We start from the raw sequence: 44169 nt of genomic DNA on the forward strand, positions 1-44169 counted from the left end.
TGACCCCCTGCTTGTAAGGCAGGTGCTCTCCCAGCTGAGCTATGCGCCCATAAGATGAATAAAATGGTGACTCCTAGGGGAATCGAACCCCTGTTACCACCGTGAAAGGGTGGTGTCTTAACCGCTTGACCAAGGAGCCATATTAAGTTTTGTTTATTTAAAATGGAGCTGGCAATAGGAATCGAACCTACAACCTGCTGATTACAAGTCAGCTGCTCTACCGTTGAGCCATGCCAGCATATATAGATTAATTTTTATAATGGTGGGCACAACAGGGTTCGAACCTGTGACCCCCTGCTTGTAAGGCAGGTGCTCTCCCAGCTGAGCTATGCGCCCATTATAAAGTGAAACTTTTCAAGTGAAGTTGTACTTCAGCTGAATTTAGTTAAACTTATACCCTCAAGGGGTATCTCATCTAGTGTTGTGCAGTTCTTAGCTACCATCTAAGATGGGAGGTTAGAAATGCTAGACATCAGATAAATGGTGGAGGAAGATGGATTCGAACCATCGAAACTAACGTAACAGATTTACAGTCTGCCCCCTTTGGCCACTCGGGAATTCCTCCAAAATTAGTTGTTTAAAAATATTGCTTTATCTCAATCAACAATGATTAGTATATCTGCAAAAAGCTTTTATTTCAACTCTCACATCACTCATTTTATCCACATTAGGTCTTAATTACTCTTAATTACTACAAAATACTCTCGTTTAACATAATAATCTTAATTATTTTTTATTATTACATTCTTTTTCATAAGCACCTCTTTATTAGTAATAATTTCCACAAGTTATTTTTTTATACTATCTTTCTTCTATTCCTCATATATATATTTTATAAAGGAGGTATCTATCCTTGATTAAACCAGATATTAATCTTAATTCTACATTCTCTTATAATCTAACACTAGAAATCAAAAATTATATTACCAAAAACACTGTAATAGTTTGCATTGGCACTGATAAATGCATTGGAGATTGCTTAGGCCCTCTAGTTGGATCTATATTAACAGAAAACTTTTTTCCCTTACCTGTTTATGGGACTTTATCATCTCCAATTCATGCTTTGAATATCGATGAACGTTTAGATGAAATATATTCTAATCATCCTAATGCATCTATAATTGGTGTTGATGCTTGTTTGGGAGATGCTAAAGATATTGGAGAAATTCGTATAAGAGACTATGCAATACACCCTGGTAAAGGAGTTGGGAAAGAACTTCCTGAGGTTGGAGTTGCATCAATTATAGGTATCGTCGATTCAAGTGATAACTCCGAATTCTTTTTTTCACGTAGTATTAGGCTTTCTTTTATTATGAATATGGCTAAAATTATATCTCGAGTATTTATTGAATCTTATAATTTAAATCGTGGAGAATTTCCTATGCTTTAGTCTTTAAAACACATTCAAAAAAATAAATAACAGTCAAAATATGCTTTGACTGCTATTTATTTTATTATTCTATAAAAATTATTTGTTGTGAATTTGTATTACTGTCCAACTTATCTATATAATCAAGCATTTTGCCAGTTCCCTTAACAACACATTCAACAGAATCCTCAGCAACCATAGTTGCTACCCCTGTCTTAAATTCTATAAGCTTATCTAACCCATGTATTAATCCTCCTCCACCCGTCATTAATATTCCTCTTTCTATTATATCTGAAGCTAACTCAGGTGGTGTTTTTTCTAATACTCTCTTTACTGTTTCAACTATAATTTCTACAGGTTCTTTTATTGCATTTCTTATTTCTTCTGTTGTAATTTCTACTTCATCTGGTAATCCTGTTACAAGATTTCTGCCCTTCATCATACATGCTAGGTTCCTCGAATTTTTAAATGCAGAACCAATATTTATTTTTAAATCCTCAGCCGTTTTTTCACCTATCATTAACTTATATTCATTTCGTACATATTTTATTATAGCATCATCAAATTTGTCTCCAGCCATTTTTGTTGATTCTCTCACTACTACTCCACCTAATGAAATAACTGCAATATCACAAGTTCCACCACCAATGTCTACTACCATACATCCATTTGGTTTAGTAATATCCAAACCGGCTCCAATAGCTGCTGCTAATGGTTCCTCGATTAAATGAACTATCTTAGCTCCTGAGTTCATAGCTGCATCAATAACAGCTCTTTTTTCAACTTCTGTAGCTTGAGATGGTACACAAATAATCACTTTAGGTGCTCTAATGCTTCGCTTCCCACATGCTTTCTTTATAAATTCTTTTAACATCTTTTGTGTTATATCATAATCTGAAATAACTCCATCTCTTAATGGTCTTACTGAAATTATATTTCCTGGGGTTCTTCCTATCATTTTTCTTGCTTCTTCCCCTATAGCCAACAATTTATTATTATTTTTATTTATAGCTACAACAGAAGGCTCTTTTAATATCATCCCTTTACCTTTCACATAAACTAGTACAGTTGCTGTTCCTAGGTCAATTGCAAGGTCTGTCCCGGTTCTCCAAAAGCACATCTCTTATTCACTCCTATAATACATATTAATACCTATGTTTACATAATTCTACCAATACTATATTATAGTCTTAATCTTATTAAGATTCAATGATTTTATATTTCATTTGAGTAGCTTTTCCACCTCGAATGTGTCTCTCTGCCTTATTTAGTTCTAAAATTGAATGAGTTTCTTCTGCAATTTCAGGATTAATTTTTAAAAGTCTCTCTGTCATATCTTTATGAATTGTGCTTTTACTAACTCCAAAAACTTTAGCTGTTTTTCTTATTGTAGACTTTGAATCTATAATATACCTTGCAACATCTAAAACTCTTTCCTCAATATAATCTTTCAAAATACCACTTCCTTGACTTTATCTTTTACTGATTTCTTACATCACGAAATTTTTTATTTAAATTTTTTTATTAGTCACTCATTTTAACTAAAATGAATGACTAATATTTATTTTTCATAATGTTTTACTTAGATTTTAATGTAAAATACTTTTCTGGGTTAACTTGTTCACCCTTAGCATCAATTACTTGTAAATTTAAAAATTCTCCAAATACTTCTTTACTGAATACCTTCGCAGTGTCTCCAACTTTAGCAATAACTTGATTTGCTTTAACCTTATCACCTTTTTTTACCAATACATTTGCATCAAGATTTCCATATCTTGTTTTTAATCCATTAGTATGTTTAATTTCTACAACTACTCCCTCTTCAACTCCTGAATTTTCTACAAGTTCTACTACTCCTTCTGCTGGTGCCTTAATTTCAGTTCCTATTTCCGCTTGTAAATTTACACCTCTAATAGTTCTAAAAATACCTTCTTCCATCTTTACTGGTGCAGGATAAGTATATTTTCTACTTTCAACACCATCTATAGGATTGGAAAAGCTGACTGTAGTAGTTGTGGATACTGTTGTAGACTTTCCTGTCTTTGTTTTATCAATATTGTTTTTATCAGTAGCCGTAGCATTTTCTACTCTCTCAGCATTTGGAATTTCATTGATCGTTTTTTCCTCATTGCTAGAGTTCAATGTTAAGTCTTTATTTATATCTTCTGTCTTATTAACTTCATTTTTATTACTGATCATTTTATAAGAAATAGTTCCAACAGTAACTATCATGCAAAGACAAAGGAATAAAGCGATATAAAATCCCTCCTTCCTAACTAAATTTCTAAGTTTTTCTTTTAAATTTTTGTTCAATATGAACACCTCCTATTGTTATAATTCCCTTTTTATGAAAAATAATACACAGATATATTTTTTTATTACATATTTTTTATAACCTAAAATTTATAACTTCTATTTAAATATTGTTAGTTTAGATTATATCCTTTTTAAAATTCTCTAAACAAAAAGATAGAAGCAATATCTATTTTTAGTTACCTAAAAACAGATATTGCTTCTATTTGCGTATCTTATTAATTAACGATTGACAATTAATGTTGAAAATCACAAGTTTTCTTTATATTAAAAGTTCTTGATTGCATTTCGTGCCTTTTTCATAGATACATACTTTTTTAAGGTGCAATGTTCTTGGTTATGCTTCGCGCTTTTTTCTAAGGTGAAATGATCGTGGTTGTGCCATCGCACCTTTTCTAAGGTGAAATAATTGTGGTTGTGCTATCGCACCTTTTCTAAGGTGTATATTTTATTTCTTGAATTTCAACCCCACTATAATAATGTTTAAGAATCTCATCATATGTCGATCCACTTTTAGCCATAACATTTGCTCCCCATTGACTCATTCCAACGCCATGCCCATATCCTGTACAATTTATTTTAATCATATCTTTTTCAAAATCAAATTTGAAATTTGTTGAATTTAAATTAAATAATCCTCTAAATTCTGTCCCTTTTATCCTCTCATTTCCTATTTTAATTTCTTTTACACTTCCAGCTTCAGTATAACTTTCTATTTTAATGAGTGACGCTAAATCACCTTTTTTTACATTCGCAGTTGTATATTTTGTATTAATTTTATTTATGAATTCATTTATAGGAATTTCTAAAGTTGTTTTATATTTAGGTGCAATTTCTTCACCTTTACTTTCTTCGGATTTCAAATATGGTACATTCATTGAAAATACATCCTTTGCATCTTCAGTTTTACCTGAACTCGTCGCAAAAAATTGTGGATATTCTAGCACTGAATCTTCATAAGTAAGAATTTGTCCTTTTGTATCTAAAACTGCCTTTTGTATTTTATTCCAGTTACTTTCTGCTTCACTACTACTCCATTTAGCTATTCGTTCTTCCTTACTCATATATACTTGACAATTAGTTGTATCACAAATTTCAGCACCTTTATTTTTTGAATCTTTGTCTGGATTATTCCTTTTACTCATATAAAATGTCCTTGCAGCTATTGCTTGAGCTTTTAAAGCTTCTTCATTAAAACTTGCAGGAACCTCACTCGCTACCACTCCCATTATATATTCTTCTAAATCTAACTCCTCCACAATATCTTTTTCTTTATGATAAAGCTTAACTTTGCCGTTAATAGGAAATGTTATTTCTGAACTCTTAACTATATTTTCATTATTCAAATTAAATACATTAATGCCCTCTTTACCTACTCTTAAAAAAATCAACGGTAATATTATTAATATAGTAAAAATAATTAAAGTCATAATAGCAATCATTTTTAGGCTACTATTAATTTTTATATTTGTAGTTTTGATATTAATTATCCTCATTATTCGCCCTCCTAAAACATGCACTATAAAGTATATGTTTTAGTATTATTATTATGATAATTATGTTAACTATAAAAAATAATATGTTACAATTCGAATTAGAAATAATAAAAAAGAAGCTATCCAAAATAAGACAGTTTCCTTTTATAATATTTATACTTATATATTTATTCTATAAATTTCTGCTCCTAAATTTCTAAATTTGTTTTCAATATCAACATATCCTCTATCAATATGATAAATATCACTTATTTCAGTTTGACCTACTGCTATTAATCCACTTAGTATCATTGCTGCTCCAGCTCTTAGATCCGTTGCCTTAACTTCACATCCTGTAAATTTTGGCACGCCTTCAATTATAGCAGTTCTACCATCAATTTTTATATTAGCACCCATTCTATTGAGTTCAACAACATGCATAAATCTATTTTCAAAAACTGTTTCTGTAATAACACTAACGCCCTCAACTATAGACAATAAACTCATCATTTGAGCTTGCATATCAGTTGGAAAACCTGGATACGGAAGTGTCTTTATATCTAATGATTTCTTAGGACCTCTTCCATCTACTATTATAGAATCATTCTTATAATCACTAAAAGTAATTCCACATTCCTTTAATTTCTCTATTACAGGCCTTAAATGTTCTTCATTTACTCCATTAATTTTTATCTTACTATTTGTAATAGCTGCAGCTATCATAAATGTTCCTGCCTCTATCCTGTCATATATAGGAGTATAATTTATTCCTTTTAAGTTTTTTACTCCATCTATTGTTATTTTGCCAAGCCCTGCCCCTTTTATCTTAGCACCCATTTTATTTAAAAATCGTGCTAAATCCCAGATTTCTGGTTCTTCTGCTGCATTTTCTATTATTGTTGTACCTTCTGCAAAAACTGATGCCATCATAATGTTTTCTGTTGCACCAACCGAAGGAAAATCTAAGTATATTCTACTTCCAATCATCCTTTTTGCTTTTACTTCTACAAAACCATGACCCATTATAACATCAGCTCCAAGCAGCTTAAATCCTTTAAGATGTAAATCTATTGGTCTACTACCTATATTGCATCCACCTGGTAATGATAATTTACAATACCCAAATCGAGCAAGCATAGGTCCCATAATTAAAAATGATGCTCTCATTTTTCGCATAAGCTCTGCATTAGCATCCATTTCTACTATGTTCTTTGTATTTATCGTCAATTTATTATTCAAATTTGAAATATCAACATCACAATTTAATTCACTTAATAACTTACATATAACCTCTACATCTTCTAATCTAGGCGCATTATCTATGACTATAGGTTCCGGACACAATATAGTTGCTGCAATTATAGGTAAAATTGCATTTTTCGCGCAGCTTATATCAACCTCACCCGTAAGTTCTTTTACACCTTTAACTACTATTTTCTCCATATTATCCTCCATATTTAATTGTTAGGCATCTGAAAAATAATTATCCAAAATACGATGTATATTTTGTATTAGACAAAGAAGTGGATTTTGTTCATAGCAAGCTATTAGTAAAATTTACTTACACAGTATTACACAAAATAGACAGGCATGTTAGAAACTTTTTGAAGATGCTTTAGTATGTTGTAAATATTATTGGTGTGCTAATTATTATATGTGCCCCAGTATTATACTTAATAAGTGCAAAATTAATTTTATCCCCATTACTTAAATATCCTGTTCCTGTAAAACCATTATTAATGTTTAATAAATTTGTTTTTTGTATATTATTTTCATTAGCTAATCTATCTAAGGAATAATTATTATCAATCTCTTTTTGTCTACCCTCATAATAAAAAAAGTATTGTGCATTTTCCGATTTTCGATTTTCTAATTTTTGAATTATTCTTTTTAATTTTGCTGTTGTATATTGAGAATTTTTATTTATTAATGTGATTTCAACATAAGTATATTTATCTTCGCACCACATTTTTATATTAGTATAAAAATCATTATTAAAGATTTCAAATTGATTTTTATTAATTTCTTTGTAGCTATCATTTATATCATTAGTTAAATATTCTTTTATCCTATTACTTTCTTTTTCGATATTATCTCTTGTTTTGTATTGAAGCTTTACGCCGTTTTCTTGAAATTCACTTATATTTGTTATATTGGTTTCTAAAACACTAAATGAATTTTTACCATTAGTTACTTCATTAGAAATAGCTCCTATATTAAAAAAAGATAATAATATAAAAATTACTATACTGATTTTTATATTCATAGTAATCCCCCCTAATTTATCTTTTTTAATTATGACCATTCCTTTCATTTTTTATTCTCTTTATATCGAAGTATATATATATAATATAAATTTATTAAAATTTTGTGATAGATTGTCAACATGTAGAATAAAAATAGCTCCAAAAAATAAAGTGTACCTCTTTATATAGATTTTCTATATAAAGAGGTACACTTTAAATTATACTTATTTATTAGATTTTTTTAATATTAATCTTTGCTTAGCTCTAAGGAATGCTGATTCTGCTCTATCTTTATTATACTTATCAGCTTCTTGGAGTCTTTTCTTTGCCCTTTTCATTGCCTCTTCTGCTCTTTCTTCATCAATATTCTCTTCAAATTCAGCTGCACCACTGCATATTGTCATTGTATTTTTATTAATATGCACAATTGATGTTGAAATAAATAATTGATCTTCAATTCCTTTTGAATCTTTAAATTTCGCAATACAAGGTACAGTATTTGTTATCATATTTTCATGATTTGCTAATACTTCAAAGTCTCCATCGGCATTTTTTAAAAATACTTTTTCAACTTCTCCATTATAAACCTCACGATTAGGTGTAGTAATTATTAGTAAAAAGGTATTCGCCATTATTGCTCATCCCCTTATCCTAAACTTTTTGCTTTTTCTATAACATCGTCTATAGATCCTGCAAATAAGAATGCTGATTCTGGTAAATCATCATATTTACCTTCAAGAATTTCTTTAAATCCCCTTATAGTTTCTTTTACTGTAACATACTTACCTTTCATTCCAGTAAATTGTTCAGCAACTGTAAATGATTGAGATAAAAATCTTTGTATTCTTCTTGCTCTAGCTACAACTGCCTTATCTTCATCTCCTAATTCATCTACACCTAAGATAGCTATGATATCTTGCAATTCTTTATATTTTTCAAGAACATGCTTAACATCTGATGCTACTTTATAGTGTTCTTCACCAACTATTCTTGGATCTAATATTCTTGATGTAGATTCTAGTGGATCTACCGCAGGATATATACCAAGTTCAGCTATACTTCTAGATAAAACCGTTGTCGCATCTAGATGTGAAAATGTTGTTGCTGGTGCTGGGTCTGTTAAGTCATCAGCAGGAACATATACAGCTTGAACTGATGTAATAGAACCATTAACTGTTGATGTAATTCTTTCTTGTAGTGCTCCCATTTCAGTTGCTAGCGTTGGTTGGTATCCAACTGCTGAAGGTGTTCTTCCAAGTAACGCTGAAACTTCTGACCCTGCTTGAGTATATCTAAATATGTTATCTATGAATAATAACACATCTTGACCTTTATCTCTAAAGTATTCTGCCATAGTTAAACCAGTTAATGCAACTCTCATTCTAGCACCTGGTGGTTCATTCATTTGTCCAAAGACCAATGCGGTTTTACTAATAACTCCTGACTCCATCATTTCATGATATAAATCATTACCTTCTCTTGATCTTTCACCAACTCCAGTAAATACTGATAACCCACCATGTTCCTTAGCTATATTATTTATTAATTCTTGGATTAAAACTGTTTTACCAACTCCAGCTCCCCCAAATAGACCTATCTTACCACCTTTTTGATATGGTGCAAGTAAGTCTACAACCTTAATTCCTGTTTCAAACATTTCTGGCTCAACTGTTTGATCTTTAAAGCTAGGAGCTGGTCTGTGAATTGGATATTTTTCCTTTATATTAACTGCTCCGCAATTATCAATAGGCTCTCCTAAAACATTAAATAATCTTCCTAATACTTCTTCACCTACTGGAACAGTAATAGGACTTCCAGTATCAGTAGCATCCATACCTCTTTTTAAACCTTCTGTAGCTGACATAGCAATTGTTCTTACTATATCATCTCCAACATGTTGCTCAACTTCTGCAACTAATTCATAATCTCCCATATTAATACTAATTGCGTTATATAAATCTGGAAGAGAATCTGAATCAAACTTTATATCTATTACCGGTCCAATTACTTGAACTACTTTTCCTATCTTTCCAGGCATAAGATACCTCCTTACTATTTTTGAGCTGCTGCTCCTCCAACAATTTCACTTATTTCTTGTGTAATAGCACCTTGTCTAATTCTATTAAATTTAAGTTTTAGATTAGACAATAAATCATTTGCATTTTTTGTAGCTCCATCCATAGCTGTCATTCTTGAACTTTGCTCACTACATTTAGAACTTAATAAAATACCTCTGATCTTTCCCTTTAGATAAATATTAAGAGCATCTTCTAATACCATTCCTAAATTTGGCTCAATAACACATTTATTTATTTTGCCTTCAAGTTTCTCTATAGGTAAAATTCTATCTACTTTTACTATTTGTTTAACTGGTGATACAAAATTAGAATACACAATGTTTACTTCTGAAACTTCCCCATTGATATACATTTGAAGAGCTTTGTCAAATATAACTTTTGCCTCTCTTACTGTTGGTAAATCTGAAATATCAACATATTCTCCTACAGTATCAAGTTGAGCTCTTCTAACATAACCAATTCCTCTGCTTCCAACTACAATAATTTTTGCACTACTTTTTTTATTTCCAATTAAAGTTTCTAAGTAAGATACTACATTACCATTGAATCCACCACATAATCCTGAATCTGATGTCATTACTATATATAATTTATTTTCACTTTTATTTCCGTCAAAATAAATATTGGCACCCTCTTCTGAAGCAGTTGTTGCAAGATTTCTTACGATTGGTTCGGTTGATTCAATAAATTTATTATTTACTAATAATTCTTTTCTAGATTTTCTCAACTTAGAAGTGGCAACAAGCCCCATGGCATTTGTAATTTTTTTTGTATTTTCTACCGACTTAATTCTTTTTTTAATTTCAAGAAGTCCAGCTGCGCCCATGATTTCCACCTCCTAAAGAAGGGCATAGCTTAAATTTAAGCTATGCTTCTTGTAAAAATACCTTTTTGAACTCAACTATTGCTTCCTCTAACATAGATTTTATTTCATCTGTTAAAGTTTTTCCTGTAATAATTGATTTTTCAATTTCTCTATAGTGAGTATCCATATATTCTAAGAATTCTTTTTCGAATCTTCTTATGTCACTAACCTTAATGTCTGATAAGAAATCATTAACTGCAGCATATAATATTGCAATTTGCTTTCCAACTTCCATTGGGCTATATTGATCTTGCTTTAATACTTCAACTAATCTCTTACCTTTTTCAAGTCTTCTACTAGAATCATTATCTAAATCAGATCCAAATTGAGAAAAGGCTTCTAGTTCTCTGTATTGTGCAAGTTCTAGTCTTAATGTACCACTAACTTGTTTCATTGCTTTAATTTGTGCATTACCACCAACTCTTGATACTGATATACCTGCATTTACGGCTGGTCTTTGTCCTGAATAGAATAAATCAGATTCTAAGAATATTTGACCATCTGTAATTGATATAACATTAGTTGGTATATATGCTGTTACATCACCAGCTTGTGTTTCTATAATAGGAAGCGCTGTTAATGATCCACCACCTAATTCTTTAGATAATTTAGCTGCTCTTTCAAGTAATCTTGAATGAATATAGAAAACATCTCCTGGATAAGCTTCTCTACCTGGTGGCCTCTTAAGCAATAATGACATTGCTCTGTACGCTACTGCATGTTTAGAAAGATCATCGTATATAATTAATACATCCTTTCCCTTATGCATGAAATATTCCCCTATACTACATCCAGCATATGGAGCAAGATATTGTAATGGTGCAGATTCTGCTGCTGTAGAACTTACTATGATACTATAATCCATAGCTCCCATTTCAGTTAAAGTATTCACTATATGAGCAACTGTAGATTGTTTTTGACCGATAGCTACATATATGCAGATAACATCTTTACCTTTTTGGTTTATGATAGTATCTGTACCTATTGCTGTTTTACCAGTTTGTCTATCTCCTATTATAAGTTCTCTTTGACCTCTACCAATTGGAATCATCGAGTCAATTGCTTTAATTCCTGTTTGTAATGGTTCATTAACTGAACTTCTATCTATTATACTAGGAGCATGAATTTCAATAGGTCTAGTTTCAGATGTAATTATTGGTCCTTTACCATCTATAGGCATTCCTAATGCGTTAACGACCCTACCAATTAATCCTTCACCAACTGGAACTTCAACTATTTTACCTGTTCCTTTAACTATATCGCCTTCTTTTATTCCTTTTTCATCTCCTAAAAGAACACAACCAACGTTATCTTGTTCAAGGTTCAAAGCCATTCCATATACATCATTAGGGAACTCTAACAATTCCCCACCCATGCAATTATCTAATCCATAAACTCTTGCAACACCATCTCCAACTTGGATTATAGTACCAGAATCTACTGTTTGAATTTGTTTTTCATATTTTTCTATTTCTTTTTTTATAATAGAAGTTATTTCTTCTGGTTTAATATTCATGGATTCACCTCTATTCCTTCTTAAGCATTAATTCTTTCATTTCTTCTATCTTTGATTTAATAGTATCATCGATAACATCATTTCCAACACTTACATAAACTCCACCCAAAACGGTTTTATCTATTTCTGTATCAAAGATAATAGTCTTATCATACTTCTCTTCAAAGATAACCTTTAACTTTTCTAATTCTTCTGGTAAAAGTGGTATAGCAGTTTTAATTATACCCTTTATTATATTTTTCCTTTCCAGATCTATCTTTTCCATCTGGTCTAGTTTTTCTTTTAAGTAAAGTATCCTGTTCTTCTCAATTAATATAATCATGAAAGAAAGTAATTCTTCATCGATTTTCCCTTTAAATACATCAATAAAAAGTTGTTTCTTTTTTGTTGTATTAATTTGTGGATGTTTAATTACTTCATGAAAATCTTGATTATTATCAATTAAATCACATATTTCTCTTAAATCTCTTAAATATTCATCAACTTTGCCCTTTTTTTCAGCAACTTCATAAATAGCTAAAGCATATCGTCTATCTAAATATTCATACATATTATATACCTACCTTAGCAATAAAATCGCCTATAAGTTTTCTATGCGTATCTTCATCAATTTTTTGTTCTAAAGCTTTAATTGAAAGTTCTAATGCTAAATCTACAGCTTGCTTTTTGATTTCATATTCAGCTTTTTCTTTTTCTCTTTCAATTTCTAACATAGCTCTTTCTTTTATTGAACTTGCTTCGGCCTTGGCATTGTCAATGATTTCTTCATAAACTTTATCGCCTTTTTGTTTTTGTCTTTCAGTAATCTTTTTACCTTCTTCTTTAGCAGACTGTAATATACTTTCATTTTTAAGCAAATACATTCTAGCCTTTTCAGAATCTTCATCTGCCTTAGTTAACTTTTCATCTACATATTTTTGTCTTTCTGCAATTATTCCTTTTAGTTTATCCCAAAAAAAATATTTCATAATTAGAATTAAAACAGCAAAGTTAATCCAAGTCATTATCGTTGTTGAATATTCCATTTCCATATTTTACCTATATCCTCCCTTCGGAGTCAATAATATTAACTCATGCGAATTCATTATTTACCCATTACCATAAATGCAATTACTAATCCATAAATTGCTGTTGCTTCTGAAAGTCCTGCTCCTAATATTAAGAAAGTCATGATTTTTCCAGATGCTTCTGGTTGTCTACCAACAGCTTCTGCTGCCTTACCTGTTGCTATACCAATACCTATTCCTGCTCCAATTCCTGATAATACAGCTATTCCAGCTGCTAGAACTCCTAAACTCATTATGATTCCTCCTAAAAATAATAATAAATGGTTTTGTCCAAATTTTTAATGTTCTGCTGTTACTTTAATGTTAATCATAGTTAACATGGCAAATACGATCATTTGAATTGTTCCATCAAACAAGTCAAAATATCCATGTACAAAAATTGGCAAGCCGAATTGAGCAAGCATTCCTATTGATCCTAGTGCATGATATACCAATTCTATTACAACTGTAGCTGCCACCATATTACCCATAAGTCGAAGTGACAAAGCTAATGGCAATATGAATCTCTCCATTATATTAATTGGTAACATTACTACAAATGGATGTGCCAACCCTTTTCCAAATCCAATAATTCCATTTTTCTTAATAGCATTTAGATTTACAACTAAGAAAGTAACTATTGCAAATGATACTGTTACACTTATATCTCGTGTTGGTGGTTTAATACCTATTAATCCGAGAAAATTCAGGACTAATAAATAAATCATTAGTGTTCCTATGTAAGGTAAAAATGATTCATTCTCTTCCCCCATAGTATCGACTGCGAGGTCTCTTATCGATTGATAAATTTTTTCTAAAGCTGCTTGAGTTTTATTAGGTTTTAACTTTAGATTTCTTGTTAATAGAAAAGCACCTATTCCTAAAATTAAAATAACAATCCATTGTATTATTACGCTTGCTGTAATATTTAATGTAAAGTTACCAAATTCAAAAGAAAATATAGGCAAAATGGACTCCAATCTAAACACTTCCTTTCCTATTTTTCATGCTAAAAACTATAAGCATTATAATGTAGTGTGTAATAAATCCTATAATATAAAATATCATAAAATTCATATTTTTTACGAAAGGTAATATAGTAAGTATTATAAATCCCATCCTAAAAAAATTACTAACAATAACCAAACATTGTTTTTTACCTTTTCCTAGATATTTTGAAATAACATATCCACTAATGAAAAAATTTATTGTTGCTACACTTATACCTACTAAATAGCTTCCTGCATTTATGAAAGTAGAAATTATCCCTATAATTAAAGTTATAAATAATCCACTTACTAAATCATATTGTACCATATGTAGAAGTAATTTATTCATCCCTTTACTCATACATAACCCCCTTACCCTCAATATCAGATATTATATCTTTATATTTATCTTTAATAAAATACTATTTAAAGGTAAATTTCGCCCTTTTTTCTGTTTAAAGTTAATTTATCTCCCATATACTATAAAATATCTATCTAATATGATGTATATCTTTAATTTCCTTTATTTATGAATATTTTTCATTGCAATTATTCAATTTTCTAAATATTTCGATACATGAATCAATTTTATTTTTCCTATGTTAACATTTTCATCTCAAAATATTACACAATATTTTAAAAATACTATTAATTTGCAGAGATATTGTTCATTCTTTAATTTTTACAATAATACATTTATTATTATCTTTTTTTGCATTAGTGAATATATAATTTAATTCTTATTCAATATTTTTTTTTATAAGCATATAAATATTAAATAATATTCTTATTAAGCCATTATTCACACTACGTTACAAAGTATTTAAAACTCTTTAATGATATTTATTTTTTTAATCCTTCATATTTTTTGTTTTTATCAGATTCCTAAGCAAAATTTAAAGTATACCTACGGAATATGATTGATGATGTTTCATGAACATTTTTTATTTTTCATTATGTTAATTGAAAATCATTTTCTAAATTTCTATTTTATATTTTCCTTTTTTCTAAAGTTTATACTTAGTTGTAAGTAAATTTACAACTAAGTATAAAAGGTTACTATGATAAATTATCACAGTAACCCTTTTCAAAGAAACATAAGCTTCTATTAAACCCTTTCAACTATAAGAGCTGTTCCCATTCCCCCGCCTATGCAAAGTGTAGCTAATCCTCTTTTAGCATCTCTTTTTTCCATTTCATGAAGAAGAGTTACTAATATTCTTGCACCTGATGCTCCAACTGGGTGACCTAAAGCAAGTGCTCCACCATTTACATTTACTTTTGACATATCAAATTTTAAATCTTTAGCAACTGCTAAACTTTGAGCTGCAAAAGCTTCATTAGCTTCAATTAAGTCTAAATCTTCTACTGTTAAGTTAGCTTTTTCTAAAGCTTTCTTAGTTGCATAAAATGGTCCATATCCCATAATAGCTGGGCCCAATCCTCTTGATCCATAAGAAAGGATTTTAGCTAAAGGTTTGATTCCTAATTCTTCAGCTTTTCCTGCGCTCATAATTACAAATGCTGCTGCTCCATCATTAATACCTGATGCATTACCTGCTGTAACAGTACCATCTTTAATAAATGCTGGCTTTAATTTAGCTAAAGCTTCTACAGTTGTTCCAAATCTCGGGAATTCATCTATATCAAATACTTTTGGTTCTCCTTTTCTTTGTGGAATAACAACTGGAACTATTTCATCTTTAAATCTTCCTGATTTAATTGCTGCTTCAGCTTTTTGTTGAGATGATGCTGCGAAAGCATCTTGTTCTTCTCTAGTTAATCCCCATTCTTTAGCAATGTTTTCAGCTGTAACTCCCATATGATAGTTGTTAAATGCATCCATTAGTGAATCATTTATCATAGTGTCAATCATTTTACCATCGCCCATTCTTTGACCCCATCTAGCAGTCTTTAATGCATATGGAGCAGCTGACATGTTTTCCATACCACCTGCAACAACAACTTCAGCATCCCCAGCTTTAATCATTTGAGCTGCTAAGCTAACTGCTCTAAGTCCTGATCCACAAACTTTGTTTATTGTCATAGCCGGAACTTCTTGTGATAACCCTGATTTAATTGTTGATTGTCTAGCGGTATTTTGTCCTAGTCCCGCTTGAATTACATTACCCATAATAACTTCTTCAACTAATTCTGGTTTAACTCCAGCTCTGTTTACTGCTTCTTTAATTACTAAAGCTCCTAAATCTACTGCTGGTACGTCTTTTAATCCTCCTCCAAAACTACCTAGTGCAGTTCTTACCGCACTTACAATAACTACATCTCTCATAATTCTGCCTCCTGAAATCTTATAAATTATTGTATTAAATTATTGTGTTAAATTATTAACACAGTAAAATTATACCTCCTGTGATTTCTTTTAGCAAGTAAAAATTGTTAAATTTTAAACAAACTCTATATTTTAAATTCTTCTACTTCCCTTGAACTCAAATTAAAATACATTAGTATTGCATCTGCTATTCTTTTAGATGCAATTCCATCACCGTATGGATTAATTGATTTGCTCATCTTAAAATAAGACTCTGGATTTCTTAATAATTCATTTGCTTCCTTAACAATCTGTTTCACATCAGTTCCAACTAACTTTACAGTTCCAGCCTCAACAGCTTCTGGTCTTTCTGTCACATCTCTTAATACTAATACAGGTTTTCCCAAATGAGGTGCCTCCTCTTGTAGACCTCCTGAATCTGTCATTACCATAAATGATTTATTCATTAGGTTATGAGTTTCTTTAGTATCTAAAGGAGATAATAAATGAATTCTATCTTTTCCATCAAGTCTTTCAAATACTACTTCCTTAACCACAGGATTTAAATGAACTAAATATACTAATTCTACATCACTATTTTCTTCAACTATCTTATTTAATGCAATGCAAATATTTTCAATTCCTTTGCCCCAATTTTCTCTTCTGTGAGCAGTAATCATTATTACTTTTTTGTTAAAATCTATATTGTTTAATTCATCATTTTCAAAAATATAATCTTCTTCAACAGTATGTTTCATGGCATCAATTACAGTATTTCCTGTAATATAAATTTCACTCTCTTTTACACCTTCTTTTAACAAATTTTCTTTTGAACCTTTAGTTGGTGCAAAGTGTAAGTCCGCTAAACTACCTGTTAATTTTCTATTCATTTCTTCTGGAAAAGGAAAATACTTATTAAAAGTTCTAAGACCTGCTTCTACATGACCAACTTTAATTTGTTGATAAAATGCAGCTAATGAACCAGCAAATGTAGTTGTTGTATCTCCATGTACCAATATCATATCTGGTTTTTCCTCTTTAAATACTTCTTCTAATCCCTCTAAAACCTTATTTGTAATACCTGTTAGGGTTTGCTTTGTTTCCATTATGTTTAAATCAAAATCTGGCTTAATATCAAATAGTTCTAAAACTTGATCTAACATTTCTCTATGTTGAGCTGTTACACAAACTTTTGATTCAATTTCTTCTCTTTTTTCCAATTCCTTTATTAAAGGTGCCATTTTTATAGCTTCTGGTCTAGTTCCAAAAATAGTAATAATTTTCTTTTTACTCAATTTACTTCCTCCTAATCTAAGCTATTATAGATTTTTATCACCTTATTTATATGCACGTCATTAAATACATTCTTAACACAAATTTTAAATTCTACAAATAAAACAACTTTCATATGCTATTGGATAATAAGCAACTTCTATTAATATTTAATAGCCTGCATCCTTAACAATTTTTAGAGAATCATCTTCTTCTATCCATGAATCCACACTCATTTCCCTATATTCATCCTTTGAATCTCTTATAATTACATGAGAAATACCTGAATTAATGATTAATCTCTTGCACATTGAACAAGAATTAGCATCTCTAACATATTCTTTTGTCTTTGCATCTTTTCCAACTAAGTATAATGTAGCCCCAATCATGTCTTTTCTTGACGCACTTATTATTGCATTGGCTTCACTATGAACACTTCTACAAAGTTCATAATGTGTTCCTCTTGGAACTTGAAGTTTTTCTCTTATGCAACTATTTAAATCTATACAATTTTTCCTGCCTCGAGGTGCTCCTGTATATCCAGTAGAAATTATTTCATCATTTTTAACTATTATTGAACCATAGTTTCGCCTTAAACAAGTTCCTCTTTCTAAAACTGTTTCTGCAATATCTAAATAATAGTTTTGTTTATCACGTCTATTCATTTTCATATTCCCCCAAATCAACTTATTTTTGGGCTAGGCACATGAACAAAAACACCAATCAAAGATATGCCTCATCCAGATAAACATAAATATATATATATATTTATATTTATTTATCCGAATGTTCCTTAAAGCATTACTTTACTTAGTTCCAAATAACCTATCTCCAGCATCACCAAGACCTGGTACTATGTATCCATGTTCATTTAATTTTTCATCTATCGCAGCTAGATAAATATCAACATCATCATGAACTTTTTGAACAGCTTCTATTCCTTCTGGTGCTCCCACTAAACACATTAGTTTTAAACTTTTAGCACCTCTGTTTTTTAACATAGTTAATGCATCTATTGATGATCCACCTGTGGCAAGCATCGGATCAACTACTATTATGTCTCTTTCTGCAATATCTTGTGGTAATTTACAAAAGTATTCTACTGGTTGAAGTGTTTTTTCATCTCTATATAACCCTATATGTCCAACCTTAGCTGCAGGAATTAAATTAAGTACTCCATCAACCATTCCAAGACCTGCTCTTAAAATTGGAACTACTGCCATCTTTTTACCTGCAAGCATCTTACATTTTGTTACAGCTACTGGTGTCTTTACTTCCACTTCTTCCATGTTTAAATTTCTTGTTACTTCATAAGCCATTAACATAGAAACTTCTTCAACTAATTTTCTAAAGTCTTTTGAACCCGTTTCTTCATTTCTTAAAAATGCCAACTTATGTAATATTAGTGGATGACTTATTTCTATAACTTTACTCATTCTTATTCCTCCAAATTTCACTTTTCATATTTATAGCTCTATATAATTCCTTATAATTAAGATTTATTTACTATACTTCTTTTCAATTTCTGAAATCTTATCTATTCTATTTTGATGTCTATCGCCTTCAAATTTTGATGTTATAAAAGTTTTTACTATATCTAAAGCAAGACCTGCCCCAACAACTCTTTGCCCCATAGTTAATATGTTTGCATTATTATGTTCTCTAGTTGCATGTGCACTAAAAGTGTCTGAACATAGCGCTGCTCTAATTCCCGGAACCTTATTAGCTGCAATACCAATTCCTATTCCAGTACCACAAATTAATATTCCAAGCTCATATTCTTTTGCTACAACAGCTTCTGCCACAGGTAGCGCAACATCAGGATAATCGCAAGAACTAGTTGAATATGTACCAAAATCTTTTACTTCGTGCTTTTCATCCTCTAAAAATTTAATAATTTCATTTTTCAATTCAAATCCACCATGATCGCATCCAATTGCAATTTTCATAATTAAATCATCCTTTCTTTATTATACCTCTATAATATCAAACCCAGCAGCCTTATTTAATCTATTCATAATAGCCACTCCTACACCCTCTTCTTCATACCCTTCTGCTAAAATTAAATCAACTCCTAAATCATCGCATTTTCTTAAAGCTTCAAATAAACTTTTAGCAACAGTTGATAAATCTACTATACTTCCTAAAACTATACTTATCCCCTCTGTATATTCCTTAACATTTTCTTCAACAGTGAGGATACATACTTTTTTACCTTTTTCTATATTATAATGTACTATTTCTCTTACTTTTTCAACAGTTTTTTTTCTTTCTCCAGAAATTATTGTGACCTTGGCATTAGGTGCATAATGTTTATATTTCATTCCCGGAGCTTTAGGCTTTAGATTTTCTCTTGGTTTTTCCATTATAGCTTTATCTATCCCAATTCTTGAATCCACTTCTCTAAGCATCTCTAATGTAATACCACCTGGGCGTAAAACTATTGGCGGAACTACAGTACAGTCAACTATTGTGGATTCTACTCCTATGTCACTTTGTGCTCCTCCTAAAATGCAATCAACCTTTCCATCTAAATCTTCCATACACCTTTGAAAATCTGTAGGACTAGGTCTTCCACTTATATTAGCAGAAGGTGCTGCAATAGTTGTGTTTGATAATTCAATGAGTTTTCTTGCTATTTTATTATTAGGCATTCTAATTCCAATTGAATCCAAATTAGCACTAGTTACATCTGGTATTATATCCTTTTTTCTCAAAATTATTGTAAGCGGCCCTGGCCAAAACTTGTCTATAAGCTTATTTGCCACTTCAGGGATTTCTTTTACATATGCTTCTATGTTTTTTGATGAAACATGAATAATTAATGGATTATCTTGAGGTCTCCCTTTTGCTTTGAATATTTTCTCTACTGCTTTTGCATTAAGTGCATCAGCACCTAGTCCATAAACTGTTTCTGTTGGAAAAGCTACTGTCCCACCATTTTTAATGAATTCAGCTGCTTCTTTTATCTTTTCTTCATCTTCTTTGATACTTTTAATTATACTAAGCTTAGTTTTCAAACATTTTACCTCCTTTCTTAGCATATTTAACTAGTTATTTTCTTTCAGATGCCTTACTAAACTATAAGCTGTCCTCTTGATATCTTTATATTTTGTATGCTTTCATCAGTATAAATAGATTTAACACAATTTTTATATATTGAGTCTAGCAATAAATATTTTTTTAGCCCCCCTCTTTTGACTATTTGAAAATAATAATCTCTTTTAGGGTTTTGTTGTTTAATATCATTATATTTCTCAATAATTTGTGGATATCTCTTTAAAAAGTTTTTATCTATTGGTCTTAATCCTTTATTTTTAAAAATTACACTTGTTATTAAAACTATTTCTAAATCATACTCTGATTTATTAGTATGTACTAAGGCAACTTTATCGCAAATAATCAAATGTTCCTTAACAAAAATACCTGCTTTGAACATTAATCTATTGTTTGAGCACCTATATTCTACCCTATATGAATTCATTTTAGTTATAATAGCTATTACTATTAAGAAATCAATAAAAATCACATAACTTATATAAAATATTGTGGTTAACCCAGTTATTATTAATACTATAGGAAGAATAATTAAAATAACACCCATAGTAATTAAGAATATTTTAAAATGTGATTTTTCTTTTTTTATAGCCATATATATATCCATATTCAATCCCCCAATCACTTTTAATGCATATGGAAGAAAATATCGAGCGAAAGATTACATGTATATTTTGCGAAATAGTAATGCAATATGGTTATCTATTAGGTGAGCATGCCAACATAATATGCCACAAAATAAACTAGCATATTGACTTACTATTTTCTTGAATATGCCTAAAGCCCTACATATTTAATGCAAGGCTTTCTTGAGTAATTATTATTACATTTGTGTATTTCCCATAAGTTTCATTTTTTCAGCTTGATCTGCTGTAATAAGTGAATTTATCATTTCATCAAGATCCCCACTTAAAAATGTGTCTAACTTATATAAAGTTAGTCCTATTCTATGGTCAGTAACTCTTCCTTGTGGATAATTATATGTTCTAATTCTTTCACTTCTATCTCCAGTTCCAACTTGACTTTTTCTATCCTCAGCTATTCCATCTGCTCTTTCTTTTTCTGCTGCTTCATAAAGTCTTGATCTTAAAACTTTCATAGCCTTTTCTTTATTTTTTAATTGTGATTTTTCATCTTGACATGAAACTACAAGTCCTGTAGGTAAATGCGTAATTCTAACAGCAGAGTCTGTAGTATTAACGCATTGTCCGCCATTTCCTGAAGCTCTAAACACATCTATTCTAACATCCTTATCTGCAATTTCTATTTCAACATCGTCAACTTCTGCAAGTACTGCAACTGTAGTTGTTGATGTATGAATTCTTCCGCTTGATTCAGTATCTGGTACTCTTTGTACTCTGTGAACTCCACTTTCATACTTTAATTTCGAATAAGCTCCATTACCTTTAATCATGAATACAACTTCTTTAAATCCACCAAGATCTGTTTCATTTAAACTCATAATTTCTGTAGACCATCTTTGAGTTTCTGCATATCTTGTATACATTCTAAATAAGTTGTATGCAAATAGTGCTGCTTCTTCACCACCTGCACCTCCTCTTATTTCAACAAATACATTCTTATCATCATTAGGATCTTTTGGTAACAGTAAAATTTGTATTTGATTTTCCAATTCAGCTTCTCTATTTGTAAGATCAGTTATTTCTTCACTTAACATTTCTCTCATTTCTTTGTCGCTTTCGCTACTTAACATTTCCTTATTAGCCTTTAAATCTTCAGTTACTTTCTTATACTCTCTATAGCAATTCACTATAATTTCTAAATCTGAATGTTCCTTACAAAGTTTTCTCCATTCATTTTGATTTTGCATAATTGATGGATCACTTATTTTAACTGATAATTCATCATACTTATTTTCTATAAATTCTAATCTATCTAATAACATTTAATCACTCCGTACTTCATTTTTCACATTTCTACATTATATCACATTTTAAATACTTAACCAACTACACTTACCTATTAAAAGTAATTGAAATTAATTCCAAATCAATTAAACATCTAACTCTTAATCAAATCTCAGTATCTACAAAAATCCTGCCTTAAATCCAATTATTACTCTATCAAGACTAGCAAAATCCTTAACTACCTTTACATCAATGAAATTATTTTGTTTCATTAGCAGTTTTACTTCGTCTGCTTGATTATATCCTATTTCAAATGCCAATATTCCATTATTCTTTAATACATCTTGGCTTTGCTTAATTATTTTTTTATAAAAATCTAATCCGTCCATTCCACCATTTAAAGCTGTATGAGGCTCATATTTTTTAACATCATCCATAAGATTTTCTATTTCTTCGTCCTCTATATATGGAGGATTTGATACTATTATGTCATAGCTTTTTTTATTTTCTATAGCTTTTTCTAATAAGTCACTTTTTATAAATGAAACTCTATTTTCCAAATTGTTTTCTTTTATGTTTATTAGTGAAACTTTTTCTGGAATAGGATAATTATCTATTAAATCCACTTTTATATTTTGCCTAAACTGAGCTAATGATATACCAATAGCACCAGAACCAGAGCATAAATCACATATATATTTTTCTTCATCTTCCTGAATATTTTTAAGCACTTCATCAACCAATATTTCTGTATCGCCTCTAGGAATTAGAACTCCTTCTTCAACATAGAAATCAATCCCCATGAACTCACACTTATTTAAAATATATTTAACCGGCATTTTATTTCTTCGCTTTTCAATCAAGTCAAAATATTTTTTAGTATCATCTGAATCGACTTCCTCTTCTTTATGGGTAATTAAATATACTCTATCTTTTTCAATTACACTTCCTAATAATAGCTCCGCATCTAATCTTGCTGTATCAATTCCATTTTCCTTCAAAGTAGCGGTACCTGTATTTATTAGTTCTTCAATTTTCTTATCATCTTCTTTAATTCCTTCTGCTGCTTTTAAAGATGCAATAGCAACTTCAATTTGTGAATCATCTGGTTCTTTTGTTGTTAATAATTGTAACTTAAGCCCTGGATATGCTATTATCTTAGCTAACATACCATCATTTTTTCCAAGCCATTTTATAAGCTCATAACTAATTCCTGTGACCACTGGTATAAATATTATTCTAAGTGCTAATCTTTCTACAATTCCACCCCAGCCAGTGAACGAGAAAATTACAATACTAACAAACATTATTAAAAATAAAAAATTTGTTCCACACCTTGGATGTAATCTTGATTGTTTCTTCACATTTTCTACAGTTAACTCTTCCATAGCCTCATAACAAAATATTGTTTTATGTTCAGCACCATGATATTGAAAAACCCTATATATATCTTTCATTTTGCTTATTAAAAACATATATAATATAAGAATTATTATCCTTATAGCTGCTTCAATTAAATTTAACATAACATTAGAAATCCCTGTATGTTTAAAAACTGATGCTATTCCTGTTGGCAATGCAACAAAAAGACCAATTGCAAAAATAAAAGAAATAAACATTGTTGCACCCATGAATATGTTATTAACCCTATCACCAAATTTATTATCTAACCATATTTCAAATTTTGAAGGTTCTTCTATTTCTTCTTCTAGAAATGTAGCTGAATAATTTAATGATTCCATTCCAATTTTCATAGAATCAATTAAAACAAAAAATCCCCTAAGAAAAGGTATATTTAATAACGGATATTTTTTTGTTATAGGTTTATTATCTTTACAATCTATTTCTATATTTCCTTTTGGAGTTCTAACAGCTGTTGCAAGACTTTTACTTCCCCGCATCATAACACCTTCTATAACAGCTTGACCTCCAACATCACATCTTTTCATTAATACAATCACTTACTCTCTTATATTATTTTCTGTATATTGGTAATAACAATCTCCACATAAAGATTCATATTTTATATCATTTTGCTCGTCAATTGCAATTTGCTCTCCTTCGAATACAAACTTACCATTTATTTTTCTTCCGTTAAATATAGCTTTTTTACCACATGCACATATTGTTTTCATTTCTTCTATACTATGAGCTAATAATAGCAATCTTGTACTACCCTCAAATCCATCTCTTTTAAAATCAGTTCTAAGTCCATAACATATAATAGGTATATTAATTTTAACTGCAATTTCAAATAATTGATCTATTTGCGTGCTTTTCATAAATTGAACTTCATCCACCAATATACAATCTATTCTTTTATTTTCTTTCAAATAATTATCAATTATTTCAAAAATATTATCATATTCTGAAATTAACAAATCTACTTTCCTATTTACCCCCAGCCTAGATACAAGCGTATCTCCACCTTTATTGTCAATCTTAGGTTTTACAATAATCACTTTCATTCCACGTTCTTCATAATTGTAAGCAACTTGCATTAAGTGAGTTGACTTACCTGAATTCATAGCACCGTATCTAAAATATAATTTACTCATTCCAAAAGTACTCTCCTTTTAAGGTATCATATTCGATTATATCATTTAATAGTCGGCATAAAAAGATATTTTTATATTATTTAAATTCTATAATTTATTATTGACCCTATTTTAACCACTTGTTTTCATTTATTTTAGCCATTAAATTCTACAATCAGATTACTCTTTAAATTCTACAATTTATTATTGACGCTAAAAAACCACTATGATATAATTTAATGGTTGTTATTGAATAATTAACATAAGTTTATATAATTGAAAGAGGTGAAAAATAATGAGAGAAGGCATACATCCTGAATACCACACAGACGCAGTGGTTAAGTGTGCATGTGGAAACACTTTCACTACTGGTTCTGTTAAAGAAGAACTAAAAGTTGAAATATGCTCTAAATGCCACCCATTCTTCACTGGTAAACAAAAAATTCTTGATATTGGTGGAAGAGTTGATAAATTCAACAAGAGATTCAACCTTGATAACAAGTAAGAAATTTTGGGAAAGACATTGTCTTTCCCTTTTTCTTTAAATTTGTGAGTATGGTAAATGTACAAATTTAATATTTTATTTATTCATTGAAGTAATTAAAATTTCAATTATTTTTGAATTTATAATCACATAACTAAAATTTTATTCTTGGTTATCTATATTTAAATGATATAATAAACTATGTAGTATATTACAGTGGAAATGGGTGACTTTCATGAAAAAAGTTTTAATCTTAACAACATCTACAGGTCAAGGACATAATCAAGCTGCTGCTTCAGTAGCTGAATCTTTTAAAAATGATGGTTATGAAATCATAAAACTTGATTTTCTAGCTAAAAATAGTAAATTTCTTAATAATATACTTGTAACTGGGTATGAAATTTCAGCTTCAAAGTTTCCAAAAACTTATGGATTAATTTACAATATAACAGATAAAAAATTAACTAATAAATTATTGAAGTTTCCTTTTTTTCTTGCAAAGAAAAAAGTTTCAAAGTTAATAAATGAAATTAAACCTGATGTAATTGTTGCCACCCACGCCCTTAGCATTAGTGTGATTTCAGACTTAAAAAAACGCGGATTAAAAATTCCTTTTATTTTAATAGTTACAGATTTTAAAGCTCATTATATATATGTAGATTCTTATGTTGATGCTTATATTACCGGAAGTAATTACACGAAGCAATCATTAATAGATAGAAATGTTGACCCTAGTAAGATATACCCCTTAGGTATTCCTATAAATAGCAAATTTTACACTGAAGTTACATCTGCTGATGGTTTAAAGGATAATGAATATTTTAATTTATTACTCATGAGTGGAAGTCTTGGATTAAATACTATATTTATAGTTCTTAAAGAATTATTAAAGAATCCAAATAAGCTCAGAATTACAGTCGTTTGTGGTAAAAATAATAATTTAAAAAATATGTTAACAAAATATTGTAGTGAGAATCTATTTAAAAATAAAAAGATTCATATATTAGGTTTTACTAAAGATATTTCTTATTTAATGGATTATTGTGATGTAATAATATCAAAGCCTGGTGGTTTAACTGTTACAGAATCCATAGTTAAAAATATTCCCTTGATTATTCCTTTTGCTATTCCTGGTCAAGAAAATGAAAATATAGATTTTCTTACCACTGAAGGATATTCTATACACGTTAAAGAATTAAGTAAAATTAATGAAACAGTAAATTATTTAATAAAAAATCCAGATGAATTATCTAAAATGAAACTTAACCTTAAATTATTATCTTCAACTTACTCTTTAACAAAAATTATTGATATAGCAAATAATTTAATCTCAAAAAAATAAAAAAGATGACCACTGAACTTAATGGTCATCTTTTTTATTCTATTTTTTAGGGAAAATACTTACAAATTCTTTATTATCACGAGTTTTAGTTAACATATTAATAAGATTTTCCGTAACATTATCTGCGTTTTTCTCTTTGTACATTGTTTTTCTTATTGAAAATGCTACTTCGAGTTCATCTTTAGATAAAATTAAATCTTCTTTTCTAGTTCCTGATTTATATATATCTATAGCCGGGAAAATTCTTCTTTCTTGTAATCTTCTATCTAAATGAACTTCCATATTTCCTGTTCCTTTAAATTCTTCAAATATCATATCGTCCATTCTTGAACCTGTGTCAACAAGTGCAGTTGCAAGTATTGTTAAGCTTCCACCTTCTTCAATATTTCTTGCTGCTCCAAAGAACTTTTTAGGCATTATAAGTGCACCTGGATCAAGTCCACCAGATAATGTTCTACCTGTAGGATTTATTGTTAAGTTATACGCTCTTGATAATCTAGTTATGCTATCCATAAGAATAACAACATCTTTTCCTTGCTCAACCATTCTCTTAGCTCTTTCTAAAACCATTTGAGCTACCTTAGCGTGATTTTGTGGTTCTTCATCAAAAGTCGAATAAACTACATCCCCATTTATAGACCTCTTCATATCCGTAACTTCTTCTGGTCTTTCATCTATAAGTAGTACTATTAATTTAATATCCGGATAATTCTTAGCTATATTTTGAGCAACCTTTTTTAATAAAGTAGTTTTCCCTGCTTTAGGAGGTGCTACTATAATTCCTCTTTGTCCTTTTCCTATCGGACAAATTATATCCATTAATCTAGATGATAAATCATTACTATAAGTTTCTAATCTTAGTCTTTCATTTGGATATATTGGTGTTAATGTTTCAAAGTATTTTCTGCCTATAGCTTTTTCCGGATGTTCACCATTAACTCTTTGAACAAATAAAAGTGCTTTAAATTTTTCAGTTTCTTTGGCTTGCCTTACCTTACCTTCAACTTCATCTCCTGTTCTCAAATTAAATCTTCTAATCTGAGATGGAGAAACATAAATATCCTCGCTGCTAGTTAAGTAATTCTTACATCTTAAAAAACCGAAACTATTATTTTCTAAAATTTCTAAAATTCCTTTTTCAACGCTAGATTCATCTATCATTTCTTTCAATTGTTCTTTTTTTTCTATGTTTTCAGCATCAGTATTTGCTGTATTTCCTTCTATATTATTATTTACTTTTGTAGTCTCATTATTAATTGCTCTTGAAACTTCATTAATATCTCTTTTTACTGTTGTATTTGGTATCAATTCTTTTCTTTCAGTTTTTTCTACTATTTTAGGAGCTATATTTTCTTTTAATATCACACCATCTTTTTCCACAAAATTAACAGGAGTCTTCAATATCTCTTCTATTAATTCACTCTTTTTATATTTAGATATATTTTTAATATCTAAGTTTTTAGCAATATCTTTTAAATTCGTTAAAGTCATGTTTTCATATTCTTGTTTTGTCAAGTTTGCACCTCCAATTTATAGATTACAAATCTATAAATATCAATTCTTTTATTTTATTATTTGGCTTTGTTTTAACAGAGTGTTGAAATTTATATATAAATATTTGTATTATAAATGCATAATAGTATTTTATAATCTAATACAATTTTAAAACTATTTATATATATATATTCTAAAAAGTTTTGTTCATTAAGATTTAATTTCTATATTAGAATGATTGGATAAGACAACCAACTAAATTATGAACTTTCTTAATTAGAACTTATATATATAACATTAAGAAATCAACATTCATTTAAAACATATCCTATTGTTTATATTTATATCGGAAAATTTAATAGCAAGAGAATTAGATGTGAGATTATACTTTAGAATATTTTAGTAATACTATTTATTAGCTTCTGATTTTTACTCAATTGGAAATTTACCTACAAATTAGTATTTGGTATATTCAAAAAAGTAACAAGTCAGTATGTTAGTCTATTTTATTCATATACCTGTGAATCACACTTTGTTCTTTATAATTACATATAATTTTGAACTGGTAAATGATTAAATCAATTTACCAGTTCATGTGAATTGCTATATTCAAAGCTTATTATATATTAAATTCGATGATAAAACAAATTTATTTTGATTTTCTTTCTTCTAATGCAGCTTCAATAAATCCTATAAACAATTTATGTGGCTTATTTGGTCTTGATTTCAATTCTGGATGGAATTGAACTGCTACATACCATGGATGATCATTAACTTCAACAATTTCAACTAATCTTTCATCAGGACTTGTTCCTGCAATTCTCATTCCTGCTTCAGATATTTGTTTTCTATATTCATTATTAAATTCATATCTATGTCTATGTCTTTCACTTATAAGATCAGAATTATATACTTTATAAGAGGTACTGTCCTCATCTAATTTACATGGATATTTCCCTAATCTCATCGTTCCACCAAGATTTTCTATATCCTTTTGGTCATTCATAAGATCTATTACAGGATATTTTGTATCTGGATTTATTTCTGAGCTATTTGCCCCTTCAAATCCTAACACATTTCTTGCATATTCTATTACAGAACATTGCATTCCTAAGCAGATTCCCAAGAAAGGAACCTTATTTTCTCTAGCCCATTTTATTGCAGTTATTTTACCTTCAATTCCTCTGTCTCCAAATCCACCTGGAACTAATACCCCATCTACACCATTAAGGATTGCATTTACATCCCCTGCTTCGATGTCTTCTGCATTAACCCACTCAATTTCTACATTAGAATCATTAGCATATCCACCATGACTTAATGCTTCAACTACTGATATGTACGCGTCATGTAATTCAACATATTTACCAACTAAAGCAATCTTAACATTATTTTTAAGATTCTTTATCTTATCTACCATTGAAATCCATTCAGAATTATCAATATCTCTACATCCTAAATGTAATTTTTCACAAACTAAGTTATCTAAACCTTCATTATGTAACATTAATGGTACTTCATATAAGTTTTCTGCATCTAAATTTTGAATTACTGATTTCCCGTCCATGTTGCAGAATAAACCAATTTTACCTTTTATATCATCTGATAATTCTTTTTCTGATCTACAAACTATTATGTCTGGTTGAATACCAATCATTCTTAATTCTTTTACAGAATGTTGAGTAGGCTTTGTCTTTAATTCTCCTGCTTTTCCTAAGTATGGTACTAAAGTAACATGAATGTAGCAAACATTTTCCGCTCCAACTTCACTCTTAATTTGTCTAATTGCTTCTAAAAATGGTTGAGATTCTATATCTCCAACAGTTCCACCAATTTCAGTTATTACTATATCTACATTTCTTTCGTTTGCTACTTGATAAACTTTATCTTTTATTGCATTAGTTATATGAGGAATTACTTGAACTGTACCTCCAAGGTATTCTCCTCTTCTTTCTTTTTCTATAACCGAACTATATATTTTACCAGTTGTAACATTTGAATTTAGAGTTAAGCTTTCATCTATGAATCTTTCATAATGTCCTAAATCTAAATCAGTTTCAGCTCCATCATCAGTTACAAAAACTTCTCCATGTTGATAAGGACTCATTGTTCCTGGATCTATATTTAAATATGGATCAAATTTTTGAAGAGAAACATTTACCCCTCTATTCTTTAATAATCTTCCAAGAGATGCTGCTGTTATTCCTTTTCCTATACCTGAAACAACTCCACCTGTAACAAAAACGTATTTAGTGCTCATATTTATCCTCCCTATGTTAAAAAAAATTTTACAATCTTAATATTGACTTATTTACCAACTAATGATATAATGTTTATTACCCAATAAAATAATATTATGGGTTATTTGCGTTGTTTAATAACATAAGCACTATAATATCACATATTTCCCTAATTATCTAGTCTTTTTTTATAAATTAGTCATGTCATTCTTTTCTATATTATCTTCTAATTCAAAATACTTTTCTCTAAAAAATCTATTTACTAATAGCTTCTCTTCTGCTAGTCTCAAGCTACTATTTATGCTCTTAACTGTCTTCAACTTAAATATATCTTTAATTTCATCTAATTCTAAACAATGATTATTTTTTAAAATTAGTAGTAATATATATTTATTGTCTCTATTTCTTAATAATTCTATAAATTTATCTTCATTAATTCCATAATAATTGCATATATTATTTAATATTTTGACATATTTTAATTTGTTTTGCATATATATCCCTCCTTTTTAAATTATATCCTTCTATTTTAAATTTAATCATTTTAGCTTTAAACTTTTTTATTCTACCAAAAGATCTCTTTCCAAATGAATCCTTCCTTATTATTTCCCTGTATATCTTCCTGACTTTTAATATTATAGATTTTTCAAAATAAAAAAATGGCTATTTCAAAATACTTTTAGTAATTTTAAAACAACCATTTTTACTTTTATAATACACTTAAATAATCAAATTCCAAAGTATACTTATGTTTTGAATATATCTTAGGCATATTCAAAAAAATAACAAGTCAGTATGCTAGTCTATTTTGCTTCATACGTCATCAGCATGTTCATCTAATAGCCCGCTATGGGGCAAACATACTTCTTCGTCTGAAACAAAATATATATCGCATCATGGACTTGTTATTTTCTTTTATATGCCTTAACTAAAAGCAATTGTTAAATTCATAAACTCAGTTTTAATTTACCTTTATATCAATAGTTAAATTGGTTTTTAATGCATGTTGGCCACCTATTTCTAATATGTACATTGTATTTATTATTCCGCCATCTTTATTGATATTAATATTAAGCTTTTTAGTATCTATCTTAACATCCATGACTCCATACGGTGTTTTATATAAAGCTACTGTCCTCTTATTATTTTCAAACTCCATCTTAGTTTCTGTAGTTCCTTCTCTTATTAAATCAAAAGAATTCTTTCTTATTAGTATAGTAGTTTTTGTTCCTTCCATTCCAGAAATTTTCGTTTCATTATATTCTACTTTAAACCCATCTTCTATTTCATAAAAATCACCTGGTGTTACTACACTTATTATGTCTTCTTCTTGATTTAAGACAGCACTATCAACAGCGATAATCGCCTTTTTATTCATAATTCCCCTCCAATTTTTATATTCACATCCATCTTTATTATTTAATATAATACGCTATATTTACCTTGCATCAAATCTTATAATTTATACATATAAACACCAATAACCCCTTTATGTGTAATATTTTTCCAACACCATACTTAATAACCAAATTTTAATTTATAATATATTTGTCTAATTCTTCTTGAGTCATAGCATTAACATCTTTAGTCATATTAAATTCAGTTGAAACTTGACCAAATTTAACCTGAACTAATTCCTCATCTTTTCCTTTACTATATCTAACCGCTAGTCTACATGCAAAAATCAAATCGTCATCTGTAGGACTATCTCCTTCTGGGATTATGACCATTGCCCCATTAAACTTAGATGTTATAAACATCATATCTTTATTATTTAATAATTGTTTTATTTTTTCTCCTTCTTCTCCAGTCCTCGATACTATTACCTTAGTATTATTTTCACTTACAAAATGTCTTCCGTACTTTAGTAAGTGTATATCCTTTTCTGTAACATCTTCTTTTCGTTCTAAAGTTTCTTTTAATCTTATAGAATAATTAGGTTCTGTTAATTTACATCCACCTGCTGGAGATGGGTAATCCTTTATACCCCACTTCTCAGCTAATGCCATTTGAGGCTTTCTATTTCTACCTGAGATATTCAATAACTTTTCTCTATCTACTAGCCCATCAATCTCCATTTGTGTTTCTTTTAAATTTTTTGCACATAATGGTCTTAAAATCTTATCACTAAATCCAGATTGTTTTTTTACTACGTCTAATGCAGTTCTATTTTGTGACATAGGTCTTTGATTTAAAACTTCACCTGTAATAATGAAATCTGCATTAAATTTTTCAATTAATTCACCTGAATATCTCATCATCATAGAATGACAATCTATACATGGATTCATATTTTTTCCCCATCCATGTTTAGGATCTTTAACCATTTCAAAATGTTCTTTAGAAAAATCTATAACCTCTAATGGTATATCTATTTGTTTTGTCATTCTCTTTGCATTATTTTCATCGAAAAAATAAGATCTAAAACAAACTCCTATTACCTCTATGCCTTGTTCTTTAATTAACTTAGCCGCTAAAATGCTATCTAATCCACCTGAAATCATAGCTAATGCTCTTGTCATCTTTATCCTCCTAATTAAATAAGTCCTTAAATATTTCTACTATTTTAAATTTTATTTGTATATCATCTTTATTTTCTGCTTTACTATTTTTTTGCTTGTCTAATTGATCTTTGATATTGCTTTTTTTATCTGACTCTTCTTTATTATTATTTTGTTTATCTAATTCCTCTGATTTATCCTTATCAGAATTTAAATCCAAACTGTCCTTTTTTGAATTTAGTCTACTTTCTGTTTTATCATACTCTACTTCTGCCTTAGTTTCATCTACAAAACATAATGGTGGAAACATTACACACCACCAATTCTTCCCTTGTCCTGAACCTATTATTATTCTAAATGCCTCATAATTCCCTTGAGGTAAAGTTATTTTTCCATAAGATTTCTCTGGGAAGTTTTCTCTAGATAATTCAACTTTTATACTATATTTGTAATTATTATCCTTAATTACTTCTTCTGCCAGTTTTTTAACTTCTTCCATTCTATCTTTTAAGATTTGTCTAGATTCATCCAATGACTTCGAATCATTTAAATAAGGATATAAATAATCTATAACTTTATTTTTAACCTTTAACTTTAAATTTTGATCTTCTTCACTATCACTGTTAGCAATAATATGAAATCTTATTAATAAATCTTTTGCCTCATCATAATTAAGAGTTCTAATTTCATCCCCATCTTGAGTATTTTTTTCTAATTCACATAAATTGCCTCCAAGGTTTTTACTAACACTCTCTTGGATGCTTGTACATCCTTGAAATATATTTATACTGACACATATCAAAACTACAAGAATCATTCTTTCTACTTTTAACCATTTTTTCATAAACAAGCCCCCCTGTAGTTAAAGTTATTACCACTTGGAGGCTTTTTATACATTTGCTTAAAATTAAATTGTTCGTGTTATAAATACATCTTTATATTTTTTCTTCATATTATCATAACACATTTGTGCTTTTAACATATCATCAAAGAAAGCAAAAACAGTTGGTCCACTACCGCTCATCATAGTACCAATAGCATCATTTAATTTAACTTCTTCTTTAATACTTGTAATAACCCTATGTTTTTTTAAAGTTACATTTTCTAATAAATTCTTCATATTATTTGCTACAAAGTAAATATCATCATTTTCCATACCTTTTATTAATTCCTCTATTCTTGGATGAAAAATCACTTTTGATAAATCAAAATTCTTATAAACCTCTTTAGTTGATACACCAAAAGGTGGTTTTATTAAAACTAAAATTTTATCTTTAAATTGTTTTAATTGAGTAATCTTTTCTCCAACACCTTCACACAACGCAGTCCCACCATTGATGCAATATGGGACATCTGCTCCTAACTTTAATCCTAAGGCTTTTAGTTCTTCATCATCTGCATTTATATTAAATATTTTGTTCATAAGTTTCAAAACACCAGCTGCATCAGTACTACCACCAGCCAATCCAGCAGAAACAGGTATATTTTTAATTAAATTAATATCAACTCCATCATTAATGGAATAATTTTCCATAAATAACTTTGCTGCTTTGTATGCTAAATTTTTTTCATCTGTAGGAACATAGTGTTTATTGCATTTTAACTTTATGCCAGAATTGGTTTTCTCCATTTCAATTGTGTCATATAAATCTATAGTCTGCATTATCATTCTTAATAAATGATATCCATCTTCTCTTTTTCCCACAACATCTAAGGCAATATTTATTTTTGCATAAGCCTTAATCTTCATTTTCATATATCCCTTCTTTGCATTTTAACAATATTTTATCATAGTTAAAAATTCTTGTCTAATTAAGTTAGGTTTCTACGAAAATATATCTGTTGTTTTCAATGTTATACATATTATTAAATTCACTAATAACTAATTTGATATTATCAAAAATTATATGTTATTACTATATTGTTTTATATTTTGTATTTAAAACCCCCATTTGATTTATTGGTTCTTCTTTTATAAATTCTAAAAGCAAATCCAATTTTTCATAAAACACTATAATTATATCATCTTTATTACTTATATTTATAGCATATTTCAATGCTTCTACCTCATCTAGGCATACCTTTACATTTGCATTTTTATTAGTTTTTAATATAGCATTTTCTAATAATTCTGCAATTTCTCCAATCTTCCTACCACGTCTGTCTTTGTCTTCCTTTATTACTATTTTATCTAAATTATTAGCACATATTTCGCCAATTGCATATCCCACATCATTTTTTCTATCTCCAGGTATGCCAATTACTCCAATCAAACTATTTTTTTCCTTTATTTTTTTCAATGAAGATATTACTGCTTTATACCCTTCAATATTATGGGCATAATCTAAAATAATTTTTCTATCACAATAATTGTACATATTAAATCTTCCATTATTATATTCATTATTTAATTTAAAATCCATAAAACCTTTTGAAATCATGCAATAATCAACTCTTAATCCTATTAATCCTCCACATGCTGCCATTGCATTTTCAATATTGTATTCTAATTTCCCATCGTATGATATAGGTAAATCTTTAGTTGAAATAATTTCATATTTTTTATTGTTATTAATTACACATATGATATTGTTCTCAATAAATATTGCTATTTTACCATTAGCTATATTTTCTTGTATTAATGGATTTTCTTTAGATTTTGAAAAATAAATCTTTTCAGCTTGAAATCTATTAATTATAGTTTTACTATATTTATCATCAGCATTTATAATTACGAATCCATTTTCCCTTACAGCTTCTCCAACTAATGCCTTTGTAAAACTTAACTCTTCAATAGAATTAATTCCATCTAACCCTAAATGATCATTAGTTATATTGGTTATAATTGCTACATCTGCAAAATCATATGCTAGACCTTTTTTTATTAGTCCTCCTCTAGCAGTTTCTAATACAGCCACATCTACATCTTTATTCATTAATATTGTCTTTGCGCTATCAAACCCTGAGTCATCACCTTTATGTATACACTTATCATTTAAGTATATACCATCAGTGCATGTCATACCTACATTGTTTCCCATTTTTTTTAGTACATGACTTATTAACCTTGTCGTAGTAGTTTTTCCATTCGTTCCAGTAATAGATACTACAGGTATATTTTTAGGCTTTTCATCATAAAGCATTTCAAGTATTGCTTTTCCCACATTCCGCTTTTTACCTTTGGAAGGATAATGATGCATTCTTATTCCAGGCGCTGCATTTATTTCCATAATAATGCCGTTACTTTCTTTAATAGGAATACTTATATCTTCTGTACAAATATCTATTCCACATATATCTAATCCTAAAGTTTTAGCTGCATTTATACAACACTCTATATTTTCTTCACAAATTTCTTCCGTACAATCTATTGCCATTCCACCAGTTGAGAGATTTGCATTTTCTCTTAATAATATTCTTTCTCCCTTTTGGGGTATATAATCCAATTTAAATTTTCCCTTTAAAAGACATGAAGTTAGTTCTGAGTCAATTTTTATTTTTGTTAATGCCTTTTCATGATCCTCTCCCCTTAATGGATCCTCATTAATAATATCAATTAATTTTTTTAAATTATCTATTCCATTTCCAACAATAAAAGGTGCAACTCTTAAAGATGTTGCTACTACTTTATAATTTACTACACAAACTCGATAATCTTTTCCTTCATAATACTTTTCAATAATAATATCCTTTTGATTTTTTCGTAAATTAATATACGATTCAACTAATTGTTTTTGATTTTTTATATTAAGTATTACACCCTGCCCCTTATTTCCATATTGAGGCTTTAAAACTACTGGATACCTTATTCTTTCCGCTTCCTGCAATAATCCAATTATGTTACATACCTTATCTCCTTCTGCTACAGGAATATTCTGATTTTGAAGTAACTGTTTTGTTAAAAGCTTATCGCAAGAAATATCAACACCTACACATCTAGTTTTATTTCCTATAGAAGCTTCTATAACTCTACTCATTTTCCCATATCCTATTTGATATATATTGCTATCTCCAAGTTGCATAACTGGGAGATTATATTCTTTTGCTGCATCACAAATTGCTTTTGTAGTACAACCCATTTGTTCATTTTGTAACACATTTTTTATTATATCTATTCTTCCCTTAAAATTTATAGGAAGTTGTTTAATTAAAGAATTTATTAAATCAATAGCTACATTAGCTACCTCAATTACGGTATTTTTATATTCATATTGAACGATAATATAGTATTTATCGCCCATAACTTCCCTTGATTTTCCATATGAAATATCTATACCAAAATTATTTTGTATTGCTATAATTATATGTTCACAAATATGAGCTAAATAAGTTCCTTCTTGCAGTCTTTTAACAAAGCCTCCTTCTTCATCAATTCCACATCTATGTTTTTTTAATTCAGGTATCATCTTAACAAGATTAAAATTAAAATTAGGTATTTCTTTACTAGGTATCTCAGAATATCCTTCTAAATCAACATCAATTCTTATGCACTTTTTATGAGAATAAATATTTTGTCCTTCATATATTCTCTTTTGTATTATCTTCATGACTAAATTTTTCCTCCTCAAAAGGTAACTTTTTTATAATATTAAATTTATTTCCACCTGTTAATATATGCAATTTTACATTGTGCATACTTAAAATCTCATCTGAACGTAATTCTGAAACATTAGTATATGTAATCGCGCTGCCATCGATAAAATACACCGCACCTTCTCCTATGACTTCTATTACACCAGATTTATTAACTACTATTCCAGTATTTTCATCTATTCCTATTCCTAAAATTTCTGGATTTTGTGCAATTCCTGTTAATAATCTTCCAATCCTTCCTCTTTGAGCAAAATGTTGATCAATTATAACATCTTTAATTAATCCTAATCCTGGGGACATTTTTAATGTACATTTTCTTGGTGAATCTTCATCTTTACCTTCAACTATCATTGTATCACTCATGACAGATGCTCCAGCAGAAGTTCCCACAATAAATGTGCCTCTATGACATGCTTCTTTTAAGGCATCATAAATTTGAGTTCCACCAATTAGACTTGTTATTCTTAATTGATCTCCACCCGTGAAAAATATTAGTGATGCTTCTTTTATTAGTTCTACATTTGATTCTCCAAATGCATCAATTCGCTCGCTAATATCTAATACTTTTATATTCTTGACCTTAAGTTCTCCAAAAACTTTTTTGTACTTAGTTGCTGCTTCTTTTGGATATTCAGTCGCGATAGTTGCAATTAATAATATATCTTCATTTTTATCAATTGAATTACATACTCTATTTAAAATTTCTTTTTTGCCTTCTTTGTCTTCAGCTCCTCCAATTATTATTAAATTACCACTTAAAATATCTTTCAAATATTCTCACCTCATATCATGCATTAAATATTCTTTCCACGAAATTAGATAATTATTCAAAGAATTACTACAAAAAAAGAACCAATTTAAATCGATTCTCCATTCTTATATAAGTTGCGTTAAAGATTTTACAGTGCATACTTAAGTGTTAGTTCTGTGCCATTAACTGTAATATAAGTTCATTATCTCAACTTAATATATATATTATTTTTTCAAGCTATACATATGTATTTATTCACCTTTTTATTCCCACATAATACTTATGCCACCATTTGCAATATGGTTTTACTTAGAAATTATTGCAAACCAATTTTTCATTATTTACCATAAAGAAACTTATCAATTGAATTTTATAGAAATTCATTGTATATATTCTATTTTAATAAAGCCTATTGCAAATTAATGCGTAATTAAAGATAAAAAAATAGATGCCTCAAAATAATTTCAAATTATTTTGAGGCATCTTCTTAAATTTAAACTTTCTAAACTTTCTTAAAAAATTGCTCTTCCTGGAATTATTAATTTTTGTCCTTGTTCAATATGTTCTGAATCTTCAACCTTATTTATTTTCATTAAATCATAAACTGTTGTATTATACTTTTTAGCTAAATCCCATAAAGTATCCCCGTCTCCTACAACATAAATAGTTATGCTTGCTTTTTTTTCTGGCATATCGCCTTCTTCTTCAACTATATCTGAAACAAATTCTTTATTCATTTCATATAGAATCTTTCCTGATAAAATTATAGTAGCTTTAATTGCTATACTATTTCCTTCTATTGATGCATCTATACTTTCTAAATTTCCTTTTACTATAGATTTCATATCTTCATTAGCACCAAAAATATCAATTAAAGCTGAAAATGGTATTTCAGCTTTAACATTTGCTAAATACTTTTCTTCATCATTTGTTTTATATAACACATCTGCTTTAATAATTCCCTCTATAGCAACTCTATCTTTCATAACATGCTTGTCAGTTAATATTATTGCTGCATTAGCAGATATAATATGTTCAGGTTTCAAGTCCCTATCATTTAATTGGATATTATACTTAACAATTGATTCAGAACTATTTGTTCCATGAAGAATGCCAACTTCATGCTCATCTTTTTTGAGCCCAATTAAGCATTTAGTAGAATATGCATCTTTAATCGTATCTATATTTTCTTTTGAAAATACTTTAACATTTGCTTTAACTATAAATTCGTCATTTATAATTCTTACTTCTCCTAAATCATCTTCTTCTAACATTAAATCATTGTTTGATATTTCATAACAAACTGTTGGGAGCATATCTGATGTAACGCCCTTAACTTCTTCTTCTTTTGATAAATAAATATCATCTTCTAAAGGAATTATATCTTTAGAATCATCTCCCTTATATAAAATATTTAACTTGCAGTAACAACCAAGATAAATTTTATCTTCTGCAATTTTCACCTCTTTTTTGTGTAGTCGTAATGAACATTTCAATATTTTATTTATTTGCGGTTTATCCATTCCAACTCTAATCATACATTTACCTATTAGTTCAACATCTTCATTTGCACTAATTTTATTTATGGTTTCTGCTGTCTTCAAGACTTCTACCTCATCGTTTCCTTCAATGTCTTTTACAAATTCAAACTCATTACTCTTATAAAGCTCCCAATCTACAGTAATTATACCCTGAATGGATATTTTCCTTTCATTCATTATAGTAGCTTCAATATGTTCAACATTACATTGTGCCTCACAAATAACTTTATATTCTCCTTGATTTAAATCAATATTATTTGTAAAGTTTTGATTGTAGTTAACTGAATTTACAACAAGACCATCTTCCCTAGCTAAATATATTACTGTGTATTCAACTTTTCCTTCTAATACTATTTTATCACCAATTAGTTCTTTATTAATTATCATTGGTCTAGCTTCAACAGTTAATATTTCTTGTACATCAGGATGAGTATCAGGGATTAAATATTCTTCTTTTAATATTGTATTAGAATTATTTTCCCTAAGTAATTGTTCAAATTGTACATTTTCTTTTATAATATCAATATCTGCCATATTCCATACCTCCATAAAATTCCTATTATTCATTTATATACTTATATATGGAATTTTATGATAGGGATATTTCTATTTTAATATTAATTTTCAGCAAAAATTCTATTAAATTCGCCTAATAACTTTATTTTTTATTTTTTTTCATTTTTTTTATTGACATATACTATTTTTTGTCGTAATATAGTAAGTGGTTATTGACCATATAACCTCTCATAAATTCTCAATACCCTTTTATACCATAGTTGAAAGATGGAAACCCACCATCTTTCTTTTTTTATTTATTATTTATAAATATGTAGATAATTCAATTCTTTTATCATATTTTGTACTACAATTATTAATATTCAATTACTGATAAAGTTCTTATAGACTTCTTAAAAATCTATTCTTCACATAAGTTCATTTAAATTTTTTTAATATCCATTTAATAATTACATCATAACAATCATTAAATATATTATAATTTTCTAACATCAAAAAAACTTCGATTAAATCGAAGTTTATATTATAGTTGGAAATACCAATTGTACAGTCTTTGTTAATACATCTGAATAGCTATATGTCACAGTTCTTTGGGTGTCATTTTTTAATCTGATAACAAAAATACTTGAGTATACACTTTCAATGATACCATCATTAACTAAAATCTTTTTCCTTCCACCATTAGCTTTTAGAGTGACTTTTTGGCCTACATGTTTCTCTATATCATTTTTAATGGAAGCAATAGTTTTAACCTTTTCCATATAAACACCCTCTTTCAAACTAAATTATATCACAATTTTCTTTTATAGTCAAGCAAAACATTTATTTTATCATTTCTATACCTATATTGTCAATGTAAATATTTTCTAAACATATATTTTTCTAAGGTATTTCATTTTATTATCTGCATTTTTTTAGTTTTTATTCAATTTCTCATTAATTTTAATATTTTATTGACTCCTCTAATAAAACTTGCATTCACTTAATAAAATGATACCTATAAAATAGACAGTAAAAAAAAACGGTTTAAATACTAGTATCCTAAGACTTAATTCCGTACACACCTAATAATATATATTTGTGTAAAAATTTTACACTGGCAAAACCTATTTAAAATTTTTATTAAGACTTGAAATAATTTTCTTTAAGAGCATGGTTAATACACTATGCCTTTAAAATTTTTCCTGCATAATTCCAATTGAATGGCTTTGCTAGATTTTCATTGTAATACGTTATAAAATCTAATATCTTGCCTTCTAATTCCTGAACTGATTTAAAACTTGCACGTCTACCTAATATTTTTCGACTTAATATACCAGGACAAACTCATGTTAAAAAATTAACACTGATTTTTCAAGCTATTTCAGCTTTTGGTATATATTTGTCAAACCCTTAGAACTAGCCAAAATCAATGCTTTATAAATTTCATGCGTTTGTCCTGCTTAATATACCGAACCAAATTTCAATTTGATTCAGCCATGACGCATGTTTGGGAGTATACACTATTCTTATACGATGATTTTCATCTTCTAAAAAATCTTGCCTTGTTTTCATACTTTCTAGTATTCCATAGTGACCTTTTTTGCCTAGATCTTCTTGAATTTCACATTGCTTTGCAACATATTTAACAAGGCTTTCAGACTTATGTGTATTTAATTGATCCATTACAAATATATATTTATCATTAGGGGTAAGAGAAACTACATAGGATATATGTTTTAAAAAATCTTTTTCATTCCTTGTCTGATTGACCATATTAGCTATAATTTCTCCTGTATTTATATCCCTTGATGCTATCAATGTTGTAGTTCCATTTCGTTTGTATTCCTGCTCACACTTTTCAATTTCACCTGGTTTTGATGGATGATTATGTTCTATTGCTTGTATTCCTGTTTTTTCATCGCAGCTTAGAATATGAACCCCTTCTTTTTGTAAATTATTACTATCAAGATATACTTGGCACACTGACCTTTACCTACTTTGATAGACACGAGGAACTCGTGGTATATTAGAAGTGAAGGAAGGATGATAGTTAGTATGAAAAAGCAATATAGTGTGGAATTTAAAATAGAAGCAGCAAAGAGATTAGAGAAAACAGGAGAAGCATTAAGTAAGGTGGCAAGAGAGTTAGGCGTAAGACCAATAACAATGCATGGCTGGGTACAAAAATATAAATAATCACCTCAAACTCTATTTCCAGGTAGCGGACATCTTAAACCAGAAGATGAGAGACTGAGAAAATTAGAAAAACAAATCAGAGATCTTAAAGAAGAAAATGAAATATTAAAAAAAGCGGCAGCCTACTTCTCCAAGAACCAAAAATAAAAAGGTTTGAGTTTATCAAGGCTAATTGCAAAAAATAGCGAATAGTGAAGCTGTGCAGTGTTCTAGGAGTATCTAGGAGCAGTTACTATGCATGGGATAAGAGGCCTGAGAGCAATAGATCTAAGGCAAATAAAATACTATTGGAAAAAATTAAAAATATCCACAATGAGAGTAAAAAAGTCTATGGTTCTATAAAAATTAGAAAAAAATTAAATGATGGCAAGAATCCTCCAGTGAATCATAAACGTATAGAGCGAATAATGAGTAAAAATGGCATAAAATCAAAGGTTACGAAAAAATTTAAGGCTACTACTAACTCAAATCATAAACTTCCAGTAGCCCAAAATATTCTTAATGGGGATTTTTCTGTGGAAAAACCTAATGAAAAAATGGTTAGCGATATTACATATGTATGGACTAATGAAGAATGGCTTTATGTAGCGGCAATAATGGATTTATCTGTAGTATGTCGCGCAAAGGTAACTGTTGGGATAATGCTCCTATGGAATCGTTTTGTGGTAAAATGAAATGTGAATGGCTTCTTTAAAACACGTGATGAAGCCCGTGCTGCTGTATTTGAATATGTTGAGATATTTTATAACAGACAAAGGATACACGCTTCAAACGGTTATATAACACCAGAACAATATTATAACAATGCAAAGAAAGAATTAAAAGCAGCATAGATTTTGAAATATTACGATATCCTGGGAATAAGTTAGATATTACGAGTTTGAGCTGTCTATTTTATTGGGGAAAGGGCAATCATTTGCTAATTGTTGAAATTTAGGATTTACTTTACCGTCAGAACGTTCGGTTCGAGCTTTATCCATCATAGTTGATGCATTATCAATTAGTATTTCAGAAGGAACACCACCTAACGTTTCGAAGGCGTTAGCTAAAAAATCAAATAAATGAGTTTGACTTGTTGAAGGACAAATTGTCCATACTTTGAATCTAGATGCTGATAATACTAGACTGCCAACATTCACCAGCATCTCACTCCCATCATTGAAAGAAAACTTTAATTTTTCCTTCCAATCAAATTATGCTTGCTTACCAAACGGTGTTTCAGATTTTATAGCATCTCTTTTTAATTTAGATTTAAAATATTCAGCAAATTCAATATTATTTAGGATAAAATATATTATCCATTTCGGATACACCTCTTATGTATTTTAGTTGTGGTCGGCAAACCTACTACTATTTCACATCGGAGGTATTGTTTTTTTCTACTCATAGCTAAAAGCTTTCCGGAACCACCGGTCTAACCAGTGGTATTCTAAATACAAAAAAAGATGTCTCAAAATGATTCTACAATCATTTTGAGACATCCCTTTTATACTTACCTCGCAACGTCCTACTCTGCCACACAGTCACCCGTGCAGTACCATCGGCGCTATAGACCTTAACTGTCCTGTTCGGAATGGGAAGGAGTGTTACCTCTATGCCATCGTCACGAGATGCTAGTTTATTCTAAAT

The 44169-nt window shown here is 29.1% G+C and carries 41 protein-coding genes, 4 tRNA genes, 1 rRNA gene and 1 pseudogene; 4 read left to right on the forward strand and 43 right to left on the reverse strand.

What is annotated here, in order from left to right; all coding sequences use genetic code 11:
- Window positions 1-64: 64 nt before the first annotated feature.
- The 4 genes from LLF98_RS09820 to LLF98_RS09835 form a co-directional block, all read right to left on the reverse strand.
- Window positions 65-139: transfer RNA gene (locus LLF98_RS09820), tRNA-Glu, on the reverse strand.
- 24 nt (window positions 140-163) lie between these two features.
- Window positions 164-238: transfer RNA gene (locus tag LLF98_RS09825), tRNA-Thr, on the reverse strand.
- 22 nt (window positions 239-260) lie between these two features.
- A tRNA-Val gene (locus LLF98_RS09830) sits at window positions 261-336 on the reverse strand.
- A 145-nt stretch (window positions 337-481) separates the two neighbouring features.
- Window positions 482-565, reverse strand: a tRNA-Tyr gene (locus tag LLF98_RS09835).
- Between the two features lie 288 nt (window positions 566-853).
- On the opposite strand from LLF98_RS09835, the gene yyaC reads away from it, so the two are divergent.
- The gene (gene yyaC / locus LLF98_RS09840; protein ID WP_291703056.1) at window positions 854-1390 is read left to right on the forward strand and encodes a spore protease YyaC; all 537 of its coding nucleotides are present in this window, start codon (window positions 854-856) and stop codon (window positions 1388-1390) included.
- A 64-nt stretch (window positions 1391-1454) separates the two neighbouring features.
- Here the strand turns inward: yyaC and LLF98_RS09845 are convergent, their stop codons facing one another.
- The 25 genes from LLF98_RS09845 to LLF98_RS09965 all read right to left on the reverse strand — a co-directional run bounded on the left by LLF98_RS09845 (window position 1455) and on the right by LLF98_RS09965 (window position 24921).
- Entirely contained in the window at window positions 1455-2489 is a 1035-nt protein-coding gene (locus tag LLF98_RS09845; RefSeq protein WP_291703057.1) for a rod shape-determining protein, read from the reverse strand.
- 79 nt (window positions 2490-2568) lie between these two features.
- Window positions 2569-2823: a sporulation transcriptional regulator SpoIIID gene (gene spoIIID, locus LLF98_RS09850; protein WP_158339071.1), complete on the reverse strand. Its 255-nt coding sequence runs from the start codon at window positions 2821-2823 to the stop codon at window positions 2569-2571.
- Window positions 2824-2947: 124 nt separating this feature from the next.
- A complete protein-coding gene (locus tag LLF98_RS09855) occupies window positions 2948-3682 on the reverse strand; it encodes a M23 family metallopeptidase (RefSeq protein WP_291703060.1) in 735 nt (244 codons plus the stop codon).
- A gap of 434 nt (window positions 3683-4116) precedes the next feature.
- On the reverse strand, window positions 4117-5178 hold the full coding sequence (gene spoIID, locus LLF98_RS09860; protein ID WP_291703062.1) for a stage II sporulation protein D: 1062 nt from the start codon (window positions 5176-5178) through the stop codon (window positions 4117-4119).
- 159 nt (window positions 5179-5337) lie between these two features.
- Window positions 5338-6600 (reverse strand): UDP-N-acetylglucosamine 1-carboxyvinyltransferase, encoded by a 1263-nt coding sequence (murA, locus tag LLF98_RS09865; RefSeq protein WP_291703064.1) that lies wholly within the window; start codon window positions 6598-6600, stop codon window positions 5338-5340.
- Between the two features lie 172 nt (window positions 6601-6772).
- A complete protein-coding gene (locus LLF98_RS09870; RefSeq protein ID WP_291703066.1) occupies window positions 6773-7423 on the reverse strand; it encodes a hypothetical protein in 651 nt (216 codons plus the stop codon).
- Between the two features lie 204 nt (window positions 7424-7627).
- Window positions 7628-8035: an ATP synthase F1 subunit epsilon gene (gene atpC / locus LLF98_RS09875; protein ID WP_291703067.1), complete on the reverse strand. Its 408-nt coding sequence runs from the start codon at window positions 8033-8035 to the stop codon at window positions 7628-7630.
- A 14-nt stretch (window positions 8036-8049) separates the two neighbouring features.
- Window positions 8050-9441, reverse strand: coding sequence for a F0F1 ATP synthase subunit beta (gene atpD, locus LLF98_RS09880; protein ID WP_291703068.1), 1392 nt, complete (start codon window positions 9439-9441; stop codon window positions 8050-8052).
- A 14-nt stretch (window positions 9442-9455) separates the two neighbouring features.
- Window positions 9456-10307 carry an ATP synthase F1 subunit gamma gene (gene atpG / locus LLF98_RS09885; RefSeq protein WP_291703069.1) on the reverse strand — a complete coding sequence of 284 codons (852 nt, stop codon included), beginning with the start codon at window positions 10305-10307 and terminating at the stop codon, window positions 9456-9458.
- A 40-nt stretch (window positions 10308-10347) separates the two neighbouring features.
- The gene (gene atpA, locus LLF98_RS09890; RefSeq protein ID WP_291703070.1) at window positions 10348-11862 is read right to left on the reverse strand and encodes a F0F1 ATP synthase subunit alpha; all 1515 of its coding nucleotides are present in this window, start codon (window positions 11860-11862) and stop codon (window positions 10348-10350) included.
- Between the two features lie 10 nt (window positions 11863-11872).
- Complete coding sequence (locus LLF98_RS09895; protein ID WP_291703072.1) at window positions 11873-12412, reverse strand: F0F1 ATP synthase subunit delta; 540 nt, start codon at window positions 12410-12412, stop codon at window positions 11873-11875.
- A gap of 1 nt (window position 12413) precedes the next feature.
- Window positions 12414-12893 carry a F0F1 ATP synthase subunit B gene (locus LLF98_RS09900; RefSeq protein ID WP_291703075.1) on the reverse strand — a complete coding sequence of 160 codons (480 nt, stop codon included), beginning with the start codon at window positions 12891-12893 and terminating at the stop codon, window positions 12414-12416.
- 53 nt (window positions 12894-12946) lie between these two features.
- The gene (gene atpE / locus LLF98_RS09905; RefSeq protein WP_291703077.1) at window positions 12947-13162 is read right to left on the reverse strand and encodes an ATP synthase F0 subunit C; all 216 of its coding nucleotides are present in this window, start codon (window positions 13160-13162) and stop codon (window positions 12947-12949) included.
- 45 nt (window positions 13163-13207) lie between these two features.
- The gene (locus LLF98_RS09910; protein ID WP_291703079.1) at window positions 13208-13888 is read right to left on the reverse strand and encodes a F0F1 ATP synthase subunit A; all 681 of its coding nucleotides are present in this window, start codon (window positions 13886-13888) and stop codon (window positions 13208-13210) included.
- A gap of 1 nt (window position 13889) precedes the next feature.
- Complete coding sequence (locus tag LLF98_RS09915; RefSeq protein ID WP_291703080.1) at window positions 13890-14258, reverse strand: hypothetical protein; 369 nt, start codon at window positions 14256-14258, stop codon at window positions 13890-13892.
- 747 nt (window positions 14259-15005) lie between these two features.
- A complete protein-coding gene (locus tag LLF98_RS09920; RefSeq protein ID WP_291703081.1) occupies window positions 15006-16187 on the reverse strand; it encodes an acetyl-CoA C-acetyltransferase in 1182 nt (393 codons plus the stop codon).
- A gap of 125 nt (window positions 16188-16312) precedes the next feature.
- Entirely contained in the window at window positions 16313-17461 is a 1149-nt protein-coding gene (gene wecB, locus LLF98_RS09925; RefSeq protein WP_291703082.1) for a UDP-N-acetylglucosamine 2-epimerase (non-hydrolyzing), read from the reverse strand.
- A 147-nt stretch (window positions 17462-17608) separates the two neighbouring features.
- Window positions 17609-18103, reverse strand: a complete 495-nt coding sequence (locus LLF98_RS09930) for a deaminase (protein ID WP_291703083.1) — start codon at window positions 18101-18103, stop codon at window positions 17609-17611.
- A 141-nt stretch (window positions 18104-18244) separates the two neighbouring features.
- On the reverse strand, window positions 18245-18874 hold the full coding sequence (upp, locus tag LLF98_RS09935; RefSeq protein ID WP_291703085.1) for a uracil phosphoribosyltransferase: 630 nt from the start codon (window positions 18872-18874) through the stop codon (window positions 18245-18247).
- Between the two features lie 63 nt (window positions 18875-18937).
- Window positions 18938-19387 carry a ribose 5-phosphate isomerase B gene (rpiB, locus tag LLF98_RS09940; protein WP_291703087.1) on the reverse strand — a complete coding sequence of 150 codons (450 nt, stop codon included), beginning with the start codon at window positions 19385-19387 and terminating at the stop codon, window positions 18938-18940.
- 21 nt (window positions 19388-19408) lie between these two features.
- Window positions 19409-20458 carry an L-threonylcarbamoyladenylate synthase gene (locus LLF98_RS09945; protein WP_291703089.1) on the reverse strand — a complete coding sequence of 350 codons (1050 nt, stop codon included), beginning with the start codon at window positions 20456-20458 and terminating at the stop codon, window positions 19409-19411.
- A gap of 56 nt (window positions 20459-20514) precedes the next feature.
- The gene (locus LLF98_RS09950; protein WP_291703091.1) at window positions 20515-21102 is read right to left on the reverse strand and encodes a hypothetical protein; all 588 of its coding nucleotides are present in this window, start codon (window positions 21100-21102) and stop codon (window positions 20515-20517) included.
- A 216-nt stretch (window positions 21103-21318) separates the two neighbouring features.
- Complete coding sequence (gene prfA / locus LLF98_RS09955) at window positions 21319-22401, reverse strand: peptide chain release factor 1 (RefSeq protein ID WP_291703092.1); 1083 nt, start codon at window positions 22399-22401, stop codon at window positions 21319-21321.
- Between the two features lie 141 nt (window positions 22402-22542).
- The gene (prmC, locus tag LLF98_RS09960; protein WP_291703093.1) at window positions 22543-24312 is read right to left on the reverse strand and encodes a peptide chain release factor N(5)-glutamine methyltransferase; all 1770 of its coding nucleotides are present in this window, start codon (window positions 24310-24312) and stop codon (window positions 22543-22545) included.
- 12 nt (window positions 24313-24324) lie between these two features.
- Entirely contained in the window at window positions 24325-24921 is a 597-nt protein-coding gene (locus LLF98_RS09965) for a thymidine kinase (RefSeq protein WP_291703094.1), read from the reverse strand.
- Window positions 24922-25195: 274 nt separating this feature from the next.
- Between LLF98_RS09965 and rpmE the strand changes: the two genes are divergently transcribed.
- Together rpmE and LLF98_RS09975 are read left to right on the forward strand one after the other, a co-directional pair.
- Window positions 25196-25405: a 50S ribosomal protein L31 gene (rpmE, locus tag LLF98_RS09970; protein ID WP_291703095.1), complete on the forward strand. Its 210-nt coding sequence runs from the start codon at window positions 25196-25198 to the stop codon at window positions 25403-25405.
- 214 nt (window positions 25406-25619) lie between these two features.
- Window positions 25620-26726 (forward strand): glycosyltransferase, encoded by a 1107-nt coding sequence (locus LLF98_RS09975; RefSeq protein ID WP_291703097.1) that lies wholly within the window; start codon window positions 25620-25622, stop codon window positions 26724-26726.
- A 39-nt stretch (window positions 26727-26765) separates the two neighbouring features.
- On the opposite strand, the gene rho is transcribed toward LLF98_RS09975, so the two are convergent.
- The 12 genes from rho to LLF98_RS10035 form a co-directional block, all read right to left on the reverse strand.
- Window positions 26766-28241 (reverse strand): transcription termination factor Rho, encoded by a 1476-nt coding sequence (gene rho / locus LLF98_RS09980; protein WP_291703099.1) that lies wholly within the window; start codon window positions 28239-28241, stop codon window positions 26766-26768.
- 628 nt (window positions 28242-28869) lie between these two features.
- Window positions 28870-30480 carry a CTP synthase gene (locus LLF98_RS09985; RefSeq protein ID WP_291703102.1) on the reverse strand — a complete coding sequence of 537 codons (1611 nt, stop codon included), beginning with the start codon at window positions 30478-30480 and terminating at the stop codon, window positions 28870-28872.
- 168 nt (window positions 30481-30648) lie between these two features.
- On the reverse strand, window positions 30649-30954 hold the full coding sequence (locus LLF98_RS09990) for a hypothetical protein (RefSeq protein ID WP_291703103.1): 306 nt from the start codon (window positions 30952-30954) through the stop codon (window positions 30649-30651).
- 467 nt (window positions 30955-31421) lie between these two features.
- Window positions 31422-31838 carry a DUF1934 domain-containing protein gene (locus LLF98_RS09995; protein WP_291703104.1) on the reverse strand — a complete coding sequence of 139 codons (417 nt, stop codon included), beginning with the start codon at window positions 31836-31838 and terminating at the stop codon, window positions 31422-31424.
- 154 nt (window positions 31839-31992) lie between these two features.
- The gene (locus LLF98_RS10000; RefSeq protein WP_291703105.1) at window positions 31993-32982 is read right to left on the reverse strand and encodes a tRNA 4-thiouridine(8) synthase ThiI; all 990 of its coding nucleotides are present in this window, start codon (window positions 32980-32982) and stop codon (window positions 31993-31995) included.
- A gap of 10 nt (window positions 32983-32992) precedes the next feature.
- Window positions 32993-33805, reverse strand: a complete 813-nt coding sequence (spoIIR, locus tag LLF98_RS10005) for a stage II sporulation protein R (protein WP_291703106.1) — start codon at window positions 33803-33805, stop codon at window positions 32993-32995.
- Between the two features lie 63 nt (window positions 33806-33868).
- Window positions 33869-34711, reverse strand: a complete 843-nt coding sequence (ispE, locus tag LLF98_RS10010; RefSeq protein WP_291703119.1) for a 4-(cytidine 5'-diphospho)-2-C-methyl-D-erythritol kinase — start codon at window positions 34709-34711, stop codon at window positions 33869-33871.
- Between the two features lie 166 nt (window positions 34712-34877).
- Complete coding sequence (gene cphA, locus LLF98_RS10015) at window positions 34878-37508, reverse strand: cyanophycin synthetase (protein WP_291703107.1); 2631 nt, start codon at window positions 37506-37508, stop codon at window positions 34878-34880.
- Window positions 37480-38325, reverse strand: a complete 846-nt coding sequence (locus tag LLF98_RS10020; protein WP_291703109.1) for a cyanophycinase — start codon at window positions 38323-38325, stop codon at window positions 37480-37482. Before LLF98_RS10020 ends, cphA begins: the two co-directional genes overlap by 29 nt.
- A gap of 492 nt (window positions 38326-38817) precedes the next feature.
- Window positions 38818-40380: an SPOCS domain-containing protein gene (locus LLF98_RS10025; RefSeq protein ID WP_291703111.1), complete on the reverse strand. Its 1563-nt coding sequence runs from the start codon at window positions 40378-40380 to the stop codon at window positions 38818-38820.
- Window positions 40381-40880: 500 nt separating this feature from the next.
- Window positions 40881-41123 (reverse strand): Veg family protein, encoded by a 243-nt coding sequence (locus tag LLF98_RS10030; protein ID WP_291703113.1) that lies wholly within the window; start codon window positions 41121-41123, stop codon window positions 40881-40883.
- Window positions 41124-41787: 664 nt separating this feature from the next.
- Window positions 41788-42327 (reverse strand): transposase, encoded by a 540-nt coding sequence (locus tag LLF98_RS10035; RefSeq protein WP_291703115.1) that lies wholly within the window; start codon window positions 42325-42327, stop codon window positions 41788-41790.
- 60 nt (window positions 42328-42387) lie between these two features.
- Here LLF98_RS10035 and LLF98_RS10040 point away from each other — a divergent pair.
- Window positions 42388-43373: pseudogene (locus LLF98_RS10040) on the forward strand (IS3 family transposase).
- Window positions 43374-43412: 39 nt separating this feature from the next.
- On the opposite strand, the gene LLF98_RS10045 reads toward LLF98_RS10040, so the two are convergent.
- Window positions 43413-43679, reverse strand: coding sequence for a hypothetical protein (locus LLF98_RS10045; protein ID WP_291703117.1), 267 nt, complete (start codon window positions 43677-43679; stop codon window positions 43413-43415).
- A 355-nt stretch (window positions 43680-44034) separates the two neighbouring features.
- A 5S ribosomal RNA gene (gene rrf, locus LLF98_RS10050) occupies window positions 44035-44151 on the reverse strand.
- Window positions 44152-44169: the final 18 nt, after the last annotated feature.

It is taken from the genome of Clostridium sp., from assembly GCF_021372645.1.
Lineage (GTDB): Bacteria > Bacillota > Clostridia > Clostridiales > Clostridiaceae > Clostridium.

What these genes read in the sequence shown, in the direction of transcription:
- LLF98_RS10025 (WP_291703111.1), bottom strand. Translation starts at nt 40,380, where the DNA reads ATGGCAGATATTGATATTATAAAAGAAAATGTACAATTTGAACAATTA.
- cphA (WP_291703107.1), bottom strand. Translation starts at nt 37,508, where the DNA reads ATGAAGATAATACAAAAGAGAATATATGAAGGACAAAATATTTATTCT.
- ispE (WP_291703119.1), bottom strand. Translation starts at nt 34,711, where the DNA reads ATGAAGATTAAGGCTTATGCAAAAATAAATATTGCCTTAGATGTTGTG.
- prfA (WP_291703092.1), bottom strand. Translation starts at nt 22,401, where the DNA reads ATGTTATTAGATAGATTAGAATTTATAGAAAATAAGTATGATGAATTA.
- LLF98_RS09965 (WP_291703094.1), bottom strand. Translation starts at nt 24,921, where the DNA reads ATGAGTAAATTATATTTTAGATACGGTGCTATGAATTCAGGTAAGTCA.
- prmC (WP_291703093.1), bottom strand. Translation starts at nt 24,312, where the DNA reads ATGAAAAGATGTGATGTTGGAGGTCAAGCTGTTATAGAAGGTGTTATG.
- upp (WP_291703085.1), bottom strand. Translation starts at nt 18,874, where the DNA reads ATGAGTAAAGTTATAGAAATAAGTCATCCACTAATATTACATAAGTTG.
- rpiB (WP_291703087.1), bottom strand. Translation starts at nt 19,387, where the DNA reads ATGAAAATTGCAATTGGATGCGATCATGGTGGATTTGAATTGAAAAAT.
- LLF98_RS09920 (WP_291703081.1), bottom strand. Translation starts at nt 16,187, where the DNA reads ATGAGAGATGTAGTTATTGTAAGTGCGGTAAGAACTGCACTAGGTAGT.
- atpD (WP_291703068.1), bottom strand. Translation starts at nt 9,441, where the DNA reads ATGCCTGGAAAGATAGGAAAAGTAGTTCAAGTAATTGGACCGGTAATA.
- LLF98_RS09845 (WP_291703057.1), bottom strand. Translation starts at nt 2,489, where the DNA reads ATGTGCTTTTGGAGAACCGGGACAGACCTTGCAATTGACCTAGGAACA.
- LLF98_RS09950 (WP_291703091.1), bottom strand. Translation starts at nt 21,102, where the DNA reads ATGGATATATATATGGCTATAAAAAAAGAAAAATCACATTTTAAAATA.
- spoIID (WP_291703062.1), bottom strand. Translation starts at nt 5,178, where the DNA reads ATGAGGATAATTAATATCAAAACTACAAATATAAAAATTAATAGTAGC.
- murA (WP_291703064.1), bottom strand. Translation starts at nt 6,600, where the DNA reads ATGGAGAAAATAGTAGTTAAAGGTGTAAAAGAACTTACGGGTGAGGTT.
- atpG (WP_291703069.1), bottom strand. Translation starts at nt 10,307, where the DNA reads ATGGGCGCAGCTGGACTTCTTGAAATTAAAAAAAGAATTAAGTCGGTA.
- LLF98_RS09995 (WP_291703104.1), bottom strand. Translation starts at nt 31,838, where the DNA reads ATGAATAAAAAGGCGATTATCGCTGTTGATAGTGCTGTCTTAAATCAA.
- LLF98_RS09985 (WP_291703102.1), bottom strand. Translation starts at nt 30,480, where the DNA reads ATGAGCACTAAATACGTTTTTGTTACAGGTGGAGTTGTTTCAGGTATA.
- LLF98_RS09990 (WP_291703103.1), bottom strand. Translation starts at nt 30,954, where the DNA reads ATGCAAAACAAATTAAAATATGTCAAAATATTAAATAATATATGCAAT.
- LLF98_RS09975 (WP_291703097.1), top strand. Translation starts at nt 25,620, where the DNA reads ATGAAAAAAGTTTTAATCTTAACAACATCTACAGGTCAAGGACATAAT.
- atpE (WP_291703077.1), bottom strand. Translation starts at nt 13,162, where the DNA reads ATGAGTTTAGGAGTTCTAGCAGCTGGAATAGCTGTATTATCAGGAATT.
- atpA (WP_291703070.1), bottom strand. Translation starts at nt 11,862, where the DNA reads ATGAATATTAAACCAGAAGAAATAACTTCTATTATAAAAAAAGAAATA.
- LLF98_RS09895 (WP_291703072.1), bottom strand. Translation starts at nt 12,412, where the DNA reads ATGTATGAATATTTAGATAGACGATATGCTTTAGCTATTTATGAAGTT.
- LLF98_RS09930 (WP_291703083.1), bottom strand. Translation starts at nt 18,103, where the DNA reads ATGAATAGACGTGATAAACAAAACTATTATTTAGATATTGCAGAAACA.
- LLF98_RS09870 (WP_291703066.1), bottom strand. Translation starts at nt 7,423, where the DNA reads ATGAATATAAAAATCAGTATAGTAATTTTTATATTATTATCTTTTTTT.
- atpC (WP_291703067.1), bottom strand. Translation starts at nt 8,035, where the DNA reads ATGGCGAATACCTTTTTACTAATAATTACTACACCTAATCGTGAGGTT.
- LLF98_RS09900 (WP_291703075.1), bottom strand. Translation starts at nt 12,893, where the DNA reads ATGGAAATGGAATATTCAACAACGATAATGACTTGGATTAACTTTGCT.
- LLF98_RS10030 (WP_291703113.1), bottom strand. Translation starts at nt 41,123, where the DNA reads ATGGAAAAGGTTAAAACTATTGCTTCCATTAAAAATGATATAGAGAAA.
- LLF98_RS10000 (WP_291703105.1), bottom strand. Translation starts at nt 32,982, where the DNA reads ATGACAAGAGCATTAGCTATGATTTCAGGTGGATTAGATAGCATTTTA.
- spoIIR (WP_291703106.1), bottom strand. Translation starts at nt 33,805, where the DNA reads ATGAAAAAATGGTTAAAAGTAGAAAGAATGATTCTTGTAGTTTTGATA.
- rpmE (WP_291703095.1), top strand. Translation starts at nt 25,196, where the DNA reads ATGAGAGAAGGCATACATCCTGAATACCACACAGACGCAGTGGTTAAG.
- LLF98_RS09915 (WP_291703080.1), bottom strand. Translation starts at nt 14,258, where the DNA reads ATGAGTAAAGGGATGAATAAATTACTTCTACATATGGTACAATATGAT.